The organism is Larkinella punicea, from assembly GCF_003334855.1.
Taxonomy (GTDB): Bacteria; Bacteroidota; Bacteroidia; order Cytophagales; family Spirosomataceae; genus Larkinella; species Larkinella punicea.
The window spans coordinates 1-57,671 of sequence record NZ_QOWE01000008.1; the positions used below are offsets into that span (position 1 = coordinate 1).

At 52.3% G+C, this 57,671-nt stretch carries 37 protein-coding genes (1 of these 37 running past the window's edge); 4 read left to right on the forward strand and 33 right to left on the reverse strand.

Annotated elements, in window-relative coordinates:
- From DUE52_RS10840 to DUE52_RS10920, 18 genes are all read right to left on the reverse strand, one after another.
- The coding region (locus DUE52_RS10840; protein WP_165840911.1) for a DUF11 domain-containing protein at positions 1 to 2,893 on the reverse strand (2,893 nt) is incomplete at its 3' end.
- Positions 2,894 to 3,423: 530 nt separating this feature from the next.
- On the reverse strand, positions 3,424 to 6,636 hold the full coding sequence (locus DUE52_RS10845) for a hypothetical protein (RefSeq protein ID WP_114406037.1): 3,213 nt from the start codon (positions 6,634 to 6,636) through the stop codon (positions 3,424 to 3,426).
- A gap of 68 nt (positions 6,637 to 6,704) precedes the next feature.
- A complete protein-coding gene (locus DUE52_RS10850; RefSeq protein ID WP_114406038.1) occupies positions 6,705 to 7,781 on the reverse strand; it encodes an NAD(P)/FAD-dependent oxidoreductase in 1,077 nt (358 codons plus the stop codon).
- A complete protein-coding gene (gene cmk / locus DUE52_RS10855; protein ID WP_114406039.1) occupies positions 7,778 to 8,494 on the reverse strand; it encodes a (d)CMP kinase in 717 nt (238 codons plus the stop codon). The genes DUE52_RS10850 and cmk overlap by 4 nt, the downstream gene beginning before the upstream one ends.
- Before the next feature lie 30 nt (positions 8,495 to 8,524).
- Positions 8,525 to 9,088: a GNAT family N-acetyltransferase gene (locus DUE52_RS10860; RefSeq protein ID WP_114406255.1), complete on the reverse strand. Its 564-nt coding sequence runs from the start codon at positions 9,086 to 9,088 to the stop codon at positions 8,525 to 8,527.
- A 58-nt stretch (positions 9,089 to 9,146) separates the two neighbouring features.
- Positions 9,147 to 9,737 carry a LutC/YkgG family protein gene (locus DUE52_RS10865; RefSeq protein ID WP_114406040.1) on the reverse strand — a complete coding sequence of 197 codons (591 nt, stop codon included), beginning with the start codon at positions 9,735 to 9,737 and terminating at the stop codon, positions 9,147 to 9,149.
- Positions 9,734 to 11,098, reverse strand: a complete 1,365-nt coding sequence (locus DUE52_RS10870; RefSeq protein ID WP_114406256.1) for a lactate utilization protein B — start codon at positions 11,096 to 11,098, stop codon at positions 9,734 to 9,736. Before DUE52_RS10870 ends, DUE52_RS10865 begins: the two co-directional genes overlap by 4 nt.
- A gap of 4 nt (positions 11,099 to 11,102) precedes the next feature.
- Positions 11,103 to 11,258 (reverse strand): DUF8506 family protein, encoded by a 156-nt coding sequence (locus DUE52_RS32380; protein WP_165840912.1) that lies wholly within the window; start codon positions 11,256 to 11,258, stop codon positions 11,103 to 11,105.
- Positions 11,245 to 11,649, reverse strand: coding sequence for an ATPase (locus tag DUE52_RS10875; RefSeq protein ID WP_114406041.1), 405 nt, complete (start codon positions 11,647 to 11,649; stop codon positions 11,245 to 11,247). The genes DUE52_RS32380 and DUE52_RS10875 overlap by 14 nt, the downstream gene beginning before the upstream one ends.
- A 25-nt stretch (positions 11,650 to 11,674) precedes the next feature.
- A complete protein-coding gene (locus tag DUE52_RS10880; protein ID WP_114406042.1) occupies positions 11,675 to 11,875 on the reverse strand; it encodes a helix-turn-helix transcriptional regulator in 201 nt (66 codons plus the stop codon).
- On the reverse strand, positions 11,872 to 12,381 hold the full coding sequence (locus tag DUE52_RS10885; protein ID WP_114406043.1) for a hypothetical protein: 510 nt from the start codon (positions 12,379 to 12,381) through the stop codon (positions 11,872 to 11,874). The genes DUE52_RS10880 and DUE52_RS10885 overlap by 4 nt, the downstream gene beginning before the upstream one ends.
- Before the next feature lie 81 nt (positions 12,382 to 12,462).
- Positions 12,463 to 13,200 (reverse strand): (Fe-S)-binding protein, encoded by a 738-nt coding sequence (locus DUE52_RS10890; RefSeq protein WP_114406044.1) that lies wholly within the window; start codon positions 13,198 to 13,200, stop codon positions 12,463 to 12,465.
- 78 nt (positions 13,201 to 13,278) lie between these two features.
- Positions 13,279 to 14,052: an endonuclease/exonuclease/phosphatase family protein gene (locus DUE52_RS10895; RefSeq protein WP_114406045.1), complete on the reverse strand. Its 774-nt coding sequence runs from the start codon at positions 14,050 to 14,052 to the stop codon at positions 13,279 to 13,281.
- A gap of 76 nt (positions 14,053 to 14,128) precedes the next feature.
- A complete protein-coding gene (locus DUE52_RS10900; protein ID WP_114406046.1) occupies positions 14,129 to 14,455 on the reverse strand; it encodes an L-rhamnose mutarotase in 327 nt (108 codons plus the stop codon).
- Between the two features lie 62 nt (positions 14,456 to 14,517).
- Positions 14,518 to 15,807, reverse strand: coding sequence for an L-fucose:H+ symporter permease (gene fucP / locus DUE52_RS10905; RefSeq protein WP_114406047.1), 1,290 nt, complete (start codon positions 15,805 to 15,807; stop codon positions 14,518 to 14,520).
- A gap of 86 nt (positions 15,808 to 15,893) precedes the next feature.
- Positions 15,894 to 16,676: an L-fucose dehydrogenase gene (locus DUE52_RS10910; RefSeq protein WP_114406048.1), complete on the reverse strand. Its 783-nt coding sequence runs from the start codon at positions 16,674 to 16,676 to the stop codon at positions 15,894 to 15,896.
- 67 nt (positions 16,677 to 16,743) lie between these two features.
- Positions 16,744 to 17,568, reverse strand: coding sequence for an amidohydrolase family protein (locus tag DUE52_RS10915; RefSeq protein ID WP_114406049.1), 825 nt, complete (start codon positions 17,566 to 17,568; stop codon positions 16,744 to 16,746).
- Positions 17,569 to 17,573: 5 nt separating this feature from the next.
- Positions 17,574 to 18,428, reverse strand: a complete 855-nt coding sequence (locus DUE52_RS10920; protein ID WP_114406050.1) for a fumarylacetoacetate hydrolase family protein — start codon at positions 18,426 to 18,428, stop codon at positions 17,574 to 17,576.
- A 139-nt stretch (positions 18,429 to 18,567) separates the two neighbouring features.
- On the opposite strand from DUE52_RS10920, the gene DUE52_RS10925 reads away from it, so the two are divergent.
- A complete protein-coding gene (locus DUE52_RS10925) occupies positions 18,568 to 19,182 on the forward strand; it encodes a Uma2 family endonuclease (RefSeq protein WP_114406051.1) in 615 nt (204 codons plus the stop codon).
- Positions 19,183 to 19,185: 3 nt separating this feature from the next.
- On the opposite strand, the gene DUE52_RS10930 is transcribed toward DUE52_RS10925, so the two are convergent.
- From DUE52_RS10930 to DUE52_RS10980, 11 genes are all read right to left on the reverse strand, one after another.
- Complete coding sequence (locus DUE52_RS10930) at positions 19,186 to 21,642, reverse strand: carboxylesterase family protein (protein WP_114406052.1); 2,457 nt, start codon at positions 21,640 to 21,642, stop codon at positions 19,186 to 19,188.
- An 18-nt stretch (positions 21,643 to 21,660) separates the two neighbouring features.
- A complete protein-coding gene (locus tag DUE52_RS10935; protein WP_114406053.1) occupies positions 21,661 to 23,100 on the reverse strand; it encodes an alpha-L-fucosidase in 1,440 nt (479 codons plus the stop codon).
- A 53-nt stretch (positions 23,101 to 23,153) separates the two neighbouring features.
- The gene (locus tag DUE52_RS10940) at positions 23,154 to 25,436 is read right to left on the reverse strand and encodes a family 20 glycosylhydrolase (protein ID WP_229312136.1); all 2,283 of its coding nucleotides are present in this window, start codon (positions 25,434 to 25,436) and stop codon (positions 23,154 to 23,156) included.
- Positions 25,437 to 25,497: 61 nt separating this feature from the next.
- Complete coding sequence (locus DUE52_RS10945; protein WP_114406055.1) at positions 25,498 to 26,814, reverse strand: vanadium-dependent haloperoxidase; 1,317 nt, start codon at positions 26,812 to 26,814, stop codon at positions 25,498 to 25,500.
- A gap of 2 nt (positions 26,815 to 26,816) precedes the next feature.
- Positions 26,817 to 30,146: a VCBS repeat-containing protein gene (locus DUE52_RS10950; RefSeq protein ID WP_114406056.1), complete on the reverse strand. Its 3,330-nt coding sequence runs from the start codon at positions 30,144 to 30,146 to the stop codon at positions 26,817 to 26,819.
- A gap of 76 nt (positions 30,147 to 30,222) precedes the next feature.
- Entirely contained in the window at positions 30,223 to 31,806 is a 1,584-nt protein-coding gene (locus DUE52_RS10955) for a SusD/RagB family nutrient-binding outer membrane lipoprotein (protein WP_114406057.1), read from the reverse strand.
- 28 nt (positions 31,807 to 31,834) lie between these two features.
- Positions 31,835 to 34,924 (reverse strand): SusC/RagA family TonB-linked outer membrane protein, encoded by a 3,090-nt coding sequence (locus DUE52_RS10960; protein WP_114406058.1) that lies wholly within the window; start codon positions 34,922 to 34,924, stop codon positions 31,835 to 31,837.
- 469 nt (positions 34,925 to 35,393) lie between these two features.
- Complete coding sequence (locus tag DUE52_RS10965) at positions 35,394 to 36,710, reverse strand: vanadium-dependent haloperoxidase (protein WP_114406257.1); 1,317 nt, start codon at positions 36,708 to 36,710, stop codon at positions 35,394 to 35,396.
- Positions 36,711 to 36,715: 5 nt separating this feature from the next.
- The gene (locus DUE52_RS10970) at positions 36,716 to 40,066 is read right to left on the reverse strand and encodes a VCBS repeat-containing protein (RefSeq protein ID WP_170315688.1); all 3,351 of its coding nucleotides are present in this window, start codon (positions 40,064 to 40,066) and stop codon (positions 36,716 to 36,718) included.
- A gap of 109 nt (positions 40,067 to 40,175) precedes the next feature.
- Positions 40,176 to 41,762, reverse strand: a complete 1,587-nt coding sequence (locus tag DUE52_RS10975; protein ID WP_114406060.1) for a SusD/RagB family nutrient-binding outer membrane lipoprotein — start codon at positions 41,760 to 41,762, stop codon at positions 40,176 to 40,178.
- Between the two features lie 10 nt (positions 41,763 to 41,772).
- Positions 41,773 to 44,877 carry a SusC/RagA family TonB-linked outer membrane protein gene (locus tag DUE52_RS10980; RefSeq protein WP_114406258.1) on the reverse strand — a complete coding sequence of 1,035 codons (3,105 nt, stop codon included), beginning with the start codon at positions 44,875 to 44,877 and terminating at the stop codon, positions 41,773 to 41,775.
- A gap of 579 nt (positions 44,878 to 45,456) precedes the next feature.
- On the opposite strand from DUE52_RS10980, the gene DUE52_RS10985 reads away from it, so the two are divergent.
- Complete coding sequence (locus DUE52_RS10985; protein WP_114406061.1) at positions 45,457 to 47,040, forward strand: FG-GAP repeat domain-containing protein; 1,584 nt, start codon at positions 45,457 to 45,459, stop codon at positions 47,038 to 47,040.
- 78 nt (positions 47,041 to 47,118) lie between these two features.
- Here the strand turns inward: DUE52_RS10985 and DUE52_RS10990 are convergent, their stop codons facing one another.
- From DUE52_RS10990 to DUE52_RS11005, 4 genes are all read right to left on the reverse strand, one after another.
- The gene (locus DUE52_RS10990; protein ID WP_229312137.1) at positions 47,119 to 48,717 is read right to left on the reverse strand and encodes a SusD/RagB family nutrient-binding outer membrane lipoprotein; all 1,599 of its coding nucleotides are present in this window, start codon (positions 48,715 to 48,717) and stop codon (positions 47,119 to 47,121) included.
- A gap of 20 nt (positions 48,718 to 48,737) precedes the next feature.
- A complete protein-coding gene (locus DUE52_RS10995; protein ID WP_114406062.1) occupies positions 48,738 to 52,061 on the reverse strand; it encodes a SusC/RagA family TonB-linked outer membrane protein in 3,324 nt (1,107 codons plus the stop codon).
- A 562-nt stretch (positions 52,062 to 52,623) separates the two neighbouring features.
- Positions 52,624 to 53,397, reverse strand: coding sequence for an SDR family NAD(P)-dependent oxidoreductase (locus tag DUE52_RS11000; RefSeq protein WP_114406063.1), 774 nt, complete (start codon positions 53,395 to 53,397; stop codon positions 52,624 to 52,626).
- Positions 53,398 to 53,504: 107 nt separating this feature from the next.
- Positions 53,505 to 55,172 carry a UxaA family hydrolase gene (locus tag DUE52_RS11005; protein ID WP_114406064.1) on the reverse strand — a complete coding sequence of 556 codons (1,668 nt, stop codon included), beginning with the start codon at positions 55,170 to 55,172 and terminating at the stop codon, positions 53,505 to 53,507.
- 122 nt (positions 55,173 to 55,294) lie between these two features.
- Here DUE52_RS11005 and ade point away from each other — a divergent pair, with 122 nt between their 5' ends.
- Both ade and DUE52_RS11015 read left to right on the forward strand, forming a co-directional pair.
- A complete protein-coding gene (ade, locus tag DUE52_RS11010; RefSeq protein WP_114406065.1) occupies positions 55,295 to 56,941 on the forward strand; it encodes an adenine deaminase in 1,647 nt (548 codons plus the stop codon).
- Positions 56,942 to 57,092: 151 nt separating this feature from the next.
- Positions 57,093 to 57,671: the 5' portion of an RNA polymerase sigma factor gene (locus DUE52_RS11015; RefSeq protein WP_114406066.1), read on the forward strand. It continues 12 nt past the right edge of the window; the window shows 579 of its 591 coding nt (coding positions 1–579); it begins with the start codon at positions 57,093 to 57,095; its stop codon lies beyond the right edge, outside the window.

A 57,671-nucleotide genomic window follows, 5' to 3' on the forward strand; every position in this document is an offset into this window, starting at 1 on the left:
TGCCTACTACCACCGGGGTGCTGCCCACCGCCGTACAACCACTGCCGCTGGTCACCGTCACACTGTAAGTGCCACTGTGGGCACTCGTCGCATTATTGATCACCGGGTTCTGCTGATTGCTCGAATAAGCGTTGGGGCCTTTCCAAACGTAGGAAACACCACCCGATGCCGTTAACGACAACGACACCTGCACCGCCGTGCCTACGCAGGTGGTGGATGAAGACACCTGGCTTACCACCGGCACGGGATTTACCACCACCGTGACGGTTTTGGTTACACTGCAATTCTGGCTGTCGGTGATCACCACCGTATACGTACTCGTCGTCGTCAGGTTCGATACCGTTACACTGCTGCCGTTGCCCAAACCACCACTCCATTGATAACTTAATGAGCCGGTTTGACCCGTCGCACTGGCCGTCAGCACCACACTGCCGCCCGAACAAACCGCCGTCTGAGAAGCCGTCAAGGTGCCCGACAGACTACAGGGTGGATTGGGACACGTGCCCACCACCACCGGGGTGCTGCCCACCGCCGTACAACCACTGCCGCTGGTCACCGTCACACTGTAAGTGCCGTTGTTAGCCGTGGTTGCATTGGCAATCACCGGGTTCTGCTGATTGCTCGAATAAGCGTTAGGACCGCGCCAAACGTAGGAAACACCACCCGATGCACTCAGGTTGAGTGAGATCTGCACCGCCGTGCCTACGCAGGTGGTGGATGAAGACACCTGACTCACCACCGGCACGGGATTTACCACCACCGTGACGGTTTTGGTTACACTGCAATTCTGGCTGTCGGTGATCACCACTGTATACGTACTCGTCGTCGTCAGGTTCGACACTGTTACACTGCTGCCGCTGCCCAAACCACCACTCCATTGATAACTCACCGAGCCGGTTTGACCTGTCGCACTGGCCGTCAGCACTACACTGCCGCCCGAACAAACCGCCGTCTGTGAGGACACGACCGTACCCGACAAACTGCAAGGGGGGTCAATGTGACATGTCCCCACCACCGGCGTACTGCCTACTGCCGTACAGCCAATGCCACTGGTTACCGTCACACTGTAGGTGCCAGTGTTGGCCGCGGTCGCATTATTGATCACCGGGTTCTGCTGATTGCTCGAATACCCGTTGGGACCCTTCCACAGATAAGACACTCCCCCAGCAGATGTCAACATAATCAACATCGTCGTGCCTACACAGGCTGTAGACGAAGACACCTGTGGGAATGGCACGCCTTGCACGGTCACATTGACAGTAGCGGTACCTGTACAATTAGAACCCGCTACGGTCAGCGTATAACTGCCGTTATGGGTCAATTGTGCGTTGGTAATCACGGGATTTTGTACGGACGAGCTAAAGCCGTTTGGACCTTTCCAACTGTATGAATTGAAGCCACTCGTTGCTGTTAGACTAACCATATCGCCCACACAAACGGTAGCAGGTAAAGCCCCCGCCAATGGATTACAAATACAGGCTTTGACGGTTACCGGTTGTGTTACAGCCTGATTACTGCAACCGTTTTGACTGTATACCGCCAGCGTATAACTACCGGAATGGCTTACCTGAGCATTATTCACCACCACCGTTTGCCCGGTCTCATAAAAACCATTGGGGCCTCTCCAAATATAGTGGTAGGGTTGCGTTCCCCCACTCGCGGTTGCTGACAGACTAAAACTCCCGCCTAAACAGGTGCTCGCGCTTACCGATGCAGTAACCGTTGGTTTTGGCAAAATCTTCAGGCTGGTTATGGCGGTTCCTGAACAAACGGATGTTCCCGTGATCACAACTGTATAACTACCGGTGTTGGCGGTCGTTGCGTTGGGAATCGTCGGGCTTTGCAGGGAACTTGTAAAACCGTTGGGGCCGTACCATTTATAGGTTATTCCTCCATCGGTTGCCGACAAGGTAATGGTTCCTCCTTCGCAAACCGGAGAGTTACAGATGGCAATCGGTAAGGTGCCAATCAAAGCGGTTGTACTGGACAAGGCCGTGCAACCGGTTGCATCGGTTATTTTCACCGTATACACCCCCGCATTGGCGGTCGTCGCCACAGGAATGGTCTGGCTTTGACCGGTTTTCGAAAATCCATTGGGCCCGGTCCAGGCATATTGGTACGGAGCAGTGCCTCCCTGGGCAGTTGCACTCAACACCAATGGACTGGCTTCACACGTTGGATTGGCACTGGCCGTGGCAAGAATCTCGCACTCCGGCCCCGGAATGACTTCTATAGCACAACAGCCACCCACCGGGCAGCTTCCGAACATTCCCGTAAAAGAATAGGTACCAATCGATTTGATGACCAATGTACTCCCCGTCGCCACGGCCTGATCTGCCGAAAACTGGCTTAGCCCATTTCGGGTCCATTGAACATTCGTTAGCGGTATTGGAATGGAAACCGTAAATTCATCACCGGCGTACCATTGAATCGGTACGGAAAAACAGGTTAGTGCAATGTCGTCTTCCGATAAATCGTGATTATTGGGCACCGAGTTGGGATCCGTACCCTGCATTTCCGTTACCTCAGCGGTATTAAACCATACGCCCCGCTCCAGTACTTTCGCTTTTAATTCCAGTATAACCGAATCACCCGCAGCCAGAACGCCAATGTTCCAATTACCACTGGCCGGTGTAAACAACCCGGAACCCCGTAAAACCGTGTGCGTACTGTATTGAGCACCGGTTGACAGGTCGTCTTTTACCACAACGCCATTCGCAGGGCCGTTTCCGTCATTTCCCACCACAACGGTGTATGAAACGATCTCATTTAAAGCCGGGTGAGCATTATCGATTTTCTTGTGAACATATACATTGGGGTTCTGGGCAACCGCCATTCCGACGCTAAAAAGCAGAACAAGGATCGTTTGCCACAGACGATGGGATGCCATCATCGCTTGCTTAAAGAACAATATTTTAAATTGCTTTGACAAGCAATTATTTGACACTAATGTATGACGGCGAGTTACTTCCGGGGCAAATGAAGCACGCACGATTACCGGAATCGTGTAGTGGTTGTACTTCGTATTTGTCTGCCCATTTCTGTCTGCACGCAAAGTAGATGTTCTTTTCATCTGATGACCTTTTAGTTCTGTTTCCGACAGACTTCGCCAGCAAACAGCGTGTACCTTTATTTCAGACTTAACTTGACGATAAAAGTCACTTCCAATCCACAGGATTTCCGTCAAAATAGTATAGCCTCCTGATAACTAAAACATTGCCGAATCGCCTGTTTGAGCTATGCTGTGTATTCAAATACATCCTCCCGCGCAGATACTTAAAAAAGGAAACATAATTCTATATTTGTACACACAATCAATAGCTAAAATTATGCCATAGCTTGTCCCGCGAATGAAACAAATGGAGCCTAAACGCAAAAAACCTGCCGGGTGGCAGGTTTTTCTAGCAGGAAGGATGAGAAAGTTTAGAAATCGTAGCCCAGGGTTAGATAAGCCACCGGTTTCCCGACCACATTATTTTCAACCCCCCAGGCATAATCAAACTTGACGTAGTAACCAAAGAGCATCGTTCGGGCACCGGCACCGTATCCCAGTAAAAAAGGATTTTTAAAATTGGTAACGGTTGCCTGGAAAGGGTCACCTGCTCCTCCCACGATCTCGGTGTTCAGGCTATTTTGCCGGCTGAACGGACCTTTTCCGGCCCAGGCCGTACCAATGTCACTAAAAGCAACCAACTGAAAATTCCGGAGAAAATTGGACGTAACCGGTCCCCGATGCAAATACCGGATGACGGGCAGACGCAGTTCGGCGTTGGCAAGCATGTGACTGTTACCAGTCAGCTTACCCAAGCGGAAGCCGCGCAACGGAGCCGCCAGATCCAGGAAGAACACATCCCGGTTGTCCCGGTTGGGAGACAATAACAAGGGGTTGTTCGCCTTGTCTTCTTTGATGCCTTCCGAAATGCCGATCCAGTTTTCCATCCCGCCCAATGTACTCTTTTTGGGTGCCGCACCGGCTGAATGGCTACCGGACAAACGCAGAGCGAGGATAATATCCCGGTGGATTTTTTGATAATGCCGCAGGTCAACCGTGATCCGGTCAAAGCTGCCCGCTCCTCTTCGAACGCCACTTTCCACTTTTTCCGTCAAACCGATGTAATTTTCGTACCGGAGCTTGAAACGGGTTCCCTCAATCATATTCATTCCGTTGAGAGTCGTATTATCAAAAACGTATTCCGCTTTCGCACCGGTGTAGTCCGACGAACTGCCGCCCACCTGCAACAAGTCCAGGTAGCGGGTTACGATGTAGAAAGGTGCTACCGTAAACCGGCTGTTCACAGAAATAGGGTACGAAGCCGACAGGGTTACTTTGTTGAACCGGTATTTCTGGTATTGACCCGCATCGGAGAAAATCGTCTTCCGGTCAAACCGGGCGCTGTAATCAATCCGGTTTACCAGTTTGTGGTACTCGGTAAACAGGTCGCTGTTCCGGAGGTTGGTGGTGATGAACAAACCGGCCCGGATGATGTGGTTTTCCAGCAGGTCATTCATGGTGAGCGACTGAAAATAGCCAAAACCTCGGATTGGATCGATCCGCCAATCGGAACTGGCATCACTCGCGACGAACAAGCCCTGGTATTTGTAAGGCCCCCGAATCGTTACATTCTCCCGTCGGCGGGTGCGCGGGATGGCCACCGATGCCGACGTGTTTGTACTCCGGCGTTGCTTAAATTCAATGGTTTTGGCCACATCACTGTCAAACTGGTAGTTGTCCGTATCGACCTCGCCCGGCTCCAGCTTTAGCGCAGTTACTGCCGTGGAATCGACGGTTTTGGCCGCCGTCACAGAACTCGTACTGGGAGCCGTCGTGGGAGTTGCCACGGCCTTGGGAACTTCCTGAACGGTAGCCCGGCGGGTGAGCGGCAACTGGCGCGCCTGGTTCAGGTTGACCCGGGGCCGAAACCCAATGACCTCACTCCCATTTTTCAACTGGCTGTAGACCATCGCGCCCGACGTAGGATTCAGGTCGTAGCGACGGATATTCTGACTAAAACCGGTAACAAATTCCCTCGTTTTGGTTTCAACATCCATTTTGGCGAGATTCCGCACACCAGTTGCATCATCGAGATAATAGATAATATTTTCGGAAGAAGCTACCGGACGCATGGCGATACTCAGCGAGTCGGTCAGGCGGCTCACCACCTCGACGCGGGGCGTTCCGTCGTGCAGAAACAGACTGAGTTGATTGCGAATGGATTTGTAATTTCCTTTGTCGAGGCTGAGGGAGTCGATGTGCCGGTTCGAAGAAAACACGATTTGCCGGGTTCGGCCCACAAACTGCGGATACAGATCGTCGTACAAATCATTCGTCAGTTGCTGCACGGTTCCCCGGCCCATGCTGAAGAGGTATAAGTCATTTTGCCCCCGACGATCCGCACTGAACACCACACTCGCTCCGTCGTCGGAAGCATCCATATCGATCACCTGACTAACACCCCGAACGACCATCCGTTGCTTGAGCTTCGCTTTTTTATCGAGGTTGTTGTATACATATAAGTAAGTCTGTCCCCGCTCTTCGGTCAACACCAGCAGGTTGTCGCGCTGCCAGGTAACGAGCGGAGAAGCCGGTTTTACGGGCGATTCGTCCTGCTTGTAACCTCCTTTTCGAATCACCTGCTTTTTCTGGGTCTGGGTGTTGACCACGGTTACTTCAAACTTTCCGCGCCAGGCCGTCGCATAGGCATACTGGCTCTGGTCGGGGCTCAGTTTCAGACTGGTCAGTTGGGCGGGCTCTTTGGAACTGGAAACCGTTACCTGAAAACCGTCTTCACCCGGTTTGTAGGCATCGACAACCGGTTTGGCCATCGACGAATAATATTCCCGCCATTCCCGCAAAAACCGCGAATACGGAACCCCCAGCGTGCTGGCAATGCTGTTCTGCTCGTTCCGGATGATACGGGTCAGGTTCAGAATGTTGGAAATATTATCTTTCCCGTAACGCTCCGCAATGTAATTCCAGATGGAATGGCCTACATACATGGCCTCCTCCCCCACCAGTGTGGACGGTTTACGAACCGGGCGCGTCAGTGCGACGTCGCGCATGTAATCGTCCAGGTCAACACTCCAGCCATCGGCAATGTAGGATGCAATGCCCGGCATATACCATTCCGGCAACGAAAGGAGTAGTGAGCTTTGCAGGGCGTCTTTCAAACTGCCGCCATAGAGCATATCGTAGACGAAAAGCAGCGAAACTTCCTTAATCAATTGCTTGCGAAAGCTAATCTGGTCGCCCGTGAAAGCCAGTTCCAGCCGCGATTTGGCCAGGCTTAACTCCTTGTAATTCGTGCCGCTGGGCGCACTCAGACCAATGTTACTTTGGGAAAGCTCCTGGGGCGAGTTGTAAATAAAAACCTTGATGCGGTTATACGGCGTATAGCCCAGGATTTCGGTGATCCGGTCAAAATCCGTTTCGGCATACTGCGCCGTTAAATTGGCAATCTGGTTGCCTTCCTGATAAAAATAGATCTCAAAGTTGGAGGTTTTGATTACCTTCCAATCAAACTTCCGGTATTGAATACGGTTTCTCCCAAACTGTTCCTGCGAAGGATAGTTTTGTGCCACCACTTCATTCATTACCAGCAACAGTCCGGCCAGGCAGAGTATAAATTGCTTACTCATATGTAACGCTACTTTTAGAAATGGTTTCAGATCTGATGACTCCGGGATTGAACAACCGGCCTCAAACCTTATCCAACATTTTTTCCACTGTAATATAACGAAAAGCTACGCTCAATATTAACCTCCGGGTCTAATTCTTTCCGACCTTCCAGAAAGTCGGCGAACTGGTCGGCAAAATACGGGGCCAGTGATACGCCCTTGGTACCCAACCCATTGAAAATCCCCACCGCCGGATGGGCCGGATGCAAGCCAATCAACGGCCGCCGGTCTTTGGTAGCCGGACGAATGCCGACCCGCTGCCCGACAATCCGGTACGGAACTTTCAGCAGACCCTGTACTTTCTGCTGTAGAAACGCTTTTCCGTCCTCGGTTGTTTGCCAGTCGATGTCATGCCAGGTGTAAGTCGCTCCAATTCGGTAACGATTTGATTCAACGGGCATTATAAAGGCTCCCTGATTAACGATGCTGGTAACCGGATAATTGTCCATCGTAACATCCAGAACCTGCCCTTTCACGGGATTGTAGGGTAGCCAGTCGAACAACGGATTTCGATGCGCATGGGGGCCTTCACAGAAAATGATTTTGTCGTAGACGCCTTCCTGCCATAAAACCCCATTCGCCCTGATTTCTATTCCCTTAGCGTCAAAATCTGTTTCGATATACCGGTTTTGCTCCTGAAAAAAAAGCCGGATGGCGTTCAAAAAAACCGGCACATCCACCCAGCCGGACCGGGTTACTTCCAGACCACCAAACGGGTTGTGAATATAGGGCTGATACTGCTGATTGTCAACGGATTCGGCCACATAGCGACCGATGGAGGAATCGGACGTCTGGGCCAGGTAACTGTTTTGTTCTTCAACCGAACGGAAGGGGCGGTAAATGTTGGAAAAATGGAGCAAAGGAATCTTCAGTTCCCGCTCGACTTCGCCGTAGAAAGCCGTCAGAAACGGAAACAACTGATCGGCCTTCCAGGTGCGGACGAGTTTTTTTCCCGTCAGCGGATTGAAAATTCCCGCTGCCGCCAGCGATGCCGAAGGAAGATGGGAAGAGTTGACGAGAACGACTTTTTTACCCCGCCGATGGAGCGTCCAGGCCAATACCGACCCGGCAATACCCTGTCCGACAATCAAATAATCGGCGGTCATGCATCAATGGGTTTGAAGTGCCCTTTTCGGTGGAGGTTAGAGATTTTCTCATCGGCCAGTTGAATCACCCAGTCAATTTGCTCGTCGATGGTGATGAAGGAGGTATCCAGTTCAATGGCATCTTCAGCTTTCCGAAGCGGCCCCTCGCTGCGATTGCTGTCGATAAAATCCCGCTTTTTGAGGTTCTCCAAAATTACATCAAGCCCCACCATTTCGCCCTTCTGCAGCAACTCAATCTGTCGGCGCTGCGCCCGAATGGTGGCGTCGGCCGTCATAAAAATTTTCAGTTCCGCGTCTGGAAATACCTTCGTCCCGATATCCCGTCCGTCCATGACCACGCCCCGTCTGCGCCCCAGCTTCTGTTGCTGGGCGACCATGGCATACCGCACTTCGGGAATCGCACTGACTTCACTGACGATATTGGATATGTACATTTTCCGGATTTCCTCTTCAACATTCAAACCGTTCAGGCAGGTTTCGTTCCGGCCATTTCTGGGATTGAAATTGAAGGTAATCTGAATAAGTTGAAGCGCATCCTGGACGGCTTTGGGATTGGTGAGGGCAACGTGATTCTGGATAAAATACAAACTCACGGAACGGTACATAGCACCCGTATCGATGTAGGCATAGCCCATCCGGGCAGCCACCTGTTTGGCCGTCGTACTTTTTCCACAACTGGAATAGCCGTCGATGGCAATGACTATTTTTGGCATGAGTGCAAAGAAACAACTTTCCGGGGAACCCTACTGCTTTCCGGCCAGGGAAATACGCTCCTGCCGGGTTACAAATTCTTCGCGGAGCAAAGCGAATATGTGTTCGTCGAGGTATTGATTGTTCTTGATGGCGGCTTTTTTCAGAACGGCTTCAGCCCGAAAACCCGCCTGTTCCAATACCCGCATCGACACCTTGTTTCCCTCCAAAACGCAGCCAAAAAGCCGGTTTACCTGAAAATTAACAAAAATGTAGTTGACCATGGCCGGCAGCACTTCGGTCATGATACCCTGCCCCCAGTGCGATTCGCCCAGCCAATAGCCAATCTCGGCATTGTGCCGGTAAATGTCCTCTTTGATGGTAAACCCCACATTGCCAACGGCTTTGCCGCCAATATCAATCGCCAGATTGACCGGTTGTTGATACGAACGATTCATCCGGATCCAGGAACTGGCGTCACGGACGGTATAGGGATGCGGAAAAAAATCCCGGACACGGTCCCAGATTTTTCGGTTGTTGGCCTGTTCAGATAACGAAAATTCATCGCCATCACGCCAGGATCGCAGAGTGCAGGTATCTAGATAAATGGTTGCCACGTTGCTGCCCGTTTTTGGCCAATATACGGTTTTTACAATATGGCCTTTCACTTTTCAGTTATGAATTTTGCAACAAAACCACGGAAAGGCTCCGCGCACCGTGGGCTCCAATGACCAATGCCTGCTCAATATCGGCGGTTTTCGACGGCCCGGCGATGAATACCCCGAAGCCCGATTCGCTTATGTTCAGCCGTTCGTAGGCGTCGTGCATGTTCGGCACCAGGTCAGCCGTGTTGAGCAGTAATACCAGATGCTGGCAGATAAACGGCAAAACACGGTGGCCTCCCCGCTCCTCCGGCACCCAGATGGCCGAGTTCTCGGCCACGCCAAAAACGCCCTGAATAATGGCCAAATCGACGGTTTCCAGTTGGTGCGGATCCAGGACGTCCCACTCTGTGGTTGCCAGATGCTGTAAAGCCGGCACTTTGCTCACCACACTGGGCAAGTCACTGTAGGTCTGCCGGATATAGGTCTCCGCTTCCGCGTAGTCTGCCACCAGCACCGGCGTTCCGCCGATAAACCGAAGGATTTCCGAAAACTTGGCAACCAGATCCGGGTAATCGGACTGGAACCGGGTCGTTTCGGGCAAAGGTTGAAGCTCGGGTTTGTTCTGCTTCACAGCAGAGAGAATTCGTTCGCGACTGTTCATTTTTTCGTTTCTCTGTTCACATACCACTCCCGGAAACTCTCTTTGGGCGGTTCCGGCATTTCGCGCTGCTTAAACCAGGGATTGAGGGGATTGGAGACCGAATAAGGCAATAACCGCATCATCGTCCGACCGGCTTTCCCGGAAAACCGGAACAGTTTCGGGCTGGATAAGACGCTCGCCATCAGCTTCATGCCCTGCTTTTTGGTGCTATCGACGTAGCCCTCAGCCACCAGCACCTGCCGCCACTTGTAAAGCTGATCGTGGATGTCAATCTTAACCGGGCAGACGTTCGAGCAGGAACCGCAAAGCGTCGACGCAAACGGCAAATCAGCGTTTTTCCGCATGTCCAGGTTCGGGGCCAGAATGGAGCCAATGGGGCCAGCCACGGCATTGTGGTAACTGTGTCCGCCACTCCGGCGATACACCGGGCAGGTGTTCATGCAGGCTCCGCAGCGGATGCACTTGAGCGAGTTCCGAAAATCCGGGCGACCCAGTTGCGTCGTCCGGCCGTTGTCGACGATGATGATGTGCATCGTCTGGCCTTGGCGGGGCCGGTGAAAATGGCTGGAATACGTCGTGATGGGTTGCCCTGTGGCGCTCCGGGCCAAAAGCCGCAGAAAAACGCCGAGGTGATGCGCCTTCGGAATGATTTTTTCGATGCCCATGCTGGCAATGTGAACATCAGCCAGGTGAGCGCCCATATCCGCATTGCCTTCGTTTGTACAGACCACAAAACCGCCTGTTTCGGCAATGGCAAAGTTGACACCGGTGAGGGCTGCCCGTCGCGTCAGGAATTTCTCCCTAAGGTGCTGGCGCGCGGCTTCGGCCAGGTATTTTGGATCGGATGCGCCTTTTTCTGTCCCCAGATGTTCATGGAAAAGCTCCCCGATTTCTTCTTTTTTCTTGTGAATACAGGGCATCACAATGTGGCTGGGCGGTTCGCCAGCGAGTTGAACCACGCGTTCGCCCAGATCCGTATCAACCACATCGACGCCTTTTTCCATCAGGAAATCGTTCAAATGACATTCTTCCGTCAGCATCGACTTGCTTTTCACCATCTGGGTGGCCCCGGTTTCTTTCAGAATCTGTAGCACGATTTCGTTGTGCTCGTGTCCATCCGCAGCCCAGTGGATTTTCACCCCGTTTTTGATGGCGTTCTGCTCAAACTCCAGCAGGTATTCATCCAGATTGGACAAGGCATTGTGCTTGATGCGGGAACCGGCTTCGCGCAGGGCTTCCCATTCCGGAATTTGAAAAACGGCTTTGTCGCGTTTCTCGCGCACAAACCACAGCGTCTTGTCGTGCCAGGTGGTTCGGTCGACGTCTTCCGTAAATACTTCGGCGGCTTCGGAGTGGTTCATCATGTTAGAGGTCGCGGGCTTTGACCCGAACGGGTTTTCCATCCCGGGCAATCACCAGTTCTTCGTCGTTTCGTTTTGCCTGTTCAATAACGCGCTGAACAGCCCGGCGCATTCCTTCCAGAAGTTTTTCGTTTTCCGGAGTGATTTTAATCTCGCCCATTTTGGTTAATCTTCTCCCAGATTTTTACATTAAACAAATCAAGCGTGGCAGCTATTCCCCCTTGTGCAATAAATTCAGGAACTGTCCCGGAATTATTAATGACTAAAAATCGATCACTTATGGGAATGTATAAAGTCAATAAATTTTCAATACTCCGACTGTAGCGTCGCTCAATCACATCCGGCGGAATCGAGTGCCCTCCTTTTGCAACCCGAATGCCCACCCGCTCTTTCGCCAGTTCAACGGATTCAAGCCACACATAGAACAAAGTAACCGAATAACCGATCTGTTTCGCGCTTCTAATGGTCTGAACGTACGATCGTGTCGAAAGTGTCGTCTCCAGTGCAAAGTCAACGTTTTGTTCAAGCAAATGGTTGATGCGGTTCAACATAATTCTTTCAAATTCGGCATCGGGTTTAATCCGTTTCCTCCAGTTGAAAGATCTCGTTCACGGTTTTCTCAAACACCTGCGCCAGTTTCAACGCCAGAATCGTGGAAGGCACGTAACGACCGGTTTCGATGGAATTGATCGTTTGCCGACTCACGCCGATCTGCCCCGCCAAATCCGCCTGTGATAAATCCTTTTCAGCTCGCTCTACTTTAATCCGGTTTTTCATAACGCCATCAAAACCGTCTTTTCATTCCGGCGAATGGCGAGCCGAAACCGGATAATGAATACAATCAATACCGTAAACAGGTTGTAAATCATGACACTAAAAAAAAGGCCACCGTGAACCAAAAGAATGAGCACCCCCAAAACCAGATAATTCACATACACCGCCCATTGCAATGATTCCAGCCGTAACTGGCTGATCATCTCGTCCTCCACTTTCTCTTTCGAAAAAGCGATCAACAACAGACCGATAATAGCCCCAAGGGTCGCCAGTTCGTCGGTCAGATTCATGGAGTTAATACCCCCATTTAAAAAATCGCCCCCACCACTCAACCACCAGATTATTTTATAAACCCAGGCTGCATTTTCTTCTGGTGCGCGAAGCGAAATATCCAGAAAATCAAACCGAAATTCGGCATGCAAAACCAGCAAACCCAAAATCGTCGATGGAACAAACAAAATCCAGCCGATCAGCCGGTATTGATTCGGAAATAACCAGTGTGTTTTCATAGATATGTCTAATTACGTTGACCAAATGTAAAATATACTTTACATATTGTCAAGATAATTGGACAACTATTTTTTCAACGGTTACTCCTGATTCAGTATTTCGGCGATGTGCATCACCTTCACCGGCAATTTGTTCCGGCGAACAATGCCTTCCAGGTGCATCAGACACGACATGTCGCCACCGGTCAGCACTTCAGCCCCGTTGCGGATGTGGTCTTCCACCCGGTCGATTCCCATTCGCGCCGAAACCGCTTCCTCAAAAACACAAAACGTCCCGCCAAAACCGCAGCATTCGTCTTTCCGGTCGAGGCTGATCAACTCCAGGTCATCCACCATGTTCAACAGCTTTTCCGGTTTGGAATACGGCGCGGCAACCAGTTCCGACATCTGGGAAAGATGCAAACCGCGTTGTCCGTGGCAACTCTGGTGCAGGCCGACCTTGTGCGGAAACCGGGCCGACAGGTGATTCACTTTCAGCACGTCCGTCAAAAATTCGGTCAGTTCATACATGTGGCTGCGGATTTGCAGCGCGTCGCCTTCCCGTTTGTCCGAATGCAGGTGATGTTTAATATGAAGCGCACAACTCCCTGACGGACAGACAATCGCGTCGTAATGATCCCCGAAGTTTTCGACAAACAATTCGTTGCAATCGTGGGCCAGATTTTCAAACCCCGAATTGGCCATCGGCTGTCCGCAGCAGGTCTGGTTTAGCGGATAGGTAACCGTGCAACCCAGTTTTTCCAGCAGTTGCAGCGTGGCGATGCCAACTTTCGGGTAAAACTGATCGACGTAACACGGCAAAAAAAGGGCAACTTTCATGGTTTAGTGAGCAGTTTACGTCAGACCGTTCAGCGTTACCAGCGGTTTTAAACCCGTTTAGCCCCGTACAACGGTCTCTTATTTTTTGGGTTTTCGGAAGCGATACGTTGCCAAAACCGGCAGGTGATCCGACAATTTCGGCACATCCAAAACCCGGTACCGAACCAGTTCCAGTTCGCTTTGTTTCAGACTCAGGATGTAATCGATCCGCGCTCCGGTACCAACCAGCGTCGAGGTATGCGAATCCCGTCCGGCGTCCGACCAGCGATCCAACAGCTTTTCAATTTCCGGATCATCGGGGTCAGTGTTCAGATCACCACACCAGATGACGGGTTGAATGCTGTTCTCCAGGGTTTTATCGATGAATGCCAATTGGAGACTCCGGTTCAGCGGGGATTGGTGGTCGAGGTGTGAATTGCAAAAACGGACCGTTGTCTTTTCTGATAATTCAACGTACGCACACTGCAAAATCCGCTGCTCGGTTTTATCCGGATTTGGTAACATCATCTTCTGATTTGCAATGATAGGGTACTTCGACAAGATAGCTGTCCCGTACTTACCGCCCTGAAAATCGATGGCACTTCCATACAGCGGATACATTGACGTTAACCGTGACAATTGCCCCAGATGATCCTGCCCCCGGCTTCGGGTGGTCACACTGTCCACTTCCTGCAAAGCAATGATGTCGGGTTTATATTCCCGGATCAACCGTCCGATCTGAACAATGGTATTGTGTTCCTGGGCATTGGCCCCGTGGTGGATGTTGAAAGTCAGAACGGTAATGGTCGATTGCGCGTTTGTTTCCCGAAATAATTCAAACACCAGCACCACAATCAATAAACAGATTCGCATACAGTCGCACAGTTGGTTCCTGCCAAAAATACGCACAAATCCTGTTTCTGACAGCTTCCTCTCCGGCAGGCCGTATTTAAAGCGTAAAAATATTATCCAGCAGCATCCATTTTTCGCCCGGTTTTGCCATCGGCAACGCCTGCTGGTAGGTCCACATCAGCGCTTCCCATTCCTGTACTTTCGGGTTCGCGGCATCCATAGCGGCCTTTTTCTCAAACGAAAAGGAATCATCGGTTTCCATGATCATGAACAACCGGTTGCCAATCCGGTAAATCTCCATTTCCGTTATCCCCGCCGAGCGAATGCTCTCTTCGATTTCGGGCCGGAGTTTTTCGTGGTATTTCTCGTATTCGGCAATCAAAGCCGGATCATCGATGAGGTCAAGAGCGAAGCAGTAGCGCATAGAAGAATGATGGGTTATGAATGATGAACGATGAATTAGCTGACGCACGCATCCATCGTTCATCATTCATAACCCATCGTTTCGTTTTCAGGTTTGTATCCCCGCCAGCCGTAATAGGCCACCACCAGAAAACACAGGAGGGGGACAATGTAGGCGACTTTGATATTGCTCTGGTCGGAAATGTAGCCCATCAAAACCGGGAATAACGCGCCCCCGGCAATGGCCATTACGAGCAGGGATGAACCCAGTTCGGTATCTTCTTCCAGTTTGTTGATGCCCAGCGAGAAGATCGTGGCAAACATGATCGATTCAAAAAACGGAACGGCAAAGATCGCCCAAACCGCGATTTGGGAGCGCATGGTCATGGCCACCACCAGCAGCAGCACGCTAATCAGGGAATAGATGGTTAGCAGGCGGTTGGCCGACACAAACCGCATGAGGTACGTCCCGATAAACCGGCCAATCAAAAAGCCCAACATGGCCCAACCCAGCCATTCGGCAGCGGTTTTTTCGGGAACGTCGCTGGAAAATTTGGCAAACCGGATGAAGAAACTGGTGACACACACCTGCGCGCCGACGTAGAAAAACTGCGCAATGACGCCCCAGCGCAAATGCCGGTGCCGAAACACCGAACCCAGGGTCGAAGGCGCTTTCTTTTCGCTTTCGCTGATGTCCGGCAATTTGGTAAACATGAACAAAGCGGCCACAGCAACCACCACGACGCCAATGACCACATACGGCATTTTGACTTGATCGGCTTCGTATTGCAAATAGGAGTTGAGTTGATCCGCCGACATGGCAGCCAACTCGGCTTCCGAATGCTCAATGCCGCTCAGAATCACCCGACCGCCCACGACCGGTGCCAGAAAAGCCCCCAGACCGTTGAACGACTGACTGAAATTCAGCCGGGTCGTGGCCGTGGCCGGATCACCCAGAATGGTTACGTACGGATTCGCAGCCGTTTCCAGAAACGCACAACCCGATGCAATGATGAACAGGGCACCCAGAAAAAAACCGTACATCCGGGTGTCGGCGGCCGGAACGAATAGAAAAGCTCCGGCGGCATACATCAATAAACCGGCAATGATACCGCGCTGGTAGCCGTATTTTTTCATCACAAAACCGGCGGGTAAGGCCATGATGAAATACCCCAGATAAACCGCCGAGTCAATCAAGGCCGACTGCAAATCCGTTAATTGACACGCTTTCTTTAAGTGCGGAATCAGAATGGGTTCCAGATTATGGACGAAGGCCCAGAGAAAAAACAAACTGGTTACCAGCGCAAACGCCAGCGTGTAGCCGCGCATTGAACCGGCGGATTTGGCGGTGGTGGAAGAGGGAACGGAGGCCATGAAAAGTCCGAAAATTAGGATGTAGGTATTTATTTGCGATTCACCGCACGGCGGCACTCAATCGCTCAATAACAATTCACAATTGATCAGGTCAAAGCCCGGTCCAGATGCACATATCCACCATCCACGTAGATGAGTTGCCCCGTTGTGTGACTGGATTTGTCGGACAACAGAAAGACCACCATATTGGCAATTTCCTCCGGGGTCGTCATGCGTTTTTCGAGCGGTATTTTTGATACGATGCTGTCCAGCTTCTCCTGCGGATTGTCAAACGTTTTGATCCAGTTTTCGTACAGGGGCGTCCACGATTCGGCCACCACCACGGCATTGACCCGGATGCTATATGGCAACAGTTCCACCGCCCATTCCCGCGTCAGTGCATTGCGACCGCCGTTGGCTGCGGCATACGCCGAGGTGTTCCCCTGCCCGGTTTCGGCGGTTTTGGAGGTGATGTTCACAATCGCCCCTTTGGATTCTTTCAGAGCGGGCAGCGCATGGTGCGCCATCAGATAATAGTGAACCATGTTCTTATGCAGCGATTGCATAAACCGCTCGTAGTCACCGCTTTCCAACCCAACGCCGTCATTGACGCCCGCGTTGTTCACCAGGCCGTCGATGCGGCCAAATTGCGCCAGGGTTTGCTCGACGGCTTTTTTGCATTCTTCCGGCCGGGTCAGTTCGGCAGCAATCTGAAACGCTTTACCGCCCGTCGCGGTGATGGCGTCAACGGTTTTCTGATTGTCGGTTGCGTTGCGTCCGATGATCACCGGGGTTGCTCCTTCAGCAGCCAGCACGGTCGAGATGCCCTCGCCGATGCCCTTCGCCCCGCCCGTGACGATGATTATTTTGTCTTGTAGGTTCAGGTTCATACACGTACGCACGGACAAAAATCCGCATAGTTTCTGGTAGGAATGGTTAAAAATCAGGCTTTCGCCTTTACAGGTTATAAAACTTTACGGCATTGCTGCCAAACACCTTTTGTCGAACATCTTCGCCCCAGGGCTTCACGTACTCCTCCACAATGCTTTTCATTTCTTCATACTCCGCAGCCACGAGGCAAACCGGCCAGTCGGAGCCGAAAGCCAGCCGGTTGGGACCGAAATGTTCGAAAACCACATCGAGATACGGGCGAAAATCCTCCGGTTTCCAGGTCTGCCAATCGGCTTCCGTCACCATCCCCGACACTTTGCAATACACGTTCGGACTTTTGGCAATCTCGGCCATGTAGTTCGACCATGTGTTGATTTTCTGGTCCTTGATATACGGTTTAGCGATGTGGTCGATGATGAACGACACCTCCGGAACCGTCCGAACCAGATGCAGAGCGGCTTTCAGTTGCGTGGGGTAAATCAGGATGTCGTACGTCAGATCAAATGCCGCCAATTGCCGGACACCGCGAATGAATTCCGGGCGCGTCATGAAATCGTCCGGTTCGCCCTGGACGACGTGCCGAAATCCTTTCAGTTCTTCAAACTGTGAGAAGAATTCCAGCCGTTCGTACAGATTATTCGCCCGAAGATCGACCCAGCCGACTACGCCTTTGATAAAATCATATGCTTCGGCCAGTTGCAGCAAAAACAGCGTTTCCGATTCCGACTGATCGGCCTGCACGGCCACACAGCCATCAATCCCGTTCTGTTTCAAAACCGGCTCCAGATCGGCGGGCAAAAAATCCCGCCGAATCCGTTGCATCTCTTCCGTAATCCAGCCATCCCGTTCCGGATTGTAGAACCAGAAATGCTGGTGAGAATCGATCATCATATTCCTTAACTGTAAGCAATAGCCGTTTGCTTCTGAGTGCCCAAGCCTTCGATGCCGAGTTCTACCACGTCGCCGGGTTTGAGGAAGCGTTGCGGTTTGAGGCCCATGCCGACGCCGGATGGCGTTCCGGTCGAAATGACATCGCCGGGGAGCAGCGTCATGAACTGGCTGATGTAGCTAACGAGCGTGGGAACGTCGAAAATCATGTCGTCGGTGTTGGAATCCTGCAATGACTCGCCGTTGACGCGCAGCCAGAGACCCAGTTTATTTGGATTCGGCACTTCGTCTTTCGTCACCATAAACGGCCCGAGGGGTGCGAAGGTGTCGGCACTTTTGCCCTTAACCCACTGCCCACCGCGCTCCAACTGGAACGCCCGTTCGCTGTAGTCGTTGTGAACGGCGTAACCTGCGATGTAGTCGAAGGCGTCTTCTTTGGAAACATACGTGGCTTTTTTGCCAATGATAATCGCCAGTTCCACTTCCCAGTCCGTTTTTTCAGACGCTTTCGGAATCATCACGTTGTCATCCGGACCAACCAACGCCGTGGTGGATTTGAAAAACAAAATGGGTTCAGCAGGAACCGGGGCATTGGTTTCGGCGGCATGTTTGGCGTAGTTCAGCCCCACACAGACGATCTTGGACGGCCGTTTGATACACGACGCCCGGCGAACACTTCCCGACACGCTGGGGCAGCTTGCCGCGTTGGTTTCTAACCAGGTAGCCAGTTTTTCAAGGCCGTTGGTCGCAAAGAAAGTTTCGTCGTAATCATGTCCGAAAGCGGTTACATCCAGACTGGCACCCGAAGGCAGCATGACACCGGGGCGTTCATTGTCCGGTGAGCCAAAGCGAAATAGTTTCATTATGGAGGGTTTACTTTTTTAACAATAAAGAGAAAAACCGGGGGCTTATAACCTTGCGTGCAAAAATAAAGTGTCGGAACCGGATTGTAACAGCCCCGAAGAAATCTTATTATATTTGTAAAAAGCTTTTTCTACACGCATGACGACTATTGATGACTTCCTGAAAGCGCCGAATTTACGAGAACTGCTGGATGAACTTGAAAACGCCTGGCAGGAAGAACAACGCCGTCGTCATCAATTCTGGGCCGAGGTCGACGAAGGGAAGAAAGCCGAGTTTATCCTCGGTGAAATCATCTATCATTCACCGGTTTATGGGCGGCATTGGAAAGCTTCAACACGAATCACCCGGCGGCTCATACCGTATATCTATGATAACCATTTAGGTGAAGTCGGTTATGAAAAAGTGATGGTTCGTCTCACCCGGAACGATTACGAACCCGACATTTGCTTTTGGAATCAGGAGAAATCCGTTCAATTTGAACCAAAGCAATCGGCCTTTCCCCCGCCCGATTTTGTGGTCGAAATCCTTTCTGACAGCACAAAAGAACGCGACTACGGCATCAAGATGACTGATTATGCGCTTCATGGCGTCCGTGAATACTGGATTGTGGATGTCGAACACGAAACCGTCGAACAATATCTGCTCGACGGAAACGCGATTCAACTAGCGCAAAAATTGAAAGATGGTGTTCTGGAATCTGAAGTGATCAGCGGTTTTCGAATGCGTATCAAAGAAATCTTTACCGAGTCCTGAGCCCTACTTCCCCACCGCTTCCCGACTCTCCAGTTTCCAGGTATTGTCAAAAAAACCGGCTTTTCTGACGCCCTTGATGCCCTCTTTGGCCATGTCCAGGCCGAAAATCATATAATCCGGAAAACCGCTGCCGGCCGCAAAATACTGGTTGGCATCGGCGGCTTTCAGGCCTGCCAAACCGGTTCCGGTCACCACTGCCACCGAAGCCACCGGGCTGTCGGCGCGGGGCCAGCTAAAATAAGCACTGACGTCTTCGCCGGTATATTGCTCATTTCCAATCCGTAACGCCCCTCGACTAACCTGAATCGGGCAGTCTTTCAACAGTTTGCTCCAGGCCGAGTTGGTTGTCGCATTACCGAAAAGCACCACACCCCGGTCGGCAAATTGCGCCGGATTGAATTCCTTGTCTGAAACCATATCCACGGCTCCATTGCCCCGGTAATACCAGGTTTCGGCATCGTACCGCGCTTTGTTGAACGCCCATTCGTTTTCTGCCGCTGTCCCCGAAGTACCGTAAACAAATACCATCCGGTGGTTAAACGGTTCTTTAAACGTGCCATTTCGATGAGAACCTTTCGCTGTCAAGGCCGGTTTGCTACCAATTTCCCATACCGCATTTTTGACAAGAAATAGTTTTTCAGCCGGATTTTTGACCTGATACGCAATCGCTTTCAGACTATCCAGCGTAATCGTTACGGTTTCTCCAACGGCAAAATCCGCCAGATTCAACGATAACAATTCTACGTTTTCGGTTTTCCCGGCAATCGTTTTGGCTTTTTTATCCCGTTTCAACTGAACCCGGCTGTACTGCAAGGGATGTACCTGCTGCTCGACCGATACCCAACGCATCGTCGGTGAAATGGCGGGGTTGGCGGTCGTGAAATCAATGACGTTGACGGCGCTGTCGGCGGCAATGCGGTGCCATTTGAAATAGTCGAAAACCGGTTTCCAGTCGACGCTCTCGTTGCCGTACCAGTGCGACCCGCCCGGATATTCGTAGTGCGTAAAATCGGGATGAAACGTACCGAGTAGTTTGCGCATCTGACGGGCATATTCCACCGAAACCGTGCGGTCGGCGTCGCCGTGCAGGATGTAGACGCCCAACGGTTTGTAATTGGACGCGAGGGCCAGCACGTTGCTGGGATTGCTGGTTCGCAAGAGCATTTTTTCCAAAGCCGTTCCACCCTCTTCCGGGATTTTGCCGTCGTGCGAACCGTAACCGGCTAAGGTCGGATAACCGGCGCAAGGCGCGATAGCCGCCCAATTGCCGGGAAACGTGGCCCCAAGATACCAGGTGCCGTGTCCGCCCATCGAGTGGCCGGTCAGGTAAATGCGCTGCGGATCGGGTTTGAATTGCTTTTTGGCAATATCCAGCACTTCCAGAGCATCCAGTCGCCCCCAATCTTCCCAGTTAAAGCCCCGGGGCCGCCGGTTGGTCGGTGCCACCAAAACGCCCCAGTCTTTCGGCTGATACGCCCGCGCCTGCCCAATGGCTTCGACCCCGGCCCCGTGGACCGACAGAAACAAAGCCGGAGCCTGACCATCCGGTTTGGTTTGGGGAGCCACTCCGAAATACTGAACACTGCCGTCGATGGCACTGATGAAGGTCTGGCTGTAATGCTCGCCCGGTGCAGCCACGGATAGCGTCAGTTCTTTTTCGTCAATCGCTTTCCCGGATTGCAACAAACTAATCAAAACCGCCCCCTCTTCTTTTTTGGAAACGCCCGACGCGTCCATCCGAAACCCTACCTTGCGCGTACTCAGGGCCGGAACCGTTGGCAAATCCGTTAGCAGTTCTTTGCCAGACAGACGGCTTTTCATTTTCAACCCCGCCAGCGGTTTGTTGGTGGTGTTAACGAGCACGACGGCGCCCCAGAGCGGTTCGGTCTGGTTGCCCAACACCACACTCGGCAAGGTCGGATCTTCGATTTTCAGAAACACCGGTTTCTCGGGAAAAACGAGTTTCGCCATCAGGCCCTGAAAACGCGAAAACTGCGACGTCCGCAGGTAAATTTCATTTAGTCCCTTTTTCAGCGCGACCGGAACGGCCAGCCAGCCGAGCGCATACGGATCGCCCGCGTGGGGTGCGCCGTTGACATACACCATGTTATGCCCAGTGGCCTGCAACACGGCCACCTGATCTCGGTCGGCCTGGTACGTCAGGTAGAGATAACCGTTGTTGAACGAACGCCCCCGGAATTTGCCCTCTTTATCGGGCGTGACAGCTTGCCACCGAAGCGAATCAGAGCTACTGACTGAAAGCCCCTGCCCCTCGGCCGGTTTTTTCAAATCCCCCCGGTATAAATGGTACGCCAGTTGATCGGTATACAAAGCCTCACGCCCGTACTGGTGACACGGCCCGATTGCCAGACCTTGAGGAAAATTGTAAATGCGTTGCGCCTGAACCGTCAAAACCGTAGCCATGACCAGAAGCGCAGAAAGAAGAATGCGGTTTTTCATCGGAAGTTCGTTAATCCATTACCCAATTTTGACAACCCAAACCGGTTTGCCGGCCAGTTGCTGCCGCAGTCTTTCCGGAACACTCACCTCCACGCCACTCCCCACTTTTTTCCATTTCAAGGCCTGTTTGCTGCCCAGAATAGTCAGCGTAGCTTTGGGCTGAGTCGGCACAATCGGGAGTGTTAAAGTAGCCGGTAATACGGTTTCGGTTTCCGTTGGCAAATACGACGCATACTGAACTTTGCCGTTGGCGGTAAAAGCCCACTGGTTCTGGCGGTAGGGAGCCAGCGGTTTGGTGCCATACATCGACTCGCCGTTTACCTTGATCCACTCGCCAATTTCCGCCAGCCGCGCGTAGGCTTCCTCGTGCCATTCGCCATCGGGACCGGGGGCGATGTTCAGCAGCATGTTGCCGTTTTTGGCAACAATATCCACCAGCATTTGCACCAGTTTACGAGCCGGTTTAAAATTTTCTTTCGGAATGTACGACCAGCTATCGCCCATGGTCAGACAGCTTTCCCACGGAATCGGCATGTAGTGATCCGGGATTTGCTGCTCGGGCGTCACGTAGTTTTCAAACTCGCCCGAAACTGTCCGGTCGACGACAAGCAAACCGGGCTGGTTTTGGCGACCCATCCCGGCGATGCGTCCCATGTCGATGTCCTGGCTGTAGGGAATCGTGCGCTGCCAACTCACGGTCGAGTCGATGGTGCTGGCCGGGCGCACCCAGCCGCCATCCAGCCACAGAATGTCCACTTTTCCGTACCCGGTCATCAATTCCTGAATCTGGTTGTAGGAAAAATCGCTGAATTTCTTCCAGAGTTCGGGGTATTTCTTAGGATCGTAGCTCACGTTCCGGTCTTTCGGCGGAAAATACGGCCACCAGTACGACTCGGTATTCCAGTCGGGTTTGGAAAAATACGTGCCCACCATAAAGCCTTCATTCCGAAAGGCCCCCAGAATTTCTTTGGTGACATTGCTGCGCGGATTCGACGCAAACGGCGATTTGGTGCTGGTGATTTTGTAGTCGGTTTGCTTCGAATCGAACATGCAAAAACCGTCGTGGTGCTTGGTCGTGAAGATCATGTACTTCATTCCGGCGGCTTTGGCAGCCGTGGCCCAGCGTTCCGGATTGAAGCGGGTTGGGTTAAAGGTGGTTTGCAAATTTTCGTACGCCTTCTTGTACCCATACCAATTACCAGACTCCGGTCCCCGGCGCACACACCAGCCTTCGTCTTCGGGGCAAAGCGACCACGACTCGACCACGCCCCACTGGCTGTAGGTTCCCCAGTGCATCAGCAGTCCGAATTTTATATCCTGCCACTGATTCAATTTTTTCTTCACGAGACTGTCTTTCGGCCAAACATACTTGTCGTGATTTTGCTCGGAATGTTGCTGGGCAATGGCCGATCCGGCGAAAACGAGTCCGGTGAGCAAACCGATGAGGATGGATTTCATGGGATAAATCAATGATGGGTTAAATGATACAAAATAAACTTTCCTTTTATCAATCAATGCCTTAGCCAGTTCGAAGGCACCTCCCGCGGTTCCTCGTTTCCTTTGCTGTATGTCAGTTTGAGGGTATATCCTCCTCCGCCTTCAATAAAGTCCAGTTCGACCGGGTGCAGACCCGCCTTCAACGCGACCTGCCCGCTTTTCTCAATCGGGCCGTGTTGTCCGTCGTTGTCAACCACTTCTCGGTTGGCGATGCGCAGGACGCCACCGTCGTCACAGGTTAGAAAAAAGCTGTAAACACCGGTTTCCGGAATGGCCAGATACCCCCAAAACCGGAGTCCGAAACTGGGAGCCGTGGCCTGTGCTGGTACTTGAATCGCGCGGGTTGTCAGACTGTCAGTAACCGTCGCTGACGCCATACCTTTTGAATTTTTGAACGAACCGGCGTAGTAATGGACTTGCCAACCGGGTTGCGTCGTTCGGGCGGTAACGGGCTCCGCCAACGCCTGTTGGCGAAACCGGGCGGTATAGGTATCGCCTTTCAGACCACCGGGCGTAAAGGCGGCAAACGTCAACGTGGTCGGCTTCATAATGGGTAGGGCTTCAGGTAAAACCGTTGATGTCGAATCGGGTTGCAAGCCGTCAGTTCGGTAGCGAATAACCAGGTGATTAGCCGGTTTCTGAACCGTGAAGAGTGCCTTGTCAACGTACACGTTTTCTTCCGTAAACCCGGACAAATCGGGAAGACGATAGTGGACATTCAACGCATCCAGCCGGGCATAATGGCTTTTCAGCCGCTGCAAATAGTCGTCATACCGGTTTTCTTTCGTCCAGATCGCTTCCGCCAGCGCCGTCATCCGGGGCATGGCCATGTAGTCGACCCGGTTTTCGGAGGGAATGTATTCCGTCCAGATATTCGCCTGCGCCCCCTGAATCGCCGTGGCTTCGGACGCGGTCAGGCCAGCCGGTATCGGATTGAAATGATAGACATTGTCAAGGGAATTCTTGTTGGGCAAGACATCGAAATACAGCGTATTAACGGGCGTCATCACGACTGGATTGCCGTTTTTGACCGCTTTCACCGGCGCATCCTTCACCCAACTCCGCCAGTACATGACCGTCGCCGAAGCATTGATACCCCCTTCCAGCGCATCGTCCCAGACCAGCAGCTTTTTGCCCTTCGACTGAACGTATTTCTCCATGCGATGGACAAAATAACTCTGCAATTGGTTGACATCCTTCAGCCCTTCCCGCTGCATCAGCACCTTACACGCATCCGACTGCGCCCAGGTTGTTTTTTCAACTTCATCGGCTCCCAGATGAACATACCGGCTTGGAAATAAGGCCATTATTTCATCCAGAACCGCTTGCGTAAATTCGTAGGTCGTTTCATTGCAGGGGCAAATCGGCACGGAGAAATCCTTGCCCCACCCCTCTTTTCCGGTGCAACTTAGAAACGGATACGCTTTGATGGCAGCCGCCAAATGACCCGGCATGTCGATTTCGGGAACAATGTCGATGTGCCGGTCGGCCGCGTAGGCGATGAGTTGCTTCATCTCAGCCTGGGTGTAAAAACCGCCGTACAGCGTTTTGCCGTCTTTCTGAATCAGGTGCTTCGACGGCAAGGCAAAATCCGGGTTGGTTTTCGCCCGCTCCAGCACCACTGAATCCTGGTTGTTGAACGTGCGCCAGGCTCCCACTTCAGTAAGTTTCGGGTACTTTCTGATTTCGATCCGCCAGCCCTGATCGTCAGTCAAATGCAGGTGAAAGGTGTTGAATTTGTACAGTGCCAACAGGTCGATGAATTTCCGAAGATACGCCATCGAAAAGAAATGCCGCGAAACGTCCAGGTGCATTCCCCGCCAGGCATACGCCGGTTGATCTTCAATCTGCACCGCCGGAACCACTAGTGATTGGATCGGGAAATTCGACCGGCTTTCCAGGGTAACTGGCATCAACTGCCGTAGCGTTTGAATCGCCCGGAACATCCCCGCCGGTTCTTTGGCCGTCAGATTCACGGTTTTGGGCGTAATGGTCAGGCGGTAGCCTTCCGGTGCCGTCAATCCGGCGTCATACTGAAAAATGATTTGAGTCGCCGTCGGTTTGACGGCCTTCGCCAGCGGTTTTCCAAATTCGGTTTCCAGCATGGTGCGCAGGAAGTCCGCTTCCCGCCGAAAAAGGGCGGCTGATTTCGGGATGACGATGCCGGTTTCCGGCGTCAGAATAACCTGGCCCGGTTTGGGGGTCAGCGACGTCGGATACGGGATGATGGCGTATCTTTCGGCGACGGCCTGCGCGTGTAGCGTTGACCGATTCCAGACGCTGAGTATTACCAACAAAACAACTAGTCTACTTTTCCTATACATACTTACACGCTGTTCATGGTGTCTTAAAAATGGCCTACTTAATTCCCATTTTTTGAATAAAAAACCGCCCGATCTGCTTGCCCTGCGCCACGCCGTTTTCAATGGAATCCCGGAAGTGAATCCCGCCGTACAAACGGGAAACGGCGGCTTCGCCAGCGGCCTGTTCAAACGACCGGAACGACCGGGCCGGAATCCCAAACTCCAGCTCCACCGTGTCGGTATAGGTGACCGGCCCACCGGCCAGGGTCGTCAAAACCGTCGCAATCGCTGCCGACATCACGCTGTGGCCACTGGTGTATTCCGGAAACGGGGGCGTTTGCAACATCGGTCGCCAATCCCGGTCAAGGTGCTGATTGATAAAGGTTTCTGGCCGAATCCGGTTGCTGTTGTATTTTTCTTCCCAGCACGAGATAAACGCATCGGCCATCGTCAACCCCACCAGCGTGTGCCAGCGAATGGTTTCGGCCAGCGACAGGTTTCGCTGGAGGCAAACGATGCTGGTGATGCCCATCCAATGTCCGCCCGGTGTGATTTTCTTGGTCCCGAAACTAACGTGGCCTTTCTGGTTCAGGAAAAAAGGATTGCAGTCCCAGAAATTGGCGATGTGCCGTTGTTGATCGGTCAGCGCGCGGGTCGTGTCGTATACTTCTTTCGCCAGTTGAAAAAACGGCGATCCGGTTTTTTCGTCGTACTTCACCATCGGCAAAGGCCGGAACTGCGACGCACTATCGAGCAGAAAAGGACGCAATTTGGGCCAATGGGGTTCATACGCTTCCGAGTAGGCCGGGGGCGTCGGTTGCCAGTAACCCGGTTCGTTCGTGGGCGTGAAACGCAGATAACCGCTCGTTTTGATGTAGCCGTCCTGAGCCGCATACCGGACGAGTTTTTTTACCAGCGTGTCGGCATAGGCCCGTGTGGCCAGAATACGGGCGTCCGTCAGCCGGTACCGGCTTTTGGCCTCTTTCACCAACGCTAGCCGGTCTTTTTCAAGCGTATAGCCCGACGGCAACAACTCCTCACCCATGCGCAGAAGGGCGTACAAACTACCAAACCGGGCGTCGATTTGGGCGTCCGGCTGTCCGGTAAATGCCGGATAACTGCGCAGCAAACCGCCGAAAGGGACATAACTGGCCGGGCGTTTTTGCTGGTACAGCATTTCGTAGGCTGCCAGGTTCGCATACGCATAATACCGGGCCGATGCGCAGGGGCCGGTGACGTCGCTGACCATGACATCGGTCAGTTTTTTCAGGGTTTTCGCGTAGGCAGCGGCTTCGGTTTCCACCCCGGGCGGTTCGGCCCGGAGGGTGAGGCTGCAAGCCAGCAGCAACAGAATCAGGGGTCTTTTTTTCATACTCAACGGGTCTTTTGGTAAACCCGGATGCTGTCATTATTGCGGCCAAACAAGATGGTCAGGGTGTCATTCTGCTCCAGGACGACAAGGTCCCGCACGTCGCCCTCGACCCGAAAACCGGCTTTTGACTGCGGCACGTACGAAAACCGGAACGTTCCGTTGTTTTTAAACAGCGAACCGTAGTTGGCATCCATCTTGCCAATCTTGATGCGGGTAAACGACTGGTTTCCTCCGACCAGCAAATCCTTCAATCCATCGCCATCGTAGTCAACCAGCGCCAGGGCAAAAATGGGCGCAAACTGGGCTTCAACGGGCAAGTCGTGTTTGGCAAAGGTGCCGTCGCCCTTGTTTTCCAGGAGGATAGAACTGAACGTGGTCGCCTGGAGTGTGTCGGCGCGGGTCAGTTGTTCCGGCGTCAGGATCTCTTTCAGGGTAGCGTCGGCGAAGGACTGGTAGGTCGGAAATTTCCGGCGAAGCGGAAAAAGCTGGTTGAGGGCTTCGTCGCGGCTCACCAAGGGATACGAACGACCCTGGTTGTAATAACACAGGAACGGGTCGATGGCTTCGTTCTGGTCAAAATCGCCGTATACCATCGTAACCGGCTCGGTTTCGGTCGGTTTCATCTGGCTGTTACGGCCAAAATTGCCGACCACCAGATCCAGATCGCCATCGTTGTCAAGGTCGGCGGTTTCGATGCGGTTCCACCAGCCAGAGGAATGAGTGAATGAGCGAATGAGCGAATGAGTGAATAGTTTACCAGCGTTGTTTTTCAACACCGTAACGGGCATCCATTCGCCAACGAGGACGAGGTCTTGCCAGCCATCTTGGTCAAGGTCGAGCGCGACGGCGTCGGTAACCAGACCGATTTTGGTTAGAAAGGGCGCAAGCTGAGCGGTTTTATCGGTAAAAATGCCTTTGCCATCGTTGATGAGGATGCGGCTGCTGGTGGGTTCGGGATACCGGCCCGGAATGACGCGGCCCCCTACGAACAAATCGAGGTCGCCGTCTTTGTCAAAATCCAGCGAAACGACGCAGCCATCACTGATGGTTTCGTCGGGAAGGGCCCCGGTTTGCCGCGTAAAATTCCCTTTCCCATCGTTGAGATACAACCGGTCCTGCAACAGCAGATCGTCGGGCAAATAGGCAAAACCGCCACTGGCGACGTACAAGTCCGGATCACCATCGCCGTCGGCATCGAAAAACAGCGCGTCCGTGTCTTCGTGCATTTTATCCGCATCGAAAGCCGGTTGCGGAACGGGTTTCCACTGGCCGCTTTTTTCTTGAATCAGCAACGAACCCGGCTGGCCTTTCGCACCGGTGGCATACAAATCGATTAGGCCATCTCCGTTGACATCGGCCTTCGCCAGATGCGGCCCCTGGAACGATAACATATTGGGAATCAACAACTGTCGTTTGAAATCATTGTAGGCGTCCTCCGTATGCCGGTACGGAAGCGAATCGGTAAGAACTTCCGTAAAAACCGGTTTTTCCGAGACGGTTTTATTCCAGTCGTATTTTCCCGCTGCCTCCTCTGGTTTCAAAACCAACTTTTGGTTGGCTTTTACGCCCCGCAACACCTGCATCCGGTCGTTCGGCCAGACAATCCGCAGACTATCGACGGTCGTCGCTTTGCCCACACCAAAATGCAAGGGCGTGTACATGCATGACTGAAAACCACGCGAGGGGTTAAACTCCTGATACTGTGCCATTCCTTGGCTATACACCCATACTTTCGCCCCGGCAGCGAGCGTCGCCGAACCGTTCCCGAGCTGAACCTGCAAATAATGCTGCTCCGAAACCCGGCTGTCGTTGCGGTAAATCGAGGGCGGAACGTTGATGTTGTTGGTGATGATTTCCAGATCGCCGTCGTTGTCCAGATCGGCATAAACCGCCCCGTTCGAAAGGGCTTTCTGATCCATGCCCCAGGCTTTTACCTTATTTTCGAACGTCAACTGACCGGTATTCCGGAAAATGTAATGCTGGGTTGTGGTCGACGGCATTTGTCTGAGAATGTCCATCATGGCCGTCGAATCGCCCCGCGCAATCTTCAACTGCTGGTCGGCGTAGAACTTCATAAAATCCATGTTGGTGTAATCCCGCAGATAACCGTTGGTGACGTACAGATCCTTCCAGCCGTCGTTGTCAAAATCCGCGAACAGCGGGCACCAGCTCCAGTCGGTATTGGAGATGCCCGCCAGTTGCCCGATTTCGCTGAATTTAGGCACTAAAAAACCGTTCTCTTTTTTTACGCCGGTGTGCAACTGCAACATATTCCGCATCAACTGGTGGTCGAACCCGTTGCGCAGCATGTTCTGGTAGGTTTCGTAATTTTCCGGGCCGTAAAGCAGTTTTTGCCGCCGATTGTCTTCGGGCAGCATGTCGAGGGTGAAGATATCCGGCCAGCCGTCGTTGTTGATGTCCGTCACCTCGTTTCCCATCGAAAAGTAGCTCAAATGCCCGACCGACTTTTCCAGTGAATCGTAAAAGTGGCCTTTCCCGTCGTTGAGATAGAGGTAATCCTGTTCGATGTAGTCGTTGGAAACGTAAATATCGGGCCAGCCATCGAGGTTGATGTCCGCAATGGCAACGCCCAGTCCGAAACCGATCGGATTGCCTTTAATCCCGGCGGCTTCACTGACATCCACGAACTTGCCGTCGTCGTTCCGCAGCAAGCGGTCGCCCGCGAACTCGTCGCGCATGGCTTTTACGGCAGCCGCATCGAACCGCTTGAAATCCTTGATGTTGTGGTTGAGCAGAAAACAGTCCAGATCGCCATCTTTGTCGTAATCAAAGAAAGCGGCCTGGGTGCTGTGGGTTGGCAAATCCAGTCCGTATTGCGCGGCCTGATCCGTGAACGTTAGATTTTTATTGTTGATATAGAGCCGGTTACGCCGTTGTTCCGGTCGTCCGCTGCCGGAGTAGCAGACGTAAATATCCAGCCAGCCATCACGGTTGATGTCGACCAGCGTCACGCCGGTTTTCCAGCCCAGCCCCTTGCCGATTCCTGCTGACGATGAAATATCCCTGAACTTCAAACTGCCCTGGTTGACGTACATCCGGTCGGCCACCATGTTCCCGGTGAAGTACAGATCGGGCAAACCGTCGTTGTTCAGATCACCGACTGCCACGCCCCCGCCGTTGTAGAAATACTCGTAGGCCAGCACGTTGTTTTTTTCGGTCTCGACCAGTTTGTTGACGAATTTTACACCGGTTTGCTGGGAATTCAGCAGGGTAAACTGGGCCAAAGCGGGTTGGGCGGTCAGCAGACCGATGAGGCAGATTATCAGGCCCGAAAGCCGTGCGATTCGAAGAAAGTGTACGGTAGTAATCATCAAAAAGACTTACGGGTTAACAAGCCCACATAGCGATAGCCTATTAACCCGTAAGTTACGAAATTATACAAGTTACTTATTGTTTATCCCACCAGATCCGGGTCGTAAACAGATCGGGGCCCTGCACCGCAATGGCCGCATTGTACTGAGCCGCGTTCCGGCTGGCTTCCGACGATGGATACCGCAACCGGCGCATGATCGTGCCACCGGTTTCGTTGCCCGCGTAGTTGGTCGGGGTCAACACCGGGTAGCCCGTCCGACGCCAGTTGGCGTAGGCTTCGTACGAATTCAGGAAGTTAACCGCCCAGTATTGCGTGCCAATTTGTTCCATTTGCTGCGCTGTCGTACCGGTTGCCAGATACGGATGCGCCGTCAGGTAGGCTGTGATGGAAGCCGCAGGAACCGTACCGCCATACAACGACATCATGCTCATGGCCGCTGTCACGCCTTTGTTGTAGTGTGCAGCCGCCTGACCGTCACCCCAGCCGCGAACGGCGGCTTCGGCGAGCAGGTATTCCACTTCGGCATAGCTCTGGAAAACCGTCGGAGCCGAATTGCTGGCGATTTTGTTCAGGTTGGCTTCCGAATACGTTGCCATCGACTGGTCGGTCCAGGTTGGAATGAGCGTTTTGATGGTCGTCACGTCATACCCATTTGGCAAACCTTTCTGCAAAGCCGGAGCCGTTGCTGCTGCTTCTTTCGTCGGGTCGGCATTTCCTTCCCACAGAGTAGCGATGAACGGCAGCCGCGGGTCGTTGTTGTTTTTCAGGAAGTTGACAAACGTCTGGCTCAGCTTGCTGTTGGCATTGCCTTTCAGGTTGGCCGCGTCATATTCCTGCGTCCGCAGTGTGTTGCTGTCGAGGTTCCGTTTGTTGTCGTCACCCTCGGCATGGTTCACTTTGGCAATGTCGTCATTGCTTTGCATGACGCCCCCGGCAATCGCTTTTTTCACGTAGGTTTCCGCTTTGGCCGGGTCCACTTTCGTGAGCCGCATACCCAACCGGAGCATCAGCGAATAGGCAAACTTCTTCCATTTGGTCAGATCGCCCGCGAAGATGATATCGCCCGCACCGTACCCGGTTTTGGTGGCATCGAGGGCCGGAGCCGCCAGATCCAGTTCATTGAGCATGTCGGCATAAATGTCGGCCTGCTTGTCGTATTTCGGCGAGTACGTATTGTTCAGATACCCCTTTGCCGCTTCGGAATACGGAATGTCGCCATACAGATCCGTCACGCGGTGGTAGGCAAACACCCGGAAAATCCGGGCCACGTTGTAGAGGTTCGACTGCGCCGGATCGTCTTTCGTCAGGGAAATGATCTGTTCCAGTTCCTTGATGTGCGAGCCGTAGGCCGTCTCGAAAAACGCATCCGAATACGGGCCGTTATACAGGTACTTATCCCCCGACCAGTAGGTGTTCAGGGCGGCAAAATGCTGGATGATGGCACCGGCATAAATCAAATTTCCCCGGTGGTTTTCGTAGCCCGTTCCGGCGGTTTTCACCACGCTGTAGGAAAACAGGTTGGGAATAACCGGGGTCGTGAGGGCATTCGGGTTGGTGTTGAGTTCCTCAAAACCGTTATCGCAAGAGGAAAACAGGAGACTGGCGCTCAGGAGACTCGTCAGGATCGGCAGTCGTCTTCTTTTTATTGTTTGTAACATGATGCTGTAGTGTTAAGATCAGTAGTTCTTAGAAACGAACCATCAGGTTCAGACCAAAGCTGCGGGCCGGTGGTACGCCGAACATTTCGAGTCCCTGCGCATTTCCGCTGTTGTAGGTCGATTCCGGATCGACATTCGGCACTTTGCTATACAATAACAGCAGGTTCCGGGCGACGAACGACAAACTAACCGATTGAATGGGCGTTTTTGCCAGGAACGACTTCGGCAGTGTGTAGCCAAACGTCAACTGGCGCAGTTTGGCAAAATCCGAGCTGTAGATAAACTGGTCGGTGATCGTCGTCAAACCGCTGTAGTAGTCCTGAACGTCTTTGCCCGCAAACGTTTTCGTGAACGCATCGCCGGTCGGCGACACACCAGTTACGGTCAAACCGCCTTCGCGACCCACCAGCGTTTCTTTGGCCAGGCCTCTGGCGTAGGCGAAATAGTTGGTCGCGCTGTACAGTTTGGCACCAAATTTCGCATCGATCAGGAAGCTCATCGAGAAGTTCCGGTAGCTGAAGGTATTGGTCAACCCCATCGTCAACGGCGGCACACCGCGGCCCAGCATTGTAAACTCACTGCGCATCGGAACGCCGGTGGCGGTGTTGTAAACCGTGTTGCCGTTGGCATCTTTCAGGGCTCTATACCCCGCCAGCATTCCATAAGGCTCACCCTCAAAGTGATACACATACGCACTTTGCGTCCGCGACTGGTCGAGTTCCAGGCGTTTCAGACCATCGGCGATTTTTACGACTTTGTTATCATTGTACGCCATGTTGTAGGCCACATTCCACGTCAGACCGCTGGCCGCTTTGACGGGCGTACCGGTCAGCAAAACCTCGATCCCTTTGTTCACCACTTCACCCACGTTCAGCAACACGTTGCCGTAGCCGGAAGCCGACGAGGTTGACGCCGTCACCGGGTCATTTTTCGTCACCCGGTTGTAATACGTCAGGTCAAGTCCCAATTTGTTGTTGAACAGCTTGGTTTCCAGACCAATTTCCGTGGTTGTCGAGGTGTTGGGTTGCAGCAGGGCGTTCGGAATGGTTCCGCCATTGATGCGCATCAGCGGTACGCTGCCCACGTAAGAGTTGCCTTCCAGGGCGTAGGTCAGGTTCAGGGCGTATGGGTTCGGATAACCACCCCCTACCTGCGCCAGTGACGCGCGGATTTTTCCGTAATTCAGCCAGTTGCCTTTGTTAGGCAGCACGTCGGAGAACACAAAGCTCAAACCGGCCGACGGATAGAACAGGCTGTTGTTGGCCTTCGCCAGTGTTGAGAACCAGTCCTGGCGACCGGTCAGGGTCAGGAACAGCACATTCTGGTAACCCACATCCGCCGAAGCAAACAGGGAATTGATACCAAAACCGCTGTAGCCGTATCCCGATGATTTATTGATCGTGTTGTCGAGGAAGTAGTTAAACGGCACGTTAAACTGGCTGCCGTTGTAGCTCATTTCTTCCGTCGAGCGACGCATCCGGTTTCCACCCGCCAGGGCATTGACCGAGAAAGCCCCGAACTCTTTGTTAAACCCAAGCAGCACTTCGGCGTTGGTTTCCTGAATCTGTACCTGACGGCGGTTCATGCTGCCTAGTGTCGAATAGGCCAAACCGGTCGGTTCGATGCTCAGGTATTTCATCATGTTGTTGTCGGTACCCACCCGACCCCGGATGTAGAGGAAGTCGGTGATGTTGTAGCGCATCGAAAATGATCCCAGGAAGCGGTTCCGGATGTCTTCGTTTTTCACTTTGTTCACCACGAAATACGGGTTCTGGGCATACACGCTGCTGTTCCAGAGAGCCTCGTACCCACGAGAGTCATAACCCGGATCCAGCGAACGGATGTCGACCGTATTGGCAATCATCTGCACCCCGTAGTTCGGGTTTTTGGGCGTATCCGACAGGAAGGTCCGGTTGGTTCCGGTTTCAATGTTGTACTGAGCAACGCCCTCGAAAAGCACTTTTTTCGACAGGTTGGCATTGGCGCTCAGGTTGAACGACTTCCGGTTGAACCCGGAGTTCGGAATGCTGCTTTTCGAGTCGAGGTTCGACGCGGAGAAACGGAAGCTGGCTGCTTCGTTTCCACCGGCCACCGCCACGGTGTTGGTGAAGGTGCTACCGGCATTGTAGAAATTTTTGACGTTGTCTTTCTGGGCTGAATACGGCCGGGTTACGCCGTCGAACTGAATCACCGGCGAACCGTCGATCCGGGCACCCCACGATTGTGCTCCCGTGTTGATGGCTTCCTGCTGGGTCAGCGGTTTGGCCTGCCGGATTCCCTGACCGTAGTCATACTGCCAGTCGGTCAGCGTAAAAGGACGATCACTCGTATAGGTTCCGTTGTATTCGACCCCGATTCCTTTCTGGCCTTTTCCGGTTTTGGTCGTAATCAGAATGACTCCGTTCGAAGCGCGTGAACCGTAGAGGGCCGCAGCCGTTCCCCCTTTCAGCACCGAAATGGTTTCGATGTCGTCCGGGTTGATGCTGTTCAAACCGTCGCCCGTGTCCGTTCCACCCCACATACCGGCCGAGTTGACGTTCGTGTTGTCGATGGGCACCCCGTTGACAACGTACAAGGGCTGGTTGTTACCACTCAGCGAACCGTTCCCCCGGATAATGACCCGGCTCGATCCGCCCGGTCCCGTTGCCGTTGCGGTTGCGTTCACCCCGGCGACTTTCCCCGAGAGGGCGTTTCCGAGGTTGATTTCGCGGGCCTGCGTAAAATCAGATCCTTTTACCTCGGTCACCGAATAACCCAGGGCTTTTTTGTCTTTGGCAATCCCCAAAGCCGTTACGACGACCTCATCCAGCGTCTTGTCATCTTCAACCAGGGCCACATCAATGGTCGTCTGGTCGCCCACGGTAATGTTCTGGGCCACAAACCCGAGTGACTGGATCACCAGCTCACTGCCTTTGCCGACACTGATGGAATACCGGCCGTCGGCGTCGGTGATCGTTCCTTTGTTAGTCCCTTTAATCAAAACGTTGGCACCCGGAATGGCGCTCTGGCTTGCATCCGTCACTTTTCCCTGTACGTTCAGGAGTTGCGCCCACGACACGCTGCAACTCAGGAGCAGTACGAAAAAAAGGAGAGTAAACCGCTCTTTACATAGCTTCATTGGTTTTCTGTAGGTTGGTTGATGTTAAGAAATAAGCACAATAGCATTACGGGAAAAAGTAGAGTAAGAAAATGGAAATAAGCAGATTAAGGAATTAGTGATAGAGCACACAGAGTACTTATTATTATAAATTACTTTCTTTATAGGAAACAAATGGCGCGTAAGCTTCAATAATATTTGGCTTTCTACTGAATTAGCAAGCAAATATACTATTTGTTAATTTTTTTAAAAAATGCGGTATAGATTATAAATAAATACGTTTTATTACTTTCCTAAGGGCAAGTTTTACTAAATCCACATTTCTGTTATCACAATATTATTATTGCGATAACCTGAATAACCCCGGTTCTCCAAAGTCAAATAAGTTCTCTAAAAAATACAGCGAATATTTTGGAACAAGCCGACACGATCAGCCGACAAGCGGGTATTTGGGGCAAAATAGAGGGATGTAAACTGACGATAAGGAGCGTCAGTGCAGTGGCTTAATACCGGCTTTTTTGATTTTAGATACCACGAAAGTGCCGATGTCTTTTCCCTGCGTTTGCCCGTTCTCAATCGCATCGCGGAAATGAATACCGCCGTAGAGCCGCGAGATGGCCGCTTCCCCGGCGGCTTGCCGGAACGACTTAAAATCGCGGGTGGGCAGTTCAAACAGGACTTCGGTATCGTCCGTAAACGAAAAGTTATCGCCGATCAGGTACGTCAATACTTCGGCCACGGCGGTCGAAATGACGCTGTGACCGCTGGTGTATTCCGGAAAGGGTGGCGTTTGCAACAGCGGTTGCCAGCGCGCATCGATGGAGCGGTTGATGACGGTTTCGGGTCGTACGCGGTTGCTGCGGTATTTTTCATCCCAGCAACTGATAAAGGCATCCATCAATGTGGCGGCAACCAGCCAGTGAGCCTGGAGTGTTTTGTCAAAATCCAGTTTGGCTTTCCGGGTCGCAATGCTCGTAATATTCATCCAATGCCCTCCCGGACTGATTTTTTTAAAGCCAATCGACATGTGGCCGGAGGTGTTGATGGCGAAGGGGTTGCAGTCCCAGTACGAGGCAATGAACCGTTTTCTTTCATCCAGGTTTTTCCCTTCCCGGTACACTTCGTAAGCCAGTTTGTAGAATTCGCTGGTAGAATCCTTGCTAAAAACGACGGCCGGTTTGGGGGTAAACTGCGTACAGGAATCGATGAACATCGGGCGGATGGTTCGCCAGTGGGGTTCGATGGCTTCGATGTAACCCGGCGGGGTTGGATACCAGAATTGGTCGCCTTTGGCGGGGCGGTGGCGCAGGCGGGTGCTTAATTTCAGGTAATTATCGGTAGCGGCATACGCCGTTACTTTTTTGGCCACTTCCTGCGCAACCGCAATCGACGGGTTGATAACCGCCTGGTCGTACCCTTCTTTCCGGAGCGTTTCTATCAGCTTTTTCTGCTCATCTTCCAGCATATAGCCCGAGGGAAGCATCAGCCGACCGGTTTCCAGCACGCAAAAAAGGGCAGCAATCCGGTAGTTGTAAGCACCTTTAGATTCAATGACTATCTTTTTATGGCTACGAACCAAAGCCGCAGGGGCTGTGAAAGCCGTATTGTGCTGCGCCATAATTTCATACGCCCCCAGTAAGCTGTAGGTATAAAACCGGCTGGCAGCCGGCGGATTGGCCACATCATGAATCATCACCATCGTCACCGCGAAAATCGTGGGCTGCAAATGACGCCCCAGATCCGGCCTGGCCTTTTGCCCCTGCACCGAATGACAAACCAGGAAACCAAGCAGGAATAAATACCGCATGACAATCATTTTTTGTAAACCTGAACCGGTTCGTTGAAAGCCCCGATTACCAGATATTTTTGCTGCTTTACCTGCAATTCGACCACCGCTTTGACATCCCCAATCACCGATAAACCGGCTTCAGGTTGACTCACATACGAAAACCCGCCTTTCCCGTCCCCTTTCAATAAACAACCGTAATTGGCATCCAGACTGCCTATTTTCAGCCGATTATCGGATTTGTTTCCCAGCAGCAGAACGTCCATAAAACCGTCGTGATCGAAGTCTTCGACCAGTGATTTGGTCACCGGAGAAAATTGGGCCTGAAGCGGCAGAATCTGCTTTTCAAACTGGCCTTCTTTCGCCAGAAAACAGACGGAACGGCATTCCGTAGCCGTCATTTTTTTGGCTTTCGCCAGGTCATCCGCCGAGAAAATGTCGTTGATGGTTGCCGTCGAATAGTCTTTGTAGTAGCCAAATTTCCGGCGCATGGGGAAGATCTGATCATTCAATTCGTCGCGGCTGACAAACGGATAGGACGTTCCCTGCACGAAAAAACTGAAGAAGGGATCGATGGAACCGTTGTTATCAAAGTCGGCATACACCAGCTCGGCGGGTTCTTTTTTCGAGTATTTAAGCTGCGAATTAATGCCCAGGTTTCCGGCGATAATGTCTTTTTTACCGTCATCATTTACATCGGCAACGGTGATCGAAAACCAGAAACCGTTTTCTTCTTCCGAAAAGTAGTGAGCGGTTTTATCCACGAAACCGTCTTTGGTATTGGCAAACACTTTAATCGGCATCAATTCCCCACACAGAATCAGGTCCTTGCGTCCATCGCCATCCAGATCTTCCCATTGGGCATCGGTGATCATGCCAATGGTTGAGAACGGCGTTTTTACGGTTTTAAACTGCCCTTTTCCGTTGTTTTCCAGCAAATAGGACACGGGCGGTTCCGGATACCGCCCCGGAATAACCCGCCCGGCGACGAACAGATCCTGATCGCCATCACCGTCGAAATCCACGACGCGCACACAGGATTTACTGCTGGCCGTTAGCACCGGTAAAGCCGTCGTAATCAGTTTTAAATTGCCTTTGCCATCGTTGATGTACAGAACATCCTGCAACGACGGCGTGTTGGGTTCGAACAGCGAATAACCGCCTTTGGCAACGTATAAATCATCGTAACCATCGCCATTGGCATCGAAAAAAACAGCCGCCGAAAGCGCCGAAACGTTCTCGTCCCCAATGGTTAATTCTTCGATTTTTTTGAAGGTGCCCTCCGTTTGCTGCAACCAGATTTTGCCGTTGGTATTTTTATCCCCACCAATGAAAAGATCGTCCAACCCGTCTTTATTCACATCACCTTTCGCCAAAACTGGCCCGACCTGCGAATACATAAACAGCATCAACGGCTGGCGTTTGAAATCATTTTCGTTGTAGCCTTCGTGGAGAAAGGAAATGATCTTCCCGGTTTTTTGAAAAATACCGGGTTTGTTTCTCTGAACCGCCACTCCTTTCGACTTTGGAGCATTCGTCGATTGTGCAATCGTGAGAACCTGATTGGCAGCCACTTGTGTTAATCTTTGTTCGGTTTGATCGGGCCAGATTACCTTGATGGAATCGACCGTCGTTACCTGGTCGAGACCAAAATGCAGCCGGGACGATTGCGAGGACAGGTAGCCCCGAACCGGCTGTTGCTCCTGATACTGCAAACCGCCTTGGGTATAAACCGTTACTTTAGCTCCTACCGCCTGTTTATTCTTGCCCGCCGAAACCAGTTTGAGCTGAATATAAGACGTTTTTAACTGCTCCCGGCTCAGGTTCTGGTACACAAAAGCCGGTTCGTTGATGTTGTTGACGACCAGTTCCAAATCGCCGTCGTTATCCAGATCGGCATAGACCGCCCCGTTTGAAATCGAAGCGGTTTGAAACCCCCAGTCGGTTTGTTTATTCGCAAAAGTCAGATCCCGGTTATTCTTGAAGATATAATTAGGCAGTTTGGTCGATGGCATGGCCCGGATCAAATCCATGAGCTGAATCGACTCGCGTTTGATCGCTTTCTGCACTTTGTAATCACCCCAGTATTTCAGAAAATCCTTGTTGGTGTAATCCCGCAAATAGCCGTTGGTAATGAATAGATCTTTATAGCCATCGTTGTCAAAATCCGCCAACAAAGGAGCCCAGCTCCAATCTGTATTCGAAACACCGGCTGCCTGTGCAATTTCGCTGAAGGTTCCGTCGCCGTTGTTCAACTGCAACATGTTGCGCATGTATTGCTTGTAGAGTTTTTGCTGAACCATGAGTTCAAACGACTCGTAGTTTTCCTGGAGTTGCAGCAGTTTCTGTCGGCGATTGTCTTCGGGTAACATGTCCAGTGACATGATATCCGGCAGGCCGTCGTTGTTGTAATCGGCAATGTCGATGCCCATCGAAAACTGCGCCAGATGCCGGAAATAGTGCTGGGTTTCGTCTTTGAACGTACCGTTTTTCTGGTTGATGTAGAGGTAATCCGATTCGTTGTAATCGTTGGTGACGTAAATATCGGGCCAGCCGTCCTGGTTCACATCGGCAATGGCCATGCCCAACCCGAACGTCAGCGGATACTGGTGAATACCGGCTTTTTTGGTGATATCCACAAAATGGTTATCCCGGTTTTCGTAGAGTTTATTCCCGGCCAGTTCATCCACTTCATTCCGCAGTTTGGCTAGTTCCATGTTGTCGTATTTCTTCACATTGTGATTCAACAGCATCATGTCCAGATCGCCGTCGTTGTCAAAATCAAAAAAAGCCGACTGGGTGCTGTAGCCCGGATCATCGAGGCCATATTGCCTGGCCTGTTCGGCAAACCGCACCGAGCCATCGGACGAAACACCCTGGTTGATAAATAATTGGTTCCGGCGTTTATCATCCTCTCCTTTCCCGGAATAACAGACATAGATATCCAGCAAGCCATCGCCGTTTACATCGGCCATGCTGACGCCGGTTTTCCAGCCGCCCGACCGACCACCCAGGCCCGGCGCAGCGGTTTTGGTGATGTCTTTAAATTTCAATCCACCCAGATTCAGGTAGAGTTTGTTGGGTTTCAGGTTGGCGGTAAAAAACAGATCATCCAGACCATCGTTGTTCAGATCGCCGACGGCAACACCGCCCCCGTTGTAAAAATACTCGTAGGATAAGACGTTCAGGCTTTCGTTTTCGTCGATGTCGTTGCTGAAATCGATGGCGGTTTGCTTCGGAGAAAGAAGTTGAAACAGGGTCGTTTGGGCTTGCAAAAATGAAACCGGGAGACACAACAACAGCAGCCCTACCTGACACACCCATACTATTTTAAAACCGGATGCGCATACTTTATATTTCGAGCCGAGGACAATCATGGTAGCTTAAAACGAAAAACTTCAACAGGAGAGGTTGAAGTTAAGGTAATTTCTGAAACAAATAAAAAAAGGGAAGGCACCACCCGGCGACCCTCCCTTTTTCCTGAGCTTACTTATCCCACCATACCCGGCCAGTGAGCAAATCACCACCCGTCAGGCGACCAACCGCTTCCGTATAACTCGCGGCATTGTTGATAATTTCAGTCGACAGGTAAATCATCCGGCGCGGAATGGTTGCGTTCGTCACATTTCCCGGATAATTAACCGGCGTCAGTGTCGGATAACCCGACCGTCGCCAGTTGATCCAGGTTTCAACGAAGTCCATATAGCTACCCGTTGCCAGCCAGTATTGGGTATTGATGGCGTTCAGCGAGGCTTCCGTCGATGTCACGTTCAGCGGATTGGCGGCTACGTAAGCGGCTGCGGCTGCGGGCGTGATGGCCGCAGTGGCATCCAGTTGCGAGAGCGACGTCATGGCGGCCGTTACCCCGTTGGCATAATGCTCGGCGGCCGTTCCCGGCACGTTCCAGCCCCTCACTTTGGCTTCCGCCAGCAGCAGTTCGGTTTGCGCGTAAGTCATCGTTTGCAGCGTGCCGTTCCGTTTCAGGTACACCGAAATGCGTGGTCGGGAATATTTCCCCAGGGGTGCCACGTCGTTGCCGGTTCCGGTTCCGCCCGGATAACCCGCCGAAGATTTAATGTCCCGGGCTCCGCCAGTCAGGTCATACCCATTCGGTAATCCCATCTGAACAGCGGGATCGTTGACCCCTACCAGCGTCTGAAGTGCGTTGTTGGCCAGACCCGGCTGCGGCACTTCGGCAATGGCACTCAAACGCGGATCATTGGTCGTTTTCAAGGCGTCGATGAAGGTTTTCGACCACCGCAATTCCCGGAAATCATCCGCAACCTGGTACACGTTGAAAATTCCGGAGGTTGCATTATTGGCATCCGAAACAATTCTGGCGTTGTCTTCATTGGACGTAAAAACGCCCCCGGTAGCGGCTTTTTCAGCCCAGGTTTTCGCCGTGGCCGGGTCGACTTTGGTCAGTCGCATGGCCGCGCGCAACATCAGCGAATAGCCCAGTTTTTTCCACTTGGCGATGTCGCCGGCATAATACAAATCACCGGTTGGTTTCAGCTTCGTAGCATCCAGGGCCGCCGTTGCCTGTTCCAGTTCGGTCAGAATGGCCGTATAAATCGACTGCTGCGTGTCGTATTTCGGATTCGCGATTCCTTCTTTTACCTTGAAGGCTTCGGTATACGGAATATCGCCGTAGACGTCGGTGGCCCGCTGCATGTTCATGGCCTGCATAATCCGGCCGACGTTGTAGAGGTTGGTATACTGCTCTTTCCCCTTCGTCAGATTGATCATTTCGGCCAAAACCGTACCGATGTTGTAGGCCCGGCTGAACAGGCTGCCCTGATAGCTGGTCGAGTTCTGGGTATTGACATATTTGTCACCATTCCCGTAATAGGTAAAGGTTGACGCCAGAACCTGCATCGAGGTGCTTTGGTACAGAATTCCATCGTAACCCAAATTGATGTACGACATCTGGGCGTTGGGCAAAAAGAAGTTCGGGTCCCAGGTTGACTCACTCGACCGGGTTGGGTCGGTGTTGATTTCGTCAAATTTATCGGTACAGCTTGTCGCACAAACCAGCAACAGAGCCGCTATATAGATTGAAGTTTTCTTCATGGTTTTTCAATTATTTTTTGAACCGGGCATTGAGGGTGAAACCAAGCGTTCTGGTCGAGGGCAATTGGGCTCCTTCCGTTCCGGCGTAGCGCAGGTCGGACGAGAAACCCGCTTCCGGATCAAAATTTTCCGTATTTCTCAGCAACGTAGCCAGGTTACGGCCCACCAACGACAGGGAAATGGCTTCGAACGGTAGTTTACTACCCGTAAACCATTTTTCAGGCATGTGGTAGCTCAGAACGACCTGACGCAGTTTGATAAAATCGGCGTTGAACACGTTCAGTTTCGAGATGTTGGTCACCAGCGCCGGATAGTAGGTATACGCCGGCACGTTCAGCGTATTGGTTTCGCCGGTTGCCAGAACGCCCGAGGCCACTACGCCGGTTTCACGACCTTCGAGGGTCATCTTGTGCAAACCGTCCACGATGGAGTAGTGGTTGGTGGCCGACAACACTTTCGCTCCGAATTTGTAGTCGAACAGGAAGCCCAGCGAGAAGTTTCCGTAGTTGAAGTTGTTGTTCAAACCGCCATACACTTTCGGAATCGCCGATCCCATGGGCGTCAGCGCTCCCCGTTCCGGGACGCCGTTGGCACCGATGATGACCTGGCCGTTGGCGTTGTATTTGTAGTCATACGCCATCACCTGCGCGGCCGCCATGCCTTTTACGTGGGCGATGTTCCCGTTCAAAGGCCGGTAGGTGCCCAGACCGAGTTGCTGGGTTCCGCCGTCACCGTCGATGTCCACAATCGTGTTTTTCACATTCGTGATGTTGAACGACACATCCCATTTAAACGATTTGTTCACGATGGGCGTACCGGTAATCAACAGTTCGATCCCGGTATTTTTGGTCGAACCCAGGTTCAGCACCCGCGACGAAAACCCGGTGGTGGGCGACAGTGGCCCGCTCACGATTTCATCTTTGGTCACCCGGTTGAAGTACGCAAAGTCGATTCCCAGGCGGTTTTGCAGAAATTTCGTTTCAAAACCGAGTTCAAACTCCGTCAACCGGAACGGTTTCAGGTCGAGGTTCGGCAACTGGGAACTAAACCCACCTTGCGGGATGCCGTTGATGGTATTGCCCAGGGAATAATACTGGCTGGTCAAATAGGCATCGAAGGCTTCACCGCTCGTTTGGGCGTACGAAGCTCTCAGCTTACCAAAATCCATCGAACGCACTTTGAGTAATTCAGAGAACACAAAGCTGGCCGACACCGAGGGGGCAAAAATACCCCGGTTGGCGGCTGGCAGTGTGGAGTACACGTCGTAGCGGCCCGTAGTCGACAACGTCAGGAAGTTTTTGTAGTCCAGATCCGCCGTGTAATATGCCGACTGTACCTGCCGTTCGTTGAAACCGTACGACTGCCCTTTCGTCAGGGTGTTCGACAGCGTATACAGGTACGGGATGCTCAGGCTACCACCGGAAACGCCCACACTTTCAAACTTGTTTTTACGAAGGTTGGCCCCGAGTGCCACATTCAGGCCCAAATCCGGCGTAATTTTCCGGTTGATGCCCAGCAGACCGTCGACGTTCATTTCATTCCGCTGTTCTTTGCTGTTGCTGACACTCCCCAGCCGCGAATAGGCCGTTCCGTACGGTGTAACGCCAAAACCGCCGTCGTTGATCAGGTCATATCCCACCCGGCCCTGCAGATAGATCCAGTCGTTAAACTGGTATTTACCGGTGATGGCCGAAATCAGGCGTTTCCGTTCCAGTTTACTCTTGAACTGATTGACCACAAACCAGGGGTTGGTTTTGTAGGTATCATCGCTGAACGTCAACTCATTGCCCGTTACCGGATCGTAGCCGGGTTTCAGCGCATTTTGGTTGAAGCTCGTGGCCAGCAGAATAATCCCGTAGTTCGGATTCTGGGGGGCGTCACTCAAACCGGGGCGGTTGTTGTCCTGTTGATCGATGTAGTTGGCCATCACGCTCACATCGAATTTCTCCGTCACTTTCTGATTGACGCTCAGGTTGATGGTTTTCCGTTTCATGCCACTGTTCCGAACCGTTGCTTCGGCATCCATCGACGACAGCGACAAGCGGAAACTCGTCTGCTCATTCCCGCCCGACATCGCCACGGTGTTCGTCAGGGTTGCGGCTGTCCGGTAGAAGTTCTCAATGTTGTCTTTTACCGGTGAATACGGATACTGTTTGCCATCGAACTGGGTGTAGGGCGCGCCGTCCATTTTCTCGCCCCAGCTATAAATCCCGGAGTTGCGGGCGCTGTTGACGTCGGTTGGCCGTTTGCCCTGGGTTCCCTGCCCATACACATACTGGAAGTCCGAGAAATCGATCACCTGATCGAATTGCATGTTTCCGTTGTATTCCACCGAAAGACCGGAGTTTTTGCTGCCCCCTTTGGTCGTAATCAGAATAACCCCATTGGCCGCCCGTGTACCATACAGAGCCGCAGCCGTGGCTCCTTTCAACACCGTCATGGTTTCGATATCGTCCGGGTTGATGTTGGCAATCCCGTCACCGTTGTTGTTTCCGCCCCACTCACCGGCGTTTCCGCGCGAGGAGTTGTCCATCGGAACCCCGTTGATGACAAACAAGGGACTACCACCGCTGAAGTTGCTCACCCCCCGGAGGTTGATCCGGGATGACGAACCAGGACCGCCGGTGCCGGGCGTGATGCTCAAACCGGCCACCCGCCCCTGCAGGGAGTTGATGACGTTGGTTTCCCGCGCCTGGTTGACCGAAGAAGCATCAATGGTCGTCACGGAATACCCCAGCGAACGCGTGTCCCGCTTGATCCCCAAAGCCGTTACGACGACTTCCTCCAGCGAAGCATCGCCGGGTTGCAACTGAACCTCGATGTTGGAGCGGTTTCCGACCGCAATTTCCTGTTTTGCGTAGCCAATATAGGAGAACACCAGAATGGCGTTATCGTCGGGAACCACAATGCGGAAGCTTCCATTTCCATCGGTGTTGGTGCCGCGTGTCGTTCCCTTGATGGTGACCGTTGCGCCAGCCAGCCCGTTCCCTTTCTCATCCGACACCTTTCCTGTAACTGCTTTATCCACAGCCCATGAAGGTGAAGCCGCAAAGAGTAGCCAGGCTCCGGCAAAGACAAAAACCTTTAAGCAGGTTTTAAGTAGTTTTTGTTTCATAAACTTCATTATTAGGATTGTTTTAGGTGAATATAAGTAAAAAGCGCATTCGATTCAAGTAGGAAAATAGGGAGCTAACGTGCCGATTTCCAGACCATTATAGCCTAAAAAAAGCAACTCTACTTCTAGAAATTACTGAAAAAGATAAAAAAACAGGCAGAAGATTCTGTACGATGGGTGATTAACTGCAAAGATATTCCTTTTTTAAAAAATTTAATAATACCGTCATTAATTTTAAATTAATGTTGAATTTATACAGTTCACCCTTGAAATTATCCGGAACGCATCGTGTCCGTCTCAAAAAGCCTACTATTGTACTTTAGTAATAAAAAGGCAGCAATATTGCCCTTGAACTCGTTAATGATTGGTACTTTAGAAATTCCCGGGCTCACTGACGTTTATAGCCGACATGTTCCGGAATGGCTGAAGAGTCCCGGAATTTTCATGTTCTGGTTCTCCCATTGACAAGTCAAAAAAAATAATTAACAACCCAAATTTTTGCAGTGAGAACGTTACAAAACCCGGATTAGACTATCTTCCTGCCGTTTTTGCCATTTTCATTCCGCAAACCACTCCCCAATGCCTTTCCTTCAAACTGGTCTGTTGTTTTTCATCACCCTCTGGCTGGCGTCCTTTTCCTTGGTCGGAAAAAATGATACCCAGGCCGGTTTTCCAAACAGGGCGGCTGCGAACAGAGACGATTCCATTTCCGTTGGCAAACAACTGGCCCAGCGCCATTGCGGAAGCTGCCACCTGTTTCCGGAACCGGCGTTGCTGGACAAAAAGACCTGGGTCACGGGGGTGCTTCCCAACATGGCGATGCGGCTGGGGATCAAACTGCCCGGTCAGGATACGCTAAAACCGCTCTCGCCCGAGGAGGAAAAAGCCGTTGCCCACCTGACTATTTACCCCGAAACCGCCCGGCTTTCGACAGACGAGTGGGCGGAAATTGTGCGGTATTACGAACGTGTCGCACCCACCGAACCGTTGCCCCAAAAGTCTTACCAATCCGTTACCAATCAGCTTCCGTTGTTCAAAGCCCGCGAAATTGCCCTGGGCGATAAACCGGTTCCGCAAACAACCTTGCTGAAGTATGACAAAAATACCGCCCGGCTTTACGTCGGCGATGCCCAGAACGCCCTGTATGTGCTCGACAACCCACTGCAAGCTGGCGATGCGTTCCTGAACGATACCTGGTGGATCGATACCGCCCCAACGGATATTGACTTTCCCAAAAATGCCGCTCCCCGTCTGCTCACCATCGGCATTTTCAGTCCGTCCGACCAGCACCTCGGGCGACTCATGACGCTGGAACGGGCCGCCAAACCGGGCTCCTCCCCCATCAATATCCGGGACTTGCCCCGGCCAGTGCAGTTTACCACCGGCGACCTGAATACCGACGGAAAAGAGGATGTGGTCATCTGCGGTTTTGGTAACAACGCGGGAAAACTGTTCTGGTACGACGGTTTCGAGCCGACCAAAGAACACGTTTTGAAGGCATTGCCGGGTGCCCGAAAAGTGGAGATTGCTGATTTTAATCGTGATAAAAAGCCCGACATCATGGTCGTGATGGCCCAGGCCCGCGAAGAAGTCGTTATTTTTTATAACCAGGGAAACGGGCGGTTTAAGGAAAAAACCGTGTTGCAGTTTTCGCCCCTGTTCGGTGCCAGCTACTTTGAACTCGCGGATTTTAACCGGGACGGTTTTCAGGATATCCTGCTCACCAATGGCGACAACTGGGATTATTCATCCGTCAACAAAAACTACCACGGCGTACGGATTTACCTGAACGACCGGAAGGATAACTTCAAAGAAGCCTGGTTTTATCCACTCTATGGAGCCAGCAAAGCCATCGCCCGGGATTTTGACCAGGACGGCGACCTCGACATTGCGGCCACGTCGTTCTATGCCAATCTGGCCCAGCCGGAACAGGGTTTTGTCTATTTGTCTAACGAAGGCCGAATGAATTTCAAACCGTTTACCACGCCGGAAGGTGCTCACGGAAAATGGCTCACGATGGAAGCCGCCGATTTCGACAAAGACGGTGATGTCGATATTGTGTTAGGTTCGTATTTCCACACGGTTGGCGAAATGACCCAATTGATTTTTAAAGGTATTCTGTCGTTTCCACAACTGTTGGTGCTGGAAAACCGGAAGAAATAAAACCGTCTCTCCATAAACAAAGAGAGGCAAACCCGTGGGTCTGCCTCTTTTGTAAGTACTAAGTCAAGCTACCGGAACTTACTTCACATCCCAGAAAAGCTTGGTTTTCAGATTATCCGCTGCTTTTACGGCCGCATAGTTCACCGCATTGTAGGTGATTTCGTTGCCCGGAATGGTCCATTTCACCGGCGGCAACGTCTGGTTATTAGCGTTGTCAACCTGGAAGCTCAAAACCGGCAGATCCAACCGACGCAGATCGGCCCAGTTTTCGTAGGGCTGAACCACGTTGTAGTGCAACCATTTCTGGGTAGCGATCAGGCTCAGTTTCTGAGCGTTGGTCGTTGCTTTCGCCCAGCTCACGCCATCACCCGCAATGTAAGCGGCAACCGAAGCTGGCGTTGCAGCCGTCGGAATGGTTGAACCCGTGATCCCGGTGGCGTTGGTCAGCGACAGAATCTTGTTGTAGAATTCTACCGACTGCGTAATCGCCGTTTCATAGGCGGTTTTGGCCGATGCTTCGTTGCCCGTCCGCAGGTAATATTCTGCCTTGATCAGGTTCATCTGCGCAGCGTTGATGATCACACCGGGGAAAAACTGATTGTGGCTCGTGGTATATCGGTTATAAATCGCCAGTTGGCCGGCATTGTACTGAGCCGTTTGAACGGCTTCGGTCGCCAGGGGATCGATGCCAATAAACTTCCCGGCTGCGTTGAGTCCCGGTTCAAACAAGATGGGCAAACGCGGGTCTTTGTTGGTGTTCATGTGGTCGATCATCGCCTTGCCCGCCGTATTGCCATACCAGCCGTCCGATGCCAAACCGCCCTGAAACCCTTTCGAGTTGATGTCGGTGTTGATGTCGAAAACATTGATCTGGATGTTCTGCGCGTTGGTTTCCACAATCGGATAGGTGGTGGCGTTGCCCAGAATCTCCGCGATCTCGGTGTTGGAGCGGGTTTTCATACTTTCCACATCCGATACGCGGTTTAGCAACCGCAGCCGCAGCGAGTTGGCGTAGCGTTTCCAGGCCGTGATGTCGCCTTTGTTCAGGAAATCCTGCGTCTGAAACGACTTCTGATACCCGGCATTCAGCGTGATGCCGTTCAACTCGGTGGCAATGCGTTTCAGGTCATCCAGCAGGAAGGCGTATATCCCTTCTGCCGTATCGAATTTCGCCAGCGAAGACGCGTATTCACCACCGTTCGTGCTCAACATGCCGGCTTCCGAGAATGGGATCGCGCCGTGTACATCCACCAGGCGCTGCGTCTGGTCGTAGACGTAAATCGCAGCCGCCAGCATGAAGATTTTCCGGTCGGCCTGCTGATCGGCCGGTCTGGAAGCGTAGATTTTCTGTAATTCGCGGTACTGCGCGAGCATGTTGTAGTAGTTATACCACACGTTTTCGACCCCTGCCGAACCCGGAACGTAGAGACCGGACTGGTTCAGCCGGCCAATCGCCTGGGTGTAGGGATTCAGGGAGAGCCGCAGGGTTGTAAAATAGTGCGTATAGCCCGGCAGAACATACTCGCGGTTGGCATACAGTACCCCGGTAAATTGTTTTTCAACGGTCGACTCGGCAATTTTGGCCGGATCGGGATAGGCTTCGGCAAACTCGGATTCCTTACAGGATACGGTTCCCAGTAAAAGCCCGGCTAAAGCAAATATGGCTATTTTTTTCATTTTCAGTGTTGCGTTAAGATTTAGAAACTGGCGCGAAGCATAACCCCCATGGTCCGGAACGATGGGTTGTTCCCGGCATTGTTGATGTTGTCCGACCATTTCGTACTGGCGTTAGTCTGTTCGGCATCCAGGTCCTTGATGGTGCGGTAGAAGAAGAACAGGTTCCGGCCAAATACCGACAGCGTCAGGTTCTGGGTTCCGATTCGGCGGGTGATGTTGGCCGGAATCCGGTAGCCCAGGGAAATTTCCCGCATTTTGATGTAGGAATTTTCTTTGACGAACAGTTCATACCGGGCATTGCCGTATTGCGGGCCACCCCAGTTGTAGGTTGCGTTGTAGTAGGTAGCCTGCGAAACCACATTGGTGTTGGCTTCTCCGTTGGCCAGTACGCCCTGCATCAGCATCCCGTCGTTGTAAACGACTTCGCCATTGGGTCCGGCAGCCGCCGTGGTCTGCACACCCTTGCCATTAGCGTCTTTGTAGTAGCTCAGTCCACCGCGTTCCTTATCCATGGCAGTCAGGCTTTCTTCGGTCAAACCGCGTGAGGTCAACCAGTTGATCCCCGTCGGCATGATGTGACCGCCAAACCGGAAATCCGCCACCAGATCCAGGTTAAATCCTTTATAGTTCAGGCTGTTGATCAAACCACCCGTCAGTTTAGGCATGGCGTTTCCGACCTTGATCCAGTTGGCACCATCCAATTGATACAAACCATTCGGACCGACAATACCCTGCCCGTTCGCATTTTTCAGGATTCCGTGGGCGTAAATATCCCCCATCGGTTGTCCGACCACCGACCGCAACTGGGCCGCGTTGCCATCGTAATCCGCATGAATCAGTTCCGTCGAGCTATTGGCCAGTTTTTCAACCTTGTTGCTGTTCTTCGCCAGGTTCAGCGTAATGTCCCAGTTGAAAGCATTGTAGCCTAACCCTTTGATCGGCGTCGCGTTCAGGGCGAGTTCCAGACCCTGGTTCCGCAGCGTACCGATGTTGGCCAGAACCGACCGGGCACCCGAGCTGGCGGCAATGGTCAATGGCAGAATCTGATCGACGATCTGGGCGTTGTAATACGACAGGTCGAATCCGATCCGGTCTTTCAGGAACCGGGCTTCTAAACCAAATTCAAATTCACGCTTCTGCTCAGGACGAATTTTGTCGTTTCCGTAGGAGCTGTTGATCGTCGTGTAGAGGACCGAACTTCCGCCGGTTTGCTGAAGGCTCAGGTTGCCCTGGCTGTAGGCATTGTTGGCGCTGTAAATCGGCGGGTAGTTCCCCACGATCCCGAATGATGCCCGCAGTTTCCCGTAGCTAACCACTACCGGCAACTTCAGGAAATCACTGAACACCAGACCGGAGTTAACGGAAGGATAGGTAAAGGCGTTGTTGCCGGTGATCAGCGTAGAAGTCCGGTCCCGGCGGATGGTTCCTTCCACAAAGAAGAACCCTTTGTAATCAAAATTCAGCGTTCCCAGATAGGCATCCCGAACATACCGGTCACGGGTGTTGGTGCCATTTGCCGTGTTCACCGAAGCCGAAACATCGAAGAAATTTTCCGTACTCAACCCGCCGTTGGTCGAACGGCTGATAAACGTATTCAATTGCTTGTTAGCCGTATAGCCCGCCATGGCGGTCAGGTTCATGTCCTCGTTCAGCTTTTGGGTATAGGTTAAAAGCAGATCCCCATAAACATTGTTGTATAAGTTGTTGGTCATGGAAAACGATCCCGAGTACCCAAACGCCAGAGGCTGAGAGCTGCGTTGTTTGTCTTCCAGCCGTTCCGAGGTGATGTCGGTTCCGATCCGGCCCCGCAACTTCAGGTTGTCCAGAATGTCGTAGTGCTGCGTCACGGCCGCAATCACGCGGTTGCTATACTCGTCGTAGGTATTGGCGCGGGTGCTCCACACGTAATCCCCGATATCCGACTTGAAACCGTTCCGGATGATGTTCTCACTCGGCGTCAAACTCTGGTTGGTACCGGTTACGAATTTGTAGCCCTGGCTGGTTTGGTATTTATTAAAATACCAGTCGGCCGATTCGAAACGGTTCATCATCCCCGTAAAGTTGTTGATCATGCGATCCACTTTAAACGGGCGGTTGTGCGTATACTGGTTGACATAATTCACCATCAAATCCGTCCGAAGCTTTTTGTTCAGGCTAAAGGTCGTGTTCAGGTTCATGATGTTCTTGCTGTTCTTCGCGCCGTAGCTGATCATCCCGTTATCCTGGCGGGTGTAGGAAAACCGCAGGTTGGAATTGTCCGTTGCCTTGGAAATCGACAGGTTGATGTTGGAGCTGCTGGCGTTCTGGAACAAGTCAGCGTAGCTGTTTTTGGAAGGCGAGTAAGGCCGGATCACACCGTCGAACGCCATCACCGGTTGTCCATCGAACTTGGGTCCGAAATTGACCGTGGCATTCAGCAGACCCCGGGTGTCACCCACGCCATCGCCGTTGGTGTCGTAGGAAATAAACCCGTTGGCATCCTGGCCGCCGTTGAGGTAATTCAGCATGTAGCCCGGACCCCGAACATCCTGATACCGGGGCAGATAAGCAATTTTATCGACGCTATAACTGGCGTTAAAATCAACGCCTAATCCTTTTTTTCCTTTTCCGGTTTTGGTCGTCACCAGCACCACCCCGTTTACGGCTTCTGAACCGTAGAGGGCAGCCGCCGAAGCCCCTTTCAGAATCGAGATGTTTTCAATATCCGCCGGGTTCAAATCCAGCAGACCGTTCCCCCGAATCCGTTGGTCTCCCCAATAATCCGTATTCCGTACTTCGCCGTTCCGAATGGGAATACCGTCCATCACGATCAAAGGCTGGGTATTGCCGGTAATGGAAGCAAAACCGCGAACGCTGATGCTGACCGCACTGGTGGCACCACCCGGTGTTGCGTTGATAACCACACCCGGAGCTTTTCCGTACAGGGCCGTGGCAAAGTTCGGAGAAGCGGCTTTGACCAGCGCGTCGTTCTTGACCACCGTCGTCGCATACCCCAGCGCCCGTTGTTCTTTCGTAACACCCAAAGCCGTCACGACCACTTCATTGATCATGGTCGCGTCTTCGGCCAGTGCGAGGTCAACTACCGACCGGTTGGCGATGGCGACTTCCTGCGTTTTGTAGCCGATGAAGGAGAAAACCAGCGTTCCGTTTTTACTGGCCGAAAGGCTGTACTGGCCGCTGGCATCGGTCGTAGTCCCTTGAGACGTGCCTTTCACCACAATGGATACACCCGGCAAAGGCTGGCCATCGGTGCTTGCCGTAACCTTCCCCGTAATCGTCTGGGCGAAGACGGGTGAACTTACCATCAAAAGCATGACGATAAGCCTGAGTAGATTTTTTGACATAAAGGAGATGTAGTAAGATGGAAGTAGAAGAAATTTAACACAAGATTAATAATTTTTTTAAATATAAAAGCCCGTTATATTAAAAAATATTATTAAGTCTCAGCCGGATTGGTTTTGGCTGATCTGACAATCGGGTGCTATCGCCCTGAGCCTGTTTTGATTGATACGACAAGCAATAAAAATAACGCAAAAAAATGAGCCTTACAAATTATGGCACTTTCGCTTTTGCCCCGTTCCCCTAGAGGGGACACATTCCTCCAGATGCTAAAAGTCCCCTTTAAAGCAGGGCTGTTAAGTTCTACCGCCTTTGCCCCCAACCCCCTAAAGGGGGCTAAAACATCCGGATTTCGAAGCCCCCTTTAGGGGGTTGGGGGCAAAAGCGAAAGTGCAAAAGAATTATCAGACATAATTCCTATAGTCAGACAATTCATATGAAGACCCAAAAGCCAGGACGAGGCAGAAAGGAAATCACCAGCTACCATCGGCAACATCGTCCTCTCTACCTCGTCCCGGCTCCCCGTCTTTCGTCTCTTGTCTTTCTTCTCAACTCTTTACTCTTCTCTCAATTATTCAACCGAACGAAACCGCCGTCGATGGGGTAATCACAACCGGTATTGAAACCGGCTTCGTCCGAACAGAGGTACAAGGCCAGGGCGGCAATTTCCACCGGTTTCGCCATCCGGCCGATGGGCTGGGTAGCGGCTAGTTTGGCAAACATTTCCGCTTCCTGTCCGGGGTACGTACGGGCAATAAAACCGTCGACAAACGGTGTGTGAACCCGGGCGGGTGAAATGCAGTTGCAGCGAATGTTGTGTTTCAGGTAATCCTTAGCCACCGACAGCGTCATCGAAACCACCGCGCCTTTGGTCATCGAATAAGCAAACCGATCCGGAATCCCGACCGTAGCAGCAATCGACGCCATGTTCAGCACGACGCCCCCGCCATTGGCTTTCAGGTGTGGAATGATGGCATACAGGCAATTGTAAGCCCCTTTGACATTGACCGTAAACACCCGGTCAAAATCGGCTTCCGTCGTGGTTTCAACGGTTCCGATGTGCGAAATACCGGCGTTGTTGACCAGAATGCTGATGGCTCCACCAGCCGCAATCCGGTCAATCACCTCGACAACCTGCGCCTGATTCGACACATTGACGGCATGCGCGTGCGCCCGCCCGCCATTGGCATTGATCTCCTCGGCTACCTGCCGGGCCAGGTCCGCATTCAATTCCAGAATATGAACCAGCGCACCCGCCTGGGCGAACGTCTGCGAAATCGCCAGCCCAATTCCGCTGGCCCCACCTGTGATGATGGCAACTTTATCTTTTAAGCTAAACATGGCTTTTTGAATGAGCGAATGAGTGAATGATAGAATGAGTGAATAGCTTCGCAGGGAGCGGAAAATGGCGGAGCTATTCACTCATTCTATCATTCACTCATTCAAAATTAAAGAGAAACGCCCCGCTTCCAGGGGATAAAATCGTCCTGACCCAGTTGCTGGGCTTTGGTTTTGACTTCGCCACTGGCGAGCCGGATTACGTATTCGAGCAATTCTTCGGCATTTTGCTCGATGGTTTCTTCGCCTTCGATGATCGGACCACTGTCGAAATCGATGACGTCGGGCATGCGCCGGAGCAGGGCGGTATTGGTCGAAATTTTCACCACGGGGCAGATCGGGTTGCCCGTCGGCGTTCCCAAACCGGTCGTAAACAGAATGATGTTGGTGCCGGAACCAGCCATGCCCGTGGTGGCTTCCACGTCGTTGCCGGGTGTACAGAGCAGGTTCAAGCCGGGTACAGTGGCCGGTTCGGTGTAATTCAGGACATCGGCAACGGGTGATGTCCCGCCCTTTTTGGCGGCTCCCGCCGACTTGATCGCGTCGGTAATCAAACCATCGCGGATGTTACCCGGCGAGGGGTTCATGTCGAAACCGGAACCAACGGCCTCCGCTTTCGCCGAATAATCCTGCATCAAATGAATGAATTTCAGGGCTTTCTCTTCCGAAGTCGAACGATTGATCAGTTCCTGTTCCACCCCGTTCAGTTCTGGAAATTCCGCCAGCACGGTTTTGGCTCCCAAAGTGACCAGAATATCCGACAGATGCCCGATGGCCGGATTGGCCGAGAGTCCCGAAAAACCGTCGGAACCGCCACATTTCAGACCAACGGTCAGGCTGCTGAGGGGAGCTGGCTGGCGTTCCAGTTTGTTGGCTTCAACCAGCCCCACAAACGTTTCGCGGATGGCGTTGGTCAGCATGGCGTATTCGGTGCCGTCCTGCTGTTCAAAAATCAGCATGGGCTTGTTGAACTTCGGATTGCGTTTCCGCACCTCGTCGACCAGCATCGAGGTTTGCGTATGCTGGCAACCCAGACTCAACACCGTGACACCGGCCACGTTGGGGTTGTTGATAAAACCGGCAAACAGGCCACACAGGGCTTCGGAATCCTGGCGCGTGCCGCCACAGCCCATTTCGTGCGTCAGAAACTTGATGCCGTCGATGTTTTTAAAAGGCCGCTTGACGACGGGTTCATCCAGCGTACGGACCTGCGACGGATCGAGAAAAGCTTCCATTTTATGAACCCGGTCCATGTCGCCCACTTTATAAAGCTGCAACAATTCGTGTACCTGTTCCCGGTAAATCTCCGATTGGGCATAGCCCAACTCCCGCTCAAAAGCATCTTTCAGAATGAGGATGTTGCGGTTTTCGCAAAAAACGAGCGGCACCACGAGCCAGTAGTTGGCGGTTCCCACCATGCCGTCGGCGCGGTGATAGCCCATGAAAGTTCGGTTGTGCCAGGCCGACACGTCGGGTTGTTGCCAGGTGTAGGGCTGTTTTTTGTCGATACCGTACTGATCGGCGTCGTGTTTGAGGTTAAAGGTCGTGATGGGTTCGCCCCGTTTGATAGGTTGTGTGGCTTTTCCGACCAACACGCCGTACATAATCACCGAGTCACCGGTTTGTAGATCTTCGGTTACAAATTTGTGTTTCACCCCAACGCCAACCGGCAGGGTATACGTTTGTCCCTCAAAATCAACCTGTTCGCCCGACTGGAAATTTTGCAGGGCCACAATTACGTTATCGGCGGGGTGTACTTTCAGAAGTTTATGCTGCATAGTTATAAGAGTAGGAATAACATCCGGGGCTGATCCATCAGAATCCCGGTTTATTTCAAGAGACAAAAGTCTGTGAATTATCACTAATATTGAAATAAAAAAATCAAGATTCTTCCCTATTCATGCAAGTTTCCGGCAATCTCCTTAATCTTTTTGACCGCACCATCCGTTTCAGCCAGTTGACCATTGAGCAGGGCCGGATTCACCAAATCGACGAACTGGGCCCCGAACGGCCCGAAGAACCGTATCTCCTGCCCGGTTTTGTCGATGCCCACGTTCACATTGAAAGCTCACTGCTCACGCCCGCCCAGTTTGCCCGGCTGGCGGTGGTTCACGGCACCATCGCCACGGTGTCGGACCCCCACGAAATCGGGAACGTCCTGGGTGTCGACGGCGTGGAATACATGATTGCCGACGGCAAACGCGTGCCGTTCAAATTCTGTTTCGGCGCGCCCTCCTGCGTACCGGCCACACCGTTCGAAACCGCGGGGGCCACCATTGGCGTTCGGGATGTCCGGCGGCTGCTGGGCATGAAAGAGATTGGCTACCTGGCCGAGATGATGAATTTCCCCGGCGTTCTGCACCAGGACCCCGACGTGATGGCGAAGATCGCGCTGGCGAATGCCTTCAACAAACCCATCGACGGCCACGCCCCCGGTTTGCGGGGCGACGACGCCCAACGCTACATCGACGCCGGCATGACCACCGATCACGAGTGTTTTACGTATGAAGAAGGGCTGGACAAAGTGCAGCGGGGTATGGCTATTCTGATTCGCGAGGGAAGCGCGGCCAAAAATTTCGAGGCTCTGATTCCGCTGCTCCCCGATTTCCCGGACAAAATCATGTTCTGCTCCGACGACAAGCATCCCGACAGCCTGGTGGAAGGTCACATCAACAAACTGGTTAAACGGGCGTTGGCAAAAGGACACGATTTATTCAACGTCCTGCGGGCCGCCTGTCTCAATCCGGTGTTGCATTACCGCCTGCCGGTGGGCCTGCTGCGGGAAGGTGATCCGGCCGATTTCATCGTGGTCAGCGACTTACTGGCGTTCCGGATTCTCAAGACGTATAGTAATGGCGTTGTGGTGGCCGAAAACGGAATTTCACAATTGCCGGATTTGCGGAGTGAACACGTCAACCGGTTTAACTGCCTGCCGAAAAAACCGCTTGATTTTGAAGTATCGTTGGATCTGCAACCGGGTCAGTTACAGGTCATCGAAGCCCTTGACGGGCAGTTAATTACCAACAACCTTCTTCTCACTCCAACGATTCTGGAAAACCGGGTGGTGGCCGATGTGGCGCGGGATATTCTGAAAATAACCGTCGTGAACCGCTACCAGGAAGCGGCCCCGGCCGTGGCTTTCATCAAAAATTTCGGCCTTAAAAAAGGGGCGATTGCTTCTACCGTCGGGCACGATTCCCACAACATCATTGCTGTGGGCTGCGACGACGACAGCATTTGTCAGGCCGTCAACCGGGTCATTGAAGCACAGGGCGGTTTGAGTGCCGTTGCGGATGCAACCCATCACCACCTACTCCCCCTCCCCATTGCCGGTTTGATGACCGATACCGACGGTTATGCCGTAGCGGCTACGTACACGGCCATCGATCGCTTTGTGAAAGATGAACTGGGAAGCACGCTGACTTCGCCGTTCATGACCTTGTCGTTCATGGCACTGCTCGTCATTCCCTCCCTCAAACTCAGTGATCGCGGCTTATTTGACGGACAAAACTTCCGATTCACCCCCATTATGATTAAACGGTCGTAAAACCGTATGCACGCATACTAAAATAAAAAAAATCCTATTTATACAAGTTTTTGTAAAAAAAAGCCCGAACTGTTTTTATTAACAAGTTTTGTTAATAAGTTTACATTCTGTAGAAAGAGTACTTTCTGTTGACCCATCCTAAACCTCTACTATGCCTCGCTACCGCACCCCATCCGGTATAGACGAAGAGCAACTCTGGGATCAGTTCCGGAGTGGCGATGAAGTGGCTTTTGCCCGGCTTTATAAGGAATATGTGCAGGTGCTGTATCACTACTGCGCCCACTTCACGGCCGACCGGGCCTTGATCAAAGACTGTATTCACGACCTGTTTGTCGAACTGTGGAAACACCGGCAAACCATCGGTCAGACCACCTCAGTCCGGTTTTATCTGATGGCTTCGATCAAGCGAAAACTGGTTCGCCATCTGAATGCCGAGATGAAATTCAGTAGCCAGGACGATGTGGAAAACGACCGCGAATGGCTCCCCGGCTGTGCGCCGTCCTACGAATCGACACTGATTTCGTACGAAGAAGACGACCACGTCAACGCCTGTGTGGCCAAAGCCATCGAAAAACTCCCCCGCCGTCAACGCGAAGCCGTTTATCTGCGCTATTACCAGAATTTGAGCAACGAAGAAATTTCGTCGCTGATGCAGATCAACATCCAGTCGGTTTACAACCTGATTTTCGGCGCGTTGACCAATCTAAAAAAATACATTTCGCCCGAAAAA

Excerpts from the sequence above, each read along its gene's own strand:
- DUE52_RS10845 (WP_114406037.1), bottom strand. The coding sequence starts at position 6,636 with ATGAGTAAGCAATTTATACTCTGCCTGGCCGGACTGTTGCTGGTAATG.
- DUE52_RS10850 (WP_114406038.1), bottom strand. The coding sequence starts at position 7,781 with ATGACCGCCGATTATTTGATTGTCGGACAGGGTATTGCCGGGTCGGTA.
- cmk (WP_114406039.1), bottom strand. The coding sequence starts at position 8,494 with ATGCCAAAAATAGTCATTGCCATCGACGGCTATTCCAGTTGTGGAAAA.
- DUE52_RS10865 (WP_114406040.1), bottom strand. The coding sequence starts at position 9,737 with ATGAACAGTCGCGAACGAATTCTCTCTGCTGTGAAGCAGAACAAACCC.
- DUE52_RS10870 (WP_114406256.1), bottom strand. The coding sequence starts at position 11,098 with ATGAACCACTCCGAAGCCGCCGAAGTATTTACGGAAGACGTCGACCGA.
- DUE52_RS32380 (WP_165840912.1), bottom strand. The coding sequence starts at position 11,258 with ATGGGCGAGATTAAAATCACTCCGGAAAACGAAAAACTTCTGGAAGGA.
- DUE52_RS10875 (WP_114406041.1), bottom strand. The coding sequence starts at position 11,649 with ATGTTGAACCGCATCAACCATTTGCTTGAACAAAACGTTGACTTTGCA.
- DUE52_RS10880 (WP_114406042.1), bottom strand. The coding sequence starts at position 11,875 with ATGAAAAACCGGATTAAAGTAGAGCGAGCTGAAAAGGATTTATCACAG.
- DUE52_RS10885 (WP_114406043.1), bottom strand. The coding sequence starts at position 12,381 with ATGAAAACACACTGGTTATTTCCGAATCAATACCGGCTGATCGGCTGG.
- DUE52_RS10890 (WP_114406044.1), bottom strand. The coding sequence starts at position 13,200 with ATGAAAGTTGCCCTTTTTTTGCCGTGTTACGTCGATCAGTTTTACCCG.
- DUE52_RS10895 (WP_114406045.1), bottom strand. The coding sequence starts at position 14,052 with ATGCGAATCTGTTTATTGATTGTGGTGCTGGTGTTTGAATTATTTCGG.
- DUE52_RS10900 (WP_114406046.1), bottom strand. The coding sequence starts at position 14,455 with ATGCGCTACTGCTTCGCTCTTGACCTCATCGATGATCCGGCTTTGATT.
- fucP (WP_114406047.1), bottom strand. The coding sequence starts at position 15,807 with ATGGCCTCCGTTCCCTCTTCCACCACCGCCAAATCCGCCGGTTCAATG.
- DUE52_RS10910 (WP_114406048.1), bottom strand. The coding sequence starts at position 16,676 with ATGAACCTGAACCTACAAGACAAAATAATCATCGTCACGGGCGGGGCG.
- DUE52_RS10915 (WP_114406049.1), bottom strand. The coding sequence starts at position 17,568 with ATGATGATCGATTCTCACCAGCATTTCTGGTTCTACAATCCGGAACGG.
- DUE52_RS10920 (WP_114406050.1), bottom strand. The coding sequence starts at position 18,428 with ATGAAACTATTTCGCTTTGGCTCACCGGACAATGAACGCCCCGGTGTC.
- DUE52_RS10925 (WP_114406051.1), top strand. The coding sequence starts at position 18,568 with ATGACGACTATTGATGACTTCCTGAAAGCGCCGAATTTACGAGAACTG.
- DUE52_RS10930 (WP_114406052.1), bottom strand. The coding sequence starts at position 21,642 with ATGAAAAACCGCATTCTTCTTTCTGCGCTTCTGGTCATGGCTACGGTT.
- DUE52_RS10935 (WP_114406053.1), bottom strand. The coding sequence starts at position 23,100 with ATGAAATCCATCCTCATCGGTTTGCTCACCGGACTCGTTTTCGCCGGA.
- DUE52_RS10945 (WP_114406055.1), bottom strand. The coding sequence starts at position 26,814 with ATGAAAAAAAGACCCCTGATTCTGTTGCTGCTGGCTTGCAGCCTCACC.
- DUE52_RS10950 (WP_114406056.1), bottom strand. The coding sequence starts at position 30,146 with ATGATTACTACCGTACACTTTCTTCGAATCGCACGGCTTTCGGGCCTG.
- DUE52_RS10955 (WP_114406057.1), bottom strand. The coding sequence starts at position 31,806 with ATGTTACAAACAATAAAAAGAAGACGACTGCCGATCCTGACGAGTCTC.
- DUE52_RS10960 (WP_114406058.1), bottom strand. The coding sequence starts at position 34,924 with ATGAAGCTATGTAAAGAGCGGTTTACTCTCCTTTTTTTCGTACTGCTC.
- DUE52_RS10965 (WP_114406257.1), bottom strand. The coding sequence starts at position 36,710 with ATGCGGTATTTATTCCTGCTTGGTTTCCTGGTTTGTCATTCGGTGCAG.
- DUE52_RS10970 (WP_170315688.1), bottom strand. The coding sequence starts at position 40,066 with ATGATTGTCCTCGGCTCGAAATATAAAGTATGCGCATCCGGTTTTAAA.
- DUE52_RS10975 (WP_114406060.1), bottom strand. The coding sequence starts at position 41,762 with ATGAAGAAAACTTCAATCTATATAGCGGCTCTGTTGCTGGTTTGTGCG.
- DUE52_RS10980 (WP_114406258.1), bottom strand. The coding sequence starts at position 44,877 with ATGAAACAAAAACTACTTAAAACCTGCTTAAAGGTTTTTGTCTTTGCC.
- DUE52_RS10985 (WP_114406061.1), top strand. The coding sequence starts at position 45,457 with ATGCCTTTCCTTCAAACTGGTCTGTTGTTTTTCATCACCCTCTGGCTG.
- DUE52_RS10990 (WP_229312137.1), bottom strand. The coding sequence starts at position 48,717 with ATGAAAAAAATAGCCATATTTGCTTTAGCCGGGCTTTTACTGGGAACC.
- DUE52_RS10995 (WP_114406062.1), bottom strand. The coding sequence starts at position 52,061 with ATGTCAAAAAATCTACTCAGGCTTATCGTCATGCTTTTGATGGTAAGT.
- DUE52_RS11000 (WP_114406063.1), bottom strand. The coding sequence starts at position 53,397 with ATGTTTAGCTTAAAAGATAAAGTTGCCATCATCACAGGTGGGGCCAGC.
- DUE52_RS11005 (WP_114406064.1), bottom strand. The coding sequence starts at position 55,172 with ATGCAGCATAAACTTCTGAAAGTACACCCCGCCGATAACGTAATTGTG.
- ade (WP_114406065.1), top strand. The coding sequence starts at position 55,295 with ATGCAAGTTTCCGGCAATCTCCTTAATCTTTTTGACCGCACCATCCGT.